The following is a 57,671-nucleotide window of genomic DNA, read 5'->3' as shown; positions in this document are numbered from 1 at the left end:
TTAACATTTGAGGGGATGTACCAACTTCAATATGCGAATATTCAATCTGTCCAACATGGATAGACGGGTTTTCAGGATGAGAAATTTCCATATGTATCTTCACAGTGACTCACTCCAATCGGTCATGATACACTCGTATTATACTGAAAACAACAGAAGAAACAAAGAAAGGAGGTTTGCAAGGTGATTCATGTTGGAGAATTAAAAGAAGAATTGATTCAATATGCGAAAGAAATTGGTGTCGATAAAATCCGATTTGCAAGTGCTGATACATTTGATTCATTAAAGGACCGCCTCATCTTACATGAATCGTTAGGGTATTTGTCAGGTTTTGAAGAGCCTGACATCGAAAAACGAACAAACCCTTCTTTGCTGCTTCCGAAGGCCAAATCAATTGTTGCGATAGCGCTCGCGTATCCTTCCAAAATGAAAGATGCTCCTCGAAGTACAAGAGATGCAAGAAGAGGGATCTTTTGCCGGGCTTCTTGGGGAACGGACTATCATGTTGTGCTGAAAAAAAAGCTCGATATGCTCGAAGAATTCTTGCGAAGCAAACATGTCGATATACGAACAAAATCAATGGTGGACACAGGGGAACTGTCTGATCGTGCAGTAGCGGAACGCGCTGGCATAGGTTTTAGTGCAAAGAACTGTATGATTATCACGCCAGAGTTTGGATCTTATGTGTATTTGGCTGAAATGATCACAAATGTCCCATTTGAACCGGATGAAAAAATTGAAGACCAGTGCGGAACGTGCAATAAATGTGTAGATTCGTGCCCAACTGGTGCACTTGTGAATCCAGGACAGCTGAATTCTCAACGATGTATTTCATTTTTAACGCAGACAAAAGGATTTTTGCCTGACGAATTTCGTTCGAAAATAGGAAATCGATTGTATGGGTGTGATACGTGCCAAATCGTCTGCCCGATCAATAAAGGAAAAGACTTTCATTTGCATCCTGAAATGGAGCCGGACCCTGAAATTGCTAAGCCGCTCTTAAAGCCGCTTCTTACGATCAGTAATCGTGAGTTTAAGGAAAAATACGGTCATGTTTCAGGTTCATGGCGGGGGAAAAAGCCGATTCAGCGAAATGCGATTTTGGCACTTGCTCACTTTAAAGATACATCTGCCTTACCAGTGTTGATTGATTTGATGCACAAGGATCCACGGCCTGTTATTCGAGGCACGGCTGCTTGGGCAATAGGGAAAATTGGCGACGAGAAGCTGCTCCCAGAGTTGGAAAAAGCCCTTGAGCGGGAAAGTGATGAGGAAGCGAAACAAGAAATTGTCAAAGGGATTGAGTTTTTACAGACACCTTTAAATACTAAATAACATCCCTATGAACATAGAATGAACCAAACAGAGATTTCAAAAAAAGTTTGGTGGTGTCTGTGTGAAACAATTATTAGAGCAAACATTAGAAGACAGGCTTGGTTATTTATTAAATGGGAGTGCAATTAAACAGCCGCAGCTCATGTCTGATGTGGAAGCAGTCGAACGGAAAAAAGAGCTTTTTGCTAGAAGACAGGTGGAGATTGTCAAGGCGAAAGCCAAAGCAAAACTTCTTGATTCATCGATTCAGGATGACGGGGCTCAGCATGTGCAGTATCTCGCTCATCTCACTTATGTATGCAAGGATGCAGACGACTCTTTTTATTTAGAGGAGCAGGTAGAAAAAAGAGAAGCGTTCCTTTACAACGACATGCTTGTCAAAGATCGGATGATGCTAGAAAAACGGCAAATGGAAGAGCAGATGGATGAGCGCTTTCAGACCGAAGAACAGTTTGGGAGAGCCTTTCACTATGACCGGCGGGCAGCCGTGCAATATGCGGAGACGTACTGGAATAAACGAAATCCTGCCTATAAAAATTTTGAAGATAACTGCACAAATTTTATTTCACAATGCTTGAAAGCAGGGAATGCACCAACGAGAGGGTATCCGAACCGCGGATCTGGCTGGTGGGTGCGTCCTCATACGTGGAGCTATAGCTGGACGGTGGCTCATTCGATGAAAAATTATTTAGCGAATTCGAAAGCGGGTTTAAGAGCAAAGAAACTCAAAGAAGCGCAGGAGCTTCAAATTGGTGATGTCATTTGCTACGATTTTGAGGGAGATGGCAGGTATAATCATACAACCATTGTCGTCGATCATGATAAAGGCGGAATGCCTCTTGTGAATGCACAGACATATGACAGCCGTATGCGTTATTGGTCGTATGAGGATTCGACCGCCTATACACCTGCTATTCGTTATACGTTTTTTCACATTTTGGACGATGCCGCGAAGGATAGTTAATGGTATAATATTGAGCGGAAAAGAAAATTAGAGGTGAACTTTTTTGGGACTTCATGTCGTTTTATATCAACCAGAGATTCCAGCTAATACTGGAAATATTGCGCGTACATGTGCAGCAACAAATACAACTCTTCATCTGATTCGTCCGCTTGGTTTTTCGACAGATGACAAAATGCTGAAGCGTGCAGGACTCGATTATTGGAAATATGCCAATGTGGTCTATCATGACTCGCTTGATGAATTGTTTGAGGCTCATCCGAAGGGACAATTCTTCTATATCACAAAATTTGGCCAAAAGCCGCATACGACATTTGATTACTCTCAGTTAGATGAAGACTACTTCTTCGTTTTTGGCAGAGAGACAAGTGGATTGCCGAAAGATTTGATCGAGCGAAATATGGACCGCTGCCTTCGTTTACCGATGACAGAGCATGTTCGTTCTCTGAATCTATCGAATACGGCAGCAATTCTTGTGTATGAGGCACTTCGCCAGCAGCAATACCGAGATCTGATTTAAGGTCATAATGAAAGCCGGGATACCTATCTCGGCTTTTTTTATATGAGATAAGAAATATAAAGAAGGAAAATACGACTTTTTTATACTTTTTTTGACATGTAAAAATAGGTAGTATGATAGATTGTAATCGCGTTTTCAAAAAATAATGAATCCATTAAATGAGATGAAAAAGCTACTGATCACTAGTGCCATTAGCTCTGCTATTTTAATGGAGACGATTCCAGTCAGTATCCCAGGTCTCTCTCAGACGCAGGAAATAGAAGCAGCGCAATTATCGAAAGGTATCGGCGGGCGTACTTATATCAATAGCAATGGATCAATATTGGTCACAAAGATTCAACTCCCTCCCGCAATGAGTGTGTCAAATGGGACAGCTTATATTTATTCTGGATTCACAGGTTCAAAAGAAGCAGACATCGGTCTTCAATAGAGTCCAACCTAAACAAATAATCAAGAGACATATATCGAAGGAAAAAATGATTTTACGTATACAAAAGGATTTAAGCCTGGAAGTACTGTGCAAATGACCATTTATAAAAACTTGAATGGACATACAAGAGCGACGTTCTGGGGGACAAATAATGTTGGTTATACCGGGCGTATCATCACAGAAATTCAAAACTCAAACATTGGCTCTGTGACTAAGTGGAAATTACTGTCGACAGTAGCAGTGACTGACGATATCTACCGGAAAGATATTCGGGCGAACTTCTCTACTCGTTTTACTGACATCACATTAGACAGTCGTGCCGTCACACCTGTGATTGATACGCAAGACTTTACGTCCATTCAGGTATCAGGGAATACAGTGAATATGCAGGTGCTAAAAACAACGAATTAAATGAAAAAAGGATGTTCCGCTCATGGAACATCCTTTCTTTCATTTACCAGGCTTGCCTTCGTAGCCAGCTGTGAAAATGGATACTAAAAACGTAATGATGACGCCCATCATAATGACCGTTCTCATATAAGCTTCCCCCTTATCCCTTTGTTTCTATCGCTGCCTGTTTCATATGGTGCGAAGTTCGCCTTGAAAAGCAGGAGAAGAAGATCATTTTTCTCCTGTTTTTCCTTTATTATGAAGGGTCTTGCGGATGGTTGTCAATTCAGTTTGCCAATTCGTCATTTTGAAGAACGAAAGCATGTAATAGGACGCCTCCGCATAGATTGTAAAACAGTATCTGATTACTTGCTTCAATCTTGAAAGAGGAGGTTCATATGGATATTTTAAAGAAAATCGAACAGCACAGAGAAGAAGAGCAGCGTCTCAAATGGGAAGGCACATTCAGCGATTATTTAGACATTATAAAGGAAAATCCACTTGTCGCTCAATCTGCTCATTCTCGCGTTTATCATATGATTAAAGACAGCGGGATTGAAGAGGAGAATGGGGTCAGAACGTACAAATTTTTTGATCAGGAGCTTTTTGGGTTAGAGGAATCATTGGAAAGATTAGTGGAGGAATATTTTCATCCTGCTGCCAAGCGTCTCGATGTGAGGAAGCGTATTTTGTTATTGATGGGACCAGTAAGCGGGGGAAAATCTACGCTTGTTACTAGGCTGAAAAGAGGACTAGAAGAATATTCACTGACAGATCATGGCGCAGTCTATGCGATCAAAGGCTGCCCGATGCATGAAGACCCGCTTCATCTTATTCCGCAAAATCTGCGGGAGGATTTCTATAGAGAATATGGCATTCGTGTGCAGGGGAATTTGTCCCCTCTGAATATGATGAGGCTCGAAGAGGAATATGGCGGGCGAATTGAGGATGTAAGGGTTGAACGGATCTTTTTCTCAGAGGATAAAAGAACTGGCATTGGTACCTTTAGTCCATCTGATCCGAAATCTCAGGACATTGCTGATTTAACAGGAAGCATCGATTTTTCAACCATTGCTGAATTTGGATCAGAGTCAGATCCCCGTGCCTACCGCTTTGATGGAGAACTCAATAAAGCAAACCGAGGGATGATGGAGTTTCAGGAGATGTTAAAGTGTGATGAGAAATTTCTATGGCACCTTCTGTCATTAACGCAGGAAGGAAATTTTAAAGCAGGCCGTTTTGCCTTGATTAGTGCAGATGAATTGATCGTCGCTCATACGAATGAAACCGAGTACCGGTCGTTTATTTCAAATAAAAAGAACGAGGCCTTGCATTCAAGAATTATTGTGATGCCGATTCCTTATAACTTGAAGGTGACAGAGGAGGAACGCATTTATCATAAAATGATTTCAGAAAGTGATGTTGCAGATGTCCATATTGCCCCGCATACGCTGAAGGTGGCAGCGATGTTCTCCATTTTGACAAGACTCAAAGAGCCGAAGCGTTCTGATATTGATTTGGTGAAAAAAATGCGTCTGTATGACGGAGAGAGTGTCGAAGGCTTCCAATCTGCTGATATTGATGAGATGAAAAAGGAATTTCATGATGAAGGGATGAGCGGAATTGACCCGCGGTATGTGATTAACCGAATTTCCTCCACTATTATTCGAAAGAATATGGAATCGATCAATGCACTGGATGTCCTTCGATCCTTAAAAGAAGGACTCGATCAGCATCCGTCTATCTCCAGCGAGGACCGGGAGCGTTATTTGAATTTTATTTCTGTTGCGCGAAAAGAGTACGACGATATTGCGAAGAAGGAAGTTCAAAAGGCATTTGTGTATTCCTATGAGGAGTCTGCGAAAACACTGATGGATAATTACTTAGATAATGTCGAGGCGTACTGTAATAAAAACAAGCTGCGTGATCCGTTAACTGGTGAAGAAATGAATCCTGATGAAAAGCTTATGCGTTCAATTGAGGAGCAGATCGGTATTTCTGAAAACGCCAAAAAGGCATTCAGAGAAGAAATTCTGATTCGTATTTCGGCTTATGCGAGAAAGGGCAAACGCTTTGATTATAATTCTCATGAGAGATTGCGAGAGGCGATTCAGAAGAAGCTGTTTGCTGATCTAAAAGATGTGGTGAAAATTACGACGTCAACGAAGACACCGGATGAACAGCAGCTGAAGAAGGTCAATGAAGTAGTGGCTAGATTGATTGATGAACATGGCTATAATTCAACAAGTGCAAATGAACTTTTAAAATATGTAGGCAGTCTTCTGAATCGTTAATAAATGAAGGAGGCATTATTGGCGCACCTGCACCGGTAATGTCTTTTTTAGAAATGATCGTCAACTTGGGTGACGAGCAGCATAGGATAAAGGAATCGGTGGTTAGAAGAATTGTGCAAACAGGTGAGGAGGGGGATGGATGTCCCGGCAAGAAAAAAGTCAGTTTATTGTATCTCAGGAAGACTGGTCCCTCCATCGAAAAGGCTATGACGACCAGCAGCGTCATCAGAAAAAAGTCAAAGAAGCGATTAAAAACAATTTGCCGGATCTTGTCACAGAAGAAAGCATCATCATGTCTAATGGAAAAGATGTTGTCAAAATTCCAATTCGTTCGTTAGATGAATATAAAATTCGGTACAACTACGATAAAAATAAGCATGTGGGTCAAGGGGATGGAGACAGCGAGGTTGGAGATATTGTCGCGCGCGATGGATCAGACAGTAAGCAAGGGCAAGGAAAGGGGCAGGGCGCTGGAGATCAGGCTGGTGAGGATTATTACGAAGCAGAGGTCTCATTAATGGATCTTGAGGAAGCGCTGTTTCGGGAGCTAGAGCTGCCAAACCTTAAACAAAAGGAGCTTGACGACATCATTGTCGAGCAAATTGAGTTTAACGATATTCGCAAAACCGGGTTAACAGGCAATATCCATAAAAAACGAACGATGCTGTCTGCATTTAAACGAAATGCGATGACAGGCAGACCTTCCTTTTATCCAATCTACCCAGAGGATATCAAATATAAGACGTGGAATGAAGTGACCAAACCAGAGTCGAAAGCCGTCGTTTTGGCGATGATGGATACGAGCGGAAGTATGGGGCTTTGGGAAAAATATATGGCGAGAAGTTTTTTCTTTTGGATGACACGTTTCTTACGGACAAAGTATGAGACGGTCGATATTGAATTTATTGCCCACCATACGGAGGCGAAGGTTGTAGATGAAGAGCATTTCTTCTCGCGGGGCGAGAGCGGAGGGACCATTTGCTCTTCTGTCTATCGAAAGGCACTAGAGCTCATAGACGAACGATACCCGCCGTCGCAATATAATATTTATCCTTTTCATTTTTCTGATGGAGACAATTTGACCTCAGACAATGCACGGTGCGTGAAGCTTGTTTCTGAAATTATGAAAAAAGCCAACTTATTCTGTTATGGTGAAGTGAATCAATACAACCGGCATTCTACATTAATGTCAGCATATAAGCATATACAGGATGAGAAATTTAAGCATTATATTTTGAAGCAAAAATCAGATGTTTTTCTCGCACTAAAAAAATTTTTTCAGCAGGAAGAAGTTCTTTCGTAAATAGCACATTTGAAAAAACCTTTCAGCATAAGGGCTGAAGGGTTTTTTGTATGGAGAAGGAAGGGATCACCAGAAAAAAAGTAAAACTTTCTCTTTGACATTTCAATTTTCATTTATTAATATTTAATCTTGTTAAATATAAGTTTTTCAAAAAAGATGCCGATCGTCTTTTCTTCTTTTTCTACTCTTTGCTCATGAGTGAACAATAAGTATAAATGGGCTGCACACCATTTTTCAGGCGGAGTAGATGAAGGAGAAATAACAGCTTTATGAGCTTGTTTCATATTCTGTCAGATGATGGGCATTCTAAGTTTGCTAAAGCAGATGACACTATATTTTTATACATGAAAGGAGAAACAAAACATGAACAGAGGGCGTTTATTGCTAACGAACATTCTTGGCCTTATTGTGATTCTTGCCATTATTGCCGGAGGTGCTTATTACTACTACGAAAGCACAAATTTTGTCAAAACTGACGAGGCGAAAGTGACAGGTGACATGTATCAAATCACAGCACCAGCAGCTGGACAAATCAAAGGCTGGGATATCAATGAAGGTGACGAAGTGCAAAAAGACAGCACAGTTGCAAAAGTTGAAGGAGAAACAAAAACAAACATTAAATCAGTGGCTGATGGCACATTAGTCAAAAAAGAAGTACAAAACAATCAACAAGTGCAGCCTGGTACAGTTCTTGGTGAAACCATTGATTTAAGCAAGCTTTACATCACAGCGAATATCAAAGAAACAGATATTAAAAGCATTGAAAAAGGCGACAAAGTCGACATCGTGGTAGATGGTGATCCTGATACAACATTTGAAGGAACAGTTGAACAAATTGGTTATGCGACAAACTCAACATTCAATATGCTGCCAGCAACAAATTCAAGTGGTAACTATACAAAAGTCACACAAAAAGTAGCAGTGAAAATTTCAATTAAAAACCCATCAGACAAAGTACTTCCTGGTATGAATGCTTCTGTCAAAATTTCATCTTAATGATGTTTGATATCAAAAAATGAAAGGAGGTTGTCTGAGATGGCAAATCAACCTGCAGCAACAAAACAGGGAGCAGGCTCCTTGTCTTTACTGATCATTTTAATGGCCGGCTTGTTCGTAGCGATTTTGAACCAAACGCTTCTGAACGTAGCCATGCCCCATTTAATGACTGAATTTAATGTGAGTGCAACGACGATTCAGTGGCTTACAACAGGTTATATGCTTGTCAACGGTGTGCTGATTCCGTTATCTGCGTTTTTAATCACACGCTTTGGACAGCGCAGCTTATTTCTAGTCGCCATGATCTCGTTTACACTAGGGACCTTTATTTGCGGGATTGCACCGAACTTTTCAACGATGCTCATCGGTCGTTTGATTCAGGCAATCGGCGGCGGTATCCTGCAGCCGCTCGTGATGACAACAATCCTTTTTATTTTCCCTCCGGAAAACAGAGGGAAAGGAATGGGGATTTTCGGTCTTGCGATGATGTTTGCTCCTGCGGTAGGACCAACATTATCTGGTTATATTATTGAACATTATTCTTGGCGTATTATGTTTTATGGACTTGTACCAATCGGAGCGATTGTCATTATCGCGGCTTTCTTTATGTTTAGAAATATTGTAGAGCCTAAAAAAATCAAGCTGGACAGCCTTGGTGCAATTCTTTCCATCGTTGGTTTTGCTTCGCTTCTATACGGAGTGAGTGAAGCGGGAAGTGATGGCTGGACAGATCCGATCGTCTTATCGACGATTATTGTTGGTGCGATTGCGATCATTCTCTTTATTTTCCAACAGCTGAAAGCTGATAATCCGATGCTTGATTTCCGCGTGTTTAAATACAGCATCTTCTCATTATCAAGTGTCATTAATATTATTATTACAGTTGCCTTATACACTGGGATGTTCTTACTTCCGATTTATCTGCAGAACCTCGTTGGGTTTACGGCATTGCAATCCGGGCTATTAATGCTTCCAGGGGCACTTGCGATGCTGATTATGTCCCCGATTTCAGGGATTTTGTTTGATAAATTTGGACCTCGTCCGCTTGCGATTGTGGGGATGCTCATTACCGTTGTCACCACATTCGAGTTTACAAGGCTGACCATTGATACATCGTATAGTCACATTGTGCTCATGTATGCAGTTCGTGCATTCGGTATGTCACTCTTGATGATGCCGGTGATGACAGCTGGGATGAACCAATTACCACAGCACTTAAACAGCCATGGTACAGCGATGTCTAATACATTAAGACAAATAAGCGGTTCGATCGGTACGAGTTTGATCACAACGATTTATACGAATCGGACAACATTCCATTATTCCAATATGGCGGATCAAACAAATACAGCGGACCCGTTCTTTATGAATTCATTCCAGGCGGCTGTGTCGAATGTGATGCATCATATGGGCATGACAGCTGAAGCTGCTCAAAAATATGTATCTACCCAGCTCTTTACGAAAGCACAGGTCGATTCAAACGTAATGGGCATCAATGATGCTTACATGTGGGTAACGTTATTCTGTGCCGCTGGTGTCATTCTCAGCTTGTTCCTGCGTGATGTACGTAAGGATAAAAAGCGAAAAGATCAGCAGCATAAAAAACAAGAAATGACACTGCTTCCAGCACCTAAGGAAGCAAACCAAGATGCAAGATAAGTGTGGAGGGACCGTACATGAAAATTTATGTCGTATACGATAGTGAAGGTGACCATACAAAAGCACTGGCAGAAGCAATTGCAGCAGGCGCAGGTGAAACAGAGCAGGCTGAAGTATTCGTCGATCACGTGAAAGATGCGGATATTCGCAAGCTGGATCAAATGGATGCGATCATTTGGGGCTGCCCTGGTCACTTTGGTACCATTAGTTCTGGGTTAAAGACATGGATTGACCGTCTTGGCTACCTATGGGCAGAGGGAAAACTGATCGATAAAGTCGGTGCCGTTTTCTGTACAACTGCTACAACGCACGGCGGTTTAGAAATGACGATGCATAATTTGATTACACCAATGTTCCATCAAGGGATGCTTGTCGTTGGCCTTCCTGGAAATGTGCCAGAGAATGCTTTATACGGCTCTTACTATGGAGCAGGTGTGACGTGTCCGATTGATTCTGATGAAGTGATTTCTACAGAAGGCATTGAACTCGGCAAAGCATTAGGAAGACGTGTAGCATCAGTCACTGCGTCATTTAAGCGATAAGGAGAGGGTTCTTTTGGCGACGATTATTGTAGCGTTAGTAGCTGCTGTTCTAGTCATTATCGGATTAGTAGCGTTCAATGTCAGACACGCTTCGGTCGAGAAGAAAGAGATCAAAGAAGATGTGCCCAATCAGCCTGACGTGCCGCGCAGCGAGTCAGAAGTTGCGGCGAGACCTGTAGAGCCTGAAGAAGAAGAGGAAGCGTCAAAGCCTTCTCAAACGGATGAACGAGTGTCTGGCGATGATTTTTATAGACAGGCGCTTCAAAAGTTTAAGCAGCCAGAACCACCTGTCAAAGAAGAAGAACCAGAGACAAAAATGAATGATGATATGTATCGTTCTGCTTTACAGAAGCTAAAGCAGAAGGACAAATAAAAAAGAGAACCTCTCGTCAGGTTCTCTTTTTTTTATGGCACAAAAAAACCGCCGGCAGAAGCCGGACGGTTTTCCTTCACTCTATAAAGTGCTAAAGAGCAGATGCTCTTAAATTACGCTTTGTTAACGTTAGCAGCTTGTGGTCCACGGTTACCTTCAACGATTTCGAAAGAAACTGCTTGACCTTCTTCTAAAGTTTTGAAGCCTTCGCCTTGGATAGCAGAGAAGTGAACGAATACATCGTCTTGACCTTCTACTTCGATGAATCCGAAACCTTTTTCAGAGTTGAACCATTTTACTTTACCTTCTAACATGAAATTTCCTCCTAAAGCGATCTTAACGCTTAAATTCACTATTCTTGCTCTTACACAAACTTCAAAGACGAAAACTCTTTCAAAACTTTCTTCTTAAAGATGATACGAACAAAAATAATTACCTTTACTTTACCAGTGTTTGCGGGAAAAAACAACTGTTATCCGAAAACTTTTTTAAAAATAATTAGCGCTAACAAATTGAGGAAAAAGCCTATATTAATTGGCCTCTTTTTCTCTCTGAGAAGCTCACTTGATTTCGGCCAGACTGCTTCGCTTTATAGAGCTCCTGATCAGCCATAATCGGTAATTGTTTGATGTCTGCACTTGTTCCGGGGTAATAAGCACACCCAAGTGATACTGTGATATGAATGGACATGCCATTTTGTAAATAAATCGGCTGATCTGCTATTTTTCTCCGTAAGCGTTCTGCAATCTGCCATGTTTTTTCAACTGTACAATTTGGTAGAAGGACAGCAAATTCCTCACCGCCGATCCGGCCAATATAATCAGAGCTTCTTGTGTTTTTCATCAGCCTTTTTCCGATTTCTTTTAAAACCATATCTCCCTCATGATGTCCATATTGGTCATTGATGGATTTGAAGTAATCGATGTCTAAGTAAATAAGGGACATTTGATGGATAGGCTGCTTAAATTTCATAGAAAAAGCATCACTTAAGACCTCATCGAACTTCCGTTTATTTAAAACACCTGTTAAAAAGTCATAATGAGCTTGGAATTTATACAAATTTAAAAGCTGATATGCTTTTGTTTGATGCTCAATGACGTAAAAGTTAAACAGTCCTGCAACATATGAGAACATCCAATAGGCAGAATGGACTTCAATAGAGGTCTCATGTGCAATCGTAATAAACAAAAAAGTTGCAATCACATTGCTGATCGTAATGGACAAAAGCATTTTCGCAACTTGATTCATATGGCGCTCAGCAATTAAAAAAGAGGCTGTTGCAATGATCATCATGGAAAAAATATTGATGAAAGAACCGACGTTGGCATCAATTAATAATCGGCCAATGATCACAACACAGGCTGCAATGATGGTTTGGACGATGCCTCCATAAAAGGCCGTTAAAATAAGGGGGATATGTCTTAAATCGATGATGGCTGGACCTGCTTTGATAGAGAAGAACATTAAAAGGACACCGAGTAATCCGGAAAGAATGCCTTTGCATAGCTGTCTGAGCAGGGTATCTTCTTTCTTCAGAAAATTCTCTTTAAACACAAGCATAAATAAATAATGGAAAGTGACAAGAATTGTTAAATTAATAAAGAGGTCTCTTAGCAAAATAAAATCACCTTTTTAAAATTACTAAAATTTGTTGCAAAAGAAAAGGGGAAAAAGGATAATTAATAAAAATTTCACTTATGAGGGGATCGAAACACATGCGAGGAAAACGCTTCCCAGATGAAACGGACTGGCTTTCTTTTTTTGAAACGGAGCCTGATGAAAGGTTCGAGAGAGGTATGCCTATTGAATATCAAAACCTGACATTTCGATTTGAGAATCAAGACGAGCGCTTCGTTGTCACGATGTACCTTGGTAATCAAGAATTTATGCTAAAGGCTGTTCGAAAAAAAGACGCATTCGTTTTAGGCATATATGATTTTAAAACCGTGCAGCATGTAGAGATAAAAAAGGACCGGCCAAACGAGAAAGAGCTCTTAATCATAGTAGAAGCTTATGACGATTTTATCACAACAGTTGAAATCGCCTTTTTACCTTTCTTCTCTGTGATGGTGAAAGAACATTTTTCAGGAGAATAAACAGGAGCCTCTATTTATGAAGGCTCCTGTTTTCTTATTTGTGCTCGATGTCATTGATTACTTGCTGGATTGATTCATCATCCATCACATTCATGACACTTTCATCAATATGGAGAGACTGTGCATAAGACTCTCTTGGCTGATGGTTTCTTGATGTCGATTGGTGCTGATTTGTATGATTTGGCTGTACAGCAGTGAATGCCTGCTTCATCATTTGTCCGATTTCCGCAGTTCCCTTTGATTCATTCTGTGCGTGTGACTCGTGACGAGATGAGTCATGGTGCTGATGGCTTTTTCCTTTCATCATTGAAGACATATTCATTTGCGTCATGCTTTTCAGCCTTCTTCGTAAAACCGGAGAAAATAATGCAATGATGGCTGTTGATACTGCGATCATTGCGCCAGTGCTCATGCCTTTTCTTTTCTTAAACAAACGAATCCCTCCATTTGATCATGATGATACTTCTTCATCATGTTTAGGATGACCAAAGCAGGCTGAATTATGAATTCATTTTATGAAATAGAAATGTGTGCATAAAAAGCCGGCTGGATGAAAAACCTATGAGCAAAAGGAGGGAATAATTGATGAATAAGAAATGGATGCTATCTTTACTACTCGTTCCAACATTGATCACCACTGGATGTGGCATGAACAACCAGGGAGATGAGCGAAGAGGAACAATGAAACGACAGTATGAAAATGTCACATATAAGAATGACAATATGAGACAGGACGAACCAAATGTTCAAACACCTCAGAAGGTCAAAGTGGCAGATAAAGCGTCAGAGCTTGTAGCCAACATGTCTGAAGTGAAAACAGCGAACGTGCTTGTCACAGGAAAAAATGCATTTGTTGCCGTTATGCTTGAAGGCGATAAAAGCGGTAATGTGACGGACGATCTGAAAAAGAAAATTTCAGACAAAGTCAAATCAACGGATCAACAAATCGACAACGTGTATGTATCTGCGAATCCAGACTTTATCGATCGTATGGAAGGATACGGAAAACGTATTAGAAGCGGAGAGCCAATTTCAGGATTTTTCGATGAATTTACTGAAACGGTTCGGCGTGTCTTCCCTGAATCAAAATAGCTACGACAAAAGCCGTATGTCATATGCGGCTTTTTTGTTTGGAACCGCACCTTGCGCACCTGACTGCATAAAGTAAAAAATATATCACCTCTTGTTGATCTTTGTTTCTTCATAGAAAGAGAAAGAGGCTGCAGGATGAATTCAGGTGGGGAGCAAATGAAAGCCAAGCCGTCATTGATTCATAAAAAGCTTGTAGGCGGAATGATTGCAGCAGGTCTCATTTTTTATGCTTTCACCGCGTACTTGATTTATGTTGCGTTTCAGCTGGCAGGACAATATTTAGAGCAGCAATCTTCTCCTAAAACCATATTAACGGAGGGACTCAATAAGCAAGTTTATGAACATATTAGAATATACTATGCAGAGGAAGAGGACGCTTTTGTTGACCTGACAATCGAGGCCATGGATCAGGCAAAGAAGAGGACAGCGTCAGTGTTTCAGTTTGAAACTGACAAACCTTTAGACATTATTTATTTTGATGATAAAGAGACGATCGAGCAATTTGCCGGAATCAAGCATATTACGGGTTTTTACTCCGATCATGATCAAATGATTGGGTTATATCCAGATAAACGGGAAGCATTATTGAAGAAAGAGACACTGCCTTTATACTTTTTCAACACGTTATTTATTCATGAATATGCTCACTTTGTTTTCTATGAAAAAGTTCATTCTTATGAAGTGTCTCCAGTGATCTTTCCGCTTTGGTTCCATGAAGGAACAGCAGAATGGACGGCCTATGACGTGTTAAATGCCACGTCTGAACGGTTCGACGTCATTCCCTTTCAATCTCTTCATTCCGATCAAGATTGGCAGGACTCCCGGATGACGTATGAGACAGATGTTTATTTGCAAAGTTATTATATGATCTATGAGCTGGTTCAGCTTTACGGACGAGATATCATACATGAGATCATGCAGGAAACGGCGAAAACAGGTCAATTTGCTAAAGGCTTTGAACAGGCGACAGGGGAGCGGCTCGCAGATTTTGAAGATCAGTTTAACAAGATGTATCAAAGAAAAAACGGCTGACCAGAGGAAAGGGTCAGCCGTTTTTTTAATGAAGGGGTTTTTGCTGATTGGCTTTGCTTGTCGGCATTTGAACCTGCCCTTGAAGCGGTGCGAAAGCTGATGTCATGGCCGTCATGTCTTGTCTGGAAAGCTGGGGAACTTGATAGTAGCCATGCTTGTTTTGATACAAGAAAATTTCATACGCCATTTCAATAAAGTTCGGGATTTGCGCAGCAAGCACACGTCTGACAACTGGATTTGTTACTTCTAATGCAGACATGGAAAGTAATCCAGCATGTGATTTGACCAGGCTGAGCATATGCCCTGTGATGCCCAAGTCTTTTACATCCTGTAATGACTGATTCGGCTTCTTCGGCTGAGAAGGCTTGATCCCGTACGTCACTTGTGTGTGCTCTTTCATCATATAAGTAGCGGTTTCTTCACTAGGCTTTTGTCCAGTAGAAAAACAATCTACAGTGACATTGTACTGAGATAAAACGAATTGGTATTGTCGATCCAAGATGTCGGATAATGCAGGATCCTGAATAAACTGCCGCAGGATCATATACTGATCCAAAATATTAATCGTGCCGGCTAAAATTTCATGTAAATCGAATAACTCATGTCCGCCATGATTGAGCTCGGGCTGGGGAGCGCTTCCTTGAAACATTGGTTGCTGATCGTTTTGCATTGAGATTCCTCCTTCTGTTTATACAATCTGTTTTAATGTGAGGATGTTTTCCTTCTTTCATGCAAAAACATTATTTACAATTAGAGGGTTTTCTTCCTTTTTGTCGAAAAAAAGTATCAGACGAATGAACATGGGGGTACCAGATGCAGGACAAAATCATTAATCGTTTGATAGAAGACGAACATGTGCAGGCACCAGTGATTGGCATCGGTGTTTCACCGTTTGAACAGCATCATCTTGAGGCTTTTTTTCAATCATTTCCACATGAATTAAATGCCTCTTTTATTGTTGTGCAAAATCATGTGACGGACGATTGTATAACTGATTTGGAAGCACTTGTTTTACCGATTGGCTACCGGGCAAAAACGATTAAACATGGTGAGAAAGTCATGAAGAAGACGATTTATTTTTGTCCACAGCATGCGGTTGTGACGTTAACAGAAGATCAGCGGCTGCACCTATCAGAGCAGCTGCCGGCGTGCATGGCTTGCTCTGTGGACTTGCTTTTTCAGTCTCTTGCCAGCGTTCAAAAGGAAGAGGCTTTTGCGATTTTCTTTCAAAAAGGTCATTGTGTGGGAAGTGGCTTGCTTCAGTTGGTTGAGCAAGGCGGTACAGCTTTATCGTGCAGTGAGGTAGAAAGTGGTTTTGACACCTTGTATCAACAAACATTCAAAGACCCTTCAACCCTTGCGGCATATATCGCCAATATCATCAACGTCCCGCATGTCGATGAGGCAGATCCTGTTTTACTGAGAATTATTGAACGTCTTGAAATGTATAAAGGCATTGCCTTTTCAACCTATCAAAAGAAAAGGCTGCTATCTGTCATTCAAAAACGAATGAGGATTGCAAAAAAACGGATTTCATTATTATCAGAGTACGACTGCTTATTAGAAAGAGAACCAGATGAGCTTGATCGCCTGCACGCACAGCTTTTAAGCGGCATGACGTCTTTTTTTAGGGATATGGAGGCTTTTCGTGTATGTGAACATCAGGTCATTCCGTCGATCATTGAAAATGCGGTGAAAAACGGGAAATCTCGATGCCGTATTTGGATTGCGGGATGTTCGACAGGAGAGGAGGCCTATTCTTTTACGATCTTATTTTTAGAAGAAATGAAGCGAAGACAAGTGACCATTGAACTTCAAGTATTTGCAACAGATATCAACCGGAAAGCCATTCAAACAGCTAGTAAAGGTCTTTACTCAGTAGAGTCTATAGCAAGGATGCCGGAAAAATGGCGGGCGCGATATTTCGAAAGGAAAGGTGACGCTTTTATTGTGAAGCAGTCGCTTAGAAAACATATTGTCTTTGCACCTCACAATTTATTGATCGATTCACCTTTTATCCACCTCGATTTTATCAGTTGCCGAAATGTTCTGATGTACTTCCAGCCTGAAGTGCAAAAACGAATATTGTCCCGATTCCAATATGCTTTAAAAGATCAAGGGATGTTGATATTAGGGCCAAATGAAACTGTACCCAATATCCCTCGTTTGTTTCATTTGTTCAATGAAAAATGGAACATTTACACCCATTCAAACGTTTCTAAACCACATGTCCCTTGGGCACTAAATGCTCGTGATATCGAGTTGAAAGCGCGAGCCGCACAATATATGCAAGAAGTAAGCGAGGATTATGATGCATGTATGATTATCAACGATAGTGACGAAATCCTGGCATTATCAAATGGTGCGTATTCTTTTTTAGACCATACAGAAGTGTCAGATCAAGCATGTGAATATGTAACACCTGATTATATGAAAGAGATGTTGAGTCAAACCTTTCAAAAGGTGTGGACAGACGAGACAGAGGTTGTGTTTCAACATGTTCTCATTTCGGAAAAAGGCAGCAAGCAGTATGCAGATTTTACCGTGAAAAGTTTTGACCGCCGTTTTAAGGGAGTTTACGTCATTCTCATTCGAATGAATGAGAGAGGAAAAAATCAAAATAACGGCAGGGGCAAAGGAATGTCAGATCAGAATTCAGTCTATCAACAGCGTATTGTCGATTTAGAAAATGAACTCAATGAAGTCAAGCAAAAGGAGCAGGAGGCAAGGGCTCAATTAAAAGCGAAACACACGCAATTAGAGGAGTTTGAGAAAAAACACGAGCATTTTATTAATATCATAAACAACTTAAGGGTGACAAGAAAAGAACTGTACAGACCCTCTGTCAAGCCGGAGCTTGCGACGTTGTTTGTGGACAGGGACATGAATATTCGCTATTACACTCCTACAGCTGCCTCTTTATTTACTTCAGCGAAAATCAGGCATCAGCAATCCTTTCAGTCGATGGCTAAAAAGCTTACGCAGGAAACGCTCTATCATGATATCCAATCCGTCATTTCGGATAGGCGCGCGATCGAACGTGAAATTGAAACGAACGAAGGAGAGCAATTCACCGTTCACATCACACCTATCTTCGATCAAGAGCATGAAGGAGCGGTGATGACTTGGATTAAAATGACCGAAGTAACGAAAATCAAACAGTCGCTTCATCTAGCGGTGACGGCGCTTGATAACAGCCACATTCATATTGTTGTTGCAACTGAAGAAGGGGTCATCCAATGCGTGAATCAGCGTTTCTGTCAGTTTGTCCAGCAGCATGAATATGACCTGATCGGCAAAGATATTTTTTCTGTCTACCATTCGCTATGTCAATGTGATGAGTTAGAGAAGCAATGGAAGGTTTGTTTAAAAGAGGGCAGCTGGACAGGTGAGCTGTACTTTCAAGATTTATCTGGGTGCGAACGATGGGAGAGAGTCTCTTTACATCGAATCGATGATCCTGACAAAATGCAGTCAACCGTGATGCGGATTTCAGAGGATATCACCAATCAAAAGCAGTCAGAGAAGATGCTGATGAAATCAGAGATGCTGTCGGCAGTAGGGCAGCTTGCAGCAGGTATCGCTCATGAGATACGGAACCCGCTGACATCGTTAAAAGGATTTTTACAGCTGATGATTCAAAGTAAGAAGTATCAGAAAGATTATGCAGATGTGATGATGTCAGAGTTTAATCGGCTCGAGTCAATTATTAATGAATTCCTCGTTCTTTCTAGAAGCAAATCGGTGAAATTTGAACCGGTACATGTCAATCTTCTGCTCGAAGAAGTGATCATGGTTGTTGAATCCCAGGCGGTCTTAAAAGGCGTGTCCATTCAGAAAAATCTGTCTCCGTCGCTCCCTAACATTCAAGGCATTCCGAATGAATTAAAACAAGTCTTCCTGAACATCCTTAAAAACGGAATTGAAGCGATGGATGGTGTGACAGGTGTCATCAAGGTGACCTCTCTCATGAAAGATCATCAAATGATGTTGATATTTGAAGACCAAGGAAAGGGAATACCAGAGGACGAAATAGGGAAGCTCGGTGAACCTTTTTATACTACAAAAGAAAAGGGGACAGGCCTTGGTTTAATGATGACCATTAAAATCATTGAAAGCCATGGCGGCACCATTCGTTTTGAAAGTAAAAGCTTTGAGGGAACACGTGTGATTATTACCTTTCCGATGAGTTAAAAAAGACAAGTTTTACATGAAATCCATTCAACATCAATATTTACTTTGTACACTATGAGAGATGAAGCGCAAAGGGGAGAGGTCTAATGAAACGAATGCTATCTATTCGAATGATTTGTTGTTTGGTTTTGATGATCTTTAGTCTGCAATCCTTACTGCCTGGCATGATCACAGGAGGCGAGGTCAGTGCATCTGAAAAGAAGGAAATGGTGTGGAAGCAAAAAAAGATCGTACAGATCAAAAAAGCCCGTCAGCTAATAGGAGAGACCGTGACGGTGAGCGGAATTGTGACAGCAGATCAATCCGCTGTAGGTAATGGGAAATTGTCCACATACATTCAAGACAAATCAGCTGGAATCAATATTTATTCAGCGCAGCCCAATAACTTCCCGGAACTAAAAGCAGGCATGAAGGTGACAGTGACTGGTAAGATCACGTCTTATAAAGGAATGATTGAAATTGTGCCAGATCAAGGTTGCCTGAAGATAGATGCTGTGAATCAAACCTTGCCAAAGGCGAAGCGAGTGTCCGTTAAACAACTAGAAACGGATCAAGCCGGTAAACATGAAGGAAGACTAGTGAAGATTAAAGGCTATGTTGAGGCAAAACCAGCGCAGCCGGCTGGCGGTGGATACAATGTGGTGATCATTGATAAAAAATACCACAGCACCATCCTGAGAGTGATGGTCGATACAAATGCTATTGATAAAGTAAAGACAGGGAAATGGTACGAGTTTACAGGGGTGTTAAGCAGGTATGATACGCTGCAGGTGCTTCCAAGACATAAGGATGATATCAAACTGCTGAAACGCCAGCCAAAGCCGCCAAAGATGAAGAAGGAATACAAAGCAACAGTTGACCGTGTGGTGGATGGAGATACGATTCATCTAAAGAAGCCTGTTCTAGGTACAACAAAGGTGCGTTTTGTGAATATGGACACACCGGAAACATATCATCAGCCAAAAAATGAATTAGACCAAAACCAATTGCGTTTTGGACAGCAGGCGACTGACTATTTAAAAACACTTCTTTCAAGCGGTGACCAAGTCACATTAAAGATTGGTCCTGAAGCGAAGGACAGCTATGGACGTCTTTTAGCTCAAGTGAAAACCAAAAAAGGGCTAAATACAAATCTAGAGCTTGTGAAAAAAGGATATGCCCCTACTTACTTCATCTGGCCAGTTGGAGATGAAAAGGACTACCATACGTTTCAAAAAGCAGTAAAAGAAGCAAAAGAAAAAGGACAGGGCATATGGAACGAAGCGGACCCTCTGCTGGAACAGCCGTTTGAATTTAGAGCACGTGAGCAGAAAAAAGGACTGGCACGTTATGTCGGCGACTCAGCTGTAAAAACCTACGTCTCCCCTGACAACTGGAAAGAAATCGATGTGGAAAAACGGATCTTTTTTGCTTCCAAAGAAGAAGCAGAGCAGGCTGGCTATCAGCCGGCAAAGGATGCAAGCGAAGTACCATTAACGATTTTAAGTATGAATGATTTACACGGTAAAATTGATCAAGAATACGAGCTGGATCTCAAAGGTGATGGCAATAAAGGCATGTACGGCCGGATGGATTATGTCGCCGCCTATATGAAACAAAAACAAGCAGCGCACAAAAATACGATCACGGTCCATGCTGGAGATATGATTGGCGGGAGCTCTCCCATATCTTCTCTACTGCAAGATGAACCAACCGTTGAACTCATGGAGAACATTGGCTTTGATGTGGGCACGGTCGGCAACCATGAATTTGATGAAGGGGTAGACGAGCTATTGCGTATCTTAAATGGCGGAGAACATCCTAAAGGCACAAAGGGGTATGACGGACAGAACTTCCCGCTCGTTTGTGCGAACTGTGAATACAAGGATACAAGCAAACCGCTTTTACCGGCTTATGAAATCATCGATGTCGAAGGAATCCCAGTCGCATTTATCGGTGTTGTGACCAAGTCAGCCGCAGGAATGGTCATGCCAGAAGGGATTAAAGACATTCAGTTTACAGATGAAGTCAAAGCCGTGAATGAAGCCGCGAAGGAACTAAAACAAAAAGGGGTTAAAGCCATTGCGGTTTTAGCTCATATGACAGCCTCTCAAAATGGCGATACGATCACTGGAGAGAGTGCAAAGCTTGCCAAAGAAGGTGATGATGAAATTGACGTCATCTTTGCAGGGCATAATCACGAAGTGGTCAATGGAGAGGTCAATGGGAAATTAATTGTGCAAGCCTTTGAATATGGGAAGGCGATTGGCGAAGTCAATGTGACACTTGACCGCAAAACGAAGGATATCGTCAAAAAGAGTGCAAATATCCAGTATGTAGATCAAGCTGGTATAGAAAAGGACAAGGAAGCAGCAGACATCTTGGCTCATTACGGGAAAGAAGTGGAGCCGATTATTAGTGAGGTTGTTGGAGAAGCTGGGGTTAAAATGGAAGGCGGCTATTCAAATGATGGGGACACGCCGCTCGGTAATTTGATTGCGGATGGTATGAGATATTCAATGAAAAGTGACTTTGCCATGATGAATGGAGGGGGCATTAGGCAAAACCTTGAGAAAGGGCCGATAACGTGGGGAGATCTGTTTAATATTCAGCCATTCGGCAACGTTTTAGTCAAACTGGAGATCAAGGGGAAAGACTTGGTTGAAATCATAGAAGCTCAAATTTCTCCACAATTTGGACCAGATTATAGCATTTCAGGCTTTTCATATTCCTATGATCCGGTAACATATAAAGTAGTCGACTTGAAGCTGACGGATGGTTCAGCCGTAGCTTTCGATCAAACGTATACACTCACTGTGAATAACTTCATGGCAACTGCAACTGGCAGTAAATATGCACCAATAGGCAGGCTTGGTAAAAACCCTGAAACAGGTCCAGAAGACTTAGAAGCCACTGTCGATTTTGTCAAAAGCTTTGAGGGAGCTTCCATTGTGTATCAAAAAGAGGGGCGAATTCAAAAAGCAAAACAAGAAGAAAAAGCAGCAAGCTAAAGAGCGAATCATCTAAGAGAAATGTAACAGGCAAAGGAGTTTAAGCATGAAAAAGTGGCTTGCATTGACTGTGATGACAGCCGGGATTGTTCTGCTCGGCTGGGGAATTTGGCAAATCGCCTCTACTCATCTTCAAACAGCCCAATCATTAGACGAAGCGAAGAAGGCCGTAGCGGACGATCAAGGGATGTCCAAGAAGCAGTTTGCTCCAGAAGTGGGGAAAGCTTCTGGCATCCTGACGATTCCAAAATTAAAAGCAGACCTTCCCATTGTCGAAGGGACGGATGCGGATGACCTTGCAAAGGGAGTAGGACACTACAAAGGCAGTTATTATCCTGATCAGAATGGACAAATCGTCCTTTCCGGTCACCGTGACACGGTGTTTCGCCGGACAGGTGAACTTGATATTGGAGATCAGCTGAAAATCACTGTGCCGTATGGTGAATTTATATATGAAATCACACATACAAAAATTGTCGATCAGCATGATACATCCATTATTACGTTGCAGAATGAAAAGGAAGAGCTGGTGTTAACCACATGCTATCCTTTTCATTTTGTCGGCAATGCACCAGAGCGGTACATTATTTATGCAAAAAGAGCGTCTGTCTAAAGAAAAAGAGCCTGCGTATGAAAGCAGGCTCTTTTGTTAATGGATGATTTGACTCATGAGCTGGTCCATATCAGGTGGTAGAGGTGCTTCTATGATCAGATGCTCACCTGTAAAAGGGTGTTTCATGTCTACTTGCTTGGCATGAAGAGCACACCTGTTGATGTAATCTCGAACTCCGTCATATAATGTATCCCCAGCTAGTGGATGCCCGAGACTGCTAAGGTGGACACGAATTTGATGCGTTCTACCCGTCTCTAATTGCAGTTTAACGGCTGTCATTTGCAGACGTTTATTCATGTCCATGACCTGAAAATGAGTCACAGCTTTTTGTCCAGTAGGGGAGATTCTTCGTCTGACTGCATGGTGTTTGTCACGGCCGATCGCTGCATCAATGGTGCCTTTCTTTTTTTTGAAAAGCCCCTCTGCGATGGCGATGTATGTTCGGCTGATTGTTTTTTTAGAAAGCATTTGATCAAGAGCCGCATGGGCTAATCTATGCTTTGCAAAAATGACGGTGCCGCTTGTGTCTTGATCCAGCCTGTGGATATGTCTCACCCTCTTTTCTTCTCCATTTGCTTGAAAATGGAAGGCCACAAGGTTAGCCAGTGTGCCCGTTTGTCCTTGTTCATTCGGATGAGTTGGCCGTCCGGCAGGTTTTTGCACAATTAATAAATGCTCGTCCTCGAAGAGCACCTCTAATTCACCGTATTCTGGTGCCACATCACTTTCTTCTGTTTCAAATAAATCAATGATGATCTGATCGCCTTTACTGACTTTAGCCGCGTGATGGGCAGGCTTTTGATTTAAACGGACTTTTTGATGCTCCATCCAAAAATGAATAATTGGTTTTGATGCAGATACGGCTGTCTTTAAAAAATGACTGAGTGATGTGTGATGATACTGCTCGTCTACTTTGAGTGAGAGCGTGTGCCCTTTTATGATCATGATATCCGTTCCTCTCTATGGGTATATATAGGAAACACTTACCTTGGCGAACGCCTTTTTTTCTGTGCTATTCTGAATGGAGAAATAACGACAGAGAGGTAGATGACACGTGAGATTAATGAAAGCTGCTACAGACCTGCAAGAGCAGGCAATTGAAGAAATATCAAAGGATGTTGAAGATCTTCTTTCTCATGCTGTCAATGGACAGCAGCGGGATATGCGTCAAAAAGATCGCTCCCTTTCCTTTATTGATGGCGTATATAACGGGACGATGGATGATGCTTTTCGTATTTTATCAGGACTTCAGCTATTACATACCATTATTGTAAAACCGAAACGTCATATCACCAAACGTGATCGTGAGTTATTCGAGCGAAACCGTGAGCAGGTCAATGCCTGCGGCTTTTCTTTTCCTTTTGATCTAGACGATTTTGCCAGCCGTCACCTTCAAAATGCGTAAAAGATGGTGTGAACTTCCTTGTTAACTTACAAGGCCCTCGCACATACTATTTTTAAGGGAACGGAGAAACCTTTAAGATCTGTAATACCAAACCCGCTCTTTTTCAACATTGCCTATTTCTCCACGAATCGGAGCGCTTGGATCTCTTGCAGAATGAACCCAACACGGGTAGGAGCCTGACAAAATGGTGCAGGCTCCTTTTATACATAATCATTTTAGCAGACATTCATCTTTGAAAGTCAATTTTATTCACGATATGATAGCATGGAGTATATGTTTAAGACTTTTGTAAAAAAAAGGAGTGGCCTCATTGGTAAAGGCGATTATATTTGATTTTGACGGATTAATTTTAGATACAGAAACACATGAATATGAGGTTTTACAAGAAATGTTTGCGGAGCATGAGTCAGATCTGCCTCTTTCCGTATGGGGCAAGGTCATTGGCACGCAGGCAGGCTTTAAGCCATTTGAATATTTGGAAAAGCAGCTAGGGAAGACGCTGGATCATGAGACACTCACAGCAGATCGGCGTTCTCGTTTTCAAAAAAGAATGAAGGACGAATCAGCAAGACCTGGCGTAGAAGCTTATTTAGAAGCAGCAAAGGAGCTCGGGATCAAGATTGGACTTGCTTCCAGCTCAGACTATAAATGGGTGTCAGATCACCTAAAGCAGATTGGTCTTTTCGACTACTTTGAATGTATCCGCACGTCAGATGATGTGGAAGAAGTCAAACCAAATCCAGAGCTCTATTTGCAAACCGCACGCTGCTTAGGGGTAGAGCCAAAAGATTGCGTGGCATTTGAGGATTCTGTGAATGGATCAGTAGCTGCCAAACGGGCAGGAATGAAATGCGTCATCGTCCCAAACAAAGTGACGAGCACGCTGCAATTTGAAGAATATGATGTCAGATTAGAATCCATGGCTGAAATCGAATTGCTCCAGCTATTCCATCAGCTTGAAAAAGAGGATCAGTAAGGGGGCAAAAACATCATGGCAGAAAAACTAGACTTAACGCGGTTTGAAAAAAGAATGGTGATCCGTAATATCCGTGAAGAGGATATTGACCGAATCATTGCCTTGCAAGAGGTATGCTTTCCAGGCATGGACCCTTGGAAACGAGAGCATCTTGAAAGCCACCTTGAGCATTTTCCAGAAGGACAGTTTTGTGCTGAATTCGAGGGAGAAATCATTGGCTCTTGTTCAAGTTTATTAATTAACTTTGATGAATACGATGATCGTCACACGTGGCAGGACATTACAGATGATGGGTACATCACAAACCATAATCCAGATGGGATGAATATGTACGGAATCGAAGTCATGGTGAGTCCTGAATACCGCCGCATGAAAATTGGGCATCGTTTGTATGAAGCAAGAAAAGACTTAGCGAGAAGATTAAATTTAAAAAGCATCATCATTGGCGGACGCATTCCGAATTATCATAAATACCAAGAGGAAATGACGCCTCGCCAGTATGTGGAGCAGGTGACGCTTCACCAAATCTATGATCCCGTTTTATCTTTTCAGCTGTTAAATGAATTTAGTCTCATGCGGATCAATCCGAATTACCTGCCGGATGATAAAGCATCCAGCACATATGCGACGTTAATGGAATGGAACAATGTCGACTATCGCCCGCAATCGAAAAGATATTATAAATCGGCGTTCCCCGTTCGAATTTGTGTGATTCAATATGCAATGAAACAAATTCATTCCTTTGAGGAATTTATGAATCAGGTGGAGTATTATGTGGATGTCGCATCAGATGCATCAGCTGACTTTGCCGTATTCCCAGAAATTTTCACAACGCAGCTCATGTCTTATTTAGAAGAGCGTTCACCAAGTCTTGCCGTACAGCGGATTACGGAATATACCGAGGACTACATTAATTTGTTCACAGACCTTTCTGTGAAATATAACATTAATATCATCGGCGGTTCCCACTTTGTAGAAGAGGAAGGGAAAATCTACAATATCGCCTATTTATTTAGACGTGATGGAACGATTGAAAAGCAATATAAGCTTCACATCACGCCGAATGAAAGAAAATGGTGGGGGATTTCTGCTGGTGACCAGGTCCGGGTATTTGATACAGACTGCGGCAAAATTGCGATCCAAATTTGCTACGATATTGAATTTCCTGAGCTTGCACGGATCGCGGCTGACAAAGGAGCGAAAATTATTTTCACACCGTTCTGTACAGAAGACCGCCAAGGCTATTTAAGAGTACGTTACTGTGCACAGGCAAGAGCGGTCGAAAACCAGATTTATACCGTCATATCGGGAACAGTTGGCAACCTTCCGCAAACCGAAAATATGGATGTTCAATATGCACAATCGGCTATATTTGCCCCATCAGACTTTGAATTTGCAAGAGATGGGATTGTAGGAGAGTGTAATCCAAACATTGAGATGGTCGTCGTAGGTGATGTCGATTTAGAAATTTTAAGAAGACAAAGGCAAGACGGGACCGTACGTCAGCTGAAAGACCGAAGAAGAGACGTGTACCATATTGAATATAAAAAATAAAGAAAGGAAGCGCCTATTGTTGAGGCGCTTCTTTTTGATGACATTTTTTTAAGAGACAATGTGGCGCCATGAGTGATCGCTAACCACTGCTAAAAAAGGGATAAGATTTTTCGACTGACAAAGGGATGCTGGAGCAAAAGCAGAATATACTGAAAGGAGATCATGTGTTCAAAAAGGAGAGGAATATGGGGCGACAATCTAAACATCTGTATATCAATTTGCCGGTAAAGCACGTGAAGGAATCTATCGCTTTTTTTGAGCAGCTGGGTTTTGACTTTGAGCAGCAGTTCACGAATGATCAGGCGGCCTGTTTGGTCATTGATGACACGATCACCGTCATGCTGTTATCTCTTAGGCATTTTCAATCCATCTCAGAGAAACAATTAGTGGATGCAAAAGAGGCATCAGAGATGATTATCTCTATTCGTGTCAATTCACGAGAAGAGGTCGATGAGCTTGTCGAGCAGGCAATGGCAGCAGGCGGTTCACCGTTTAAGGAGAAGCAGGATCATGAGTTCATGTATGGATGGAGCTTTCAGGATCTTGATGGTCATTTGTGGGAAGTGTTTTATATGGATGAGGAAAGAAGCGGCCTTTCATAAGGGTGCTTCTTTTTTATTGTTTATCAGTGGTATGATAATGAGGAAGCAGAAGGAATCTGGAATTCAACTAGAGAAAAGTAGGTGCAGCATGGAGTTTTTACTTGTCTTACTGCCAGTGTTCGGCATATTTCTGATTGGGTATATCGGGCAGAAGGCGATTGGTTTTGACATACATACGCTCTCATCAATGTCTTTATATTTAATGTCACCATTTCTTGCGTTTGAAACCTTTTATCAAAACAAAGTGTCGATGGACTATGTGTATTTATCCATTTTTGTTGTCGGGCTTTGTCTTGCACTTATTTTATGTGTCTTTATATTATCTCGTATTTATGGTTATTCGAATGAAACGTATTGCGCCATGATTCTGTCGTCAGCCTTTATGAACAATGGAAACTACGGCACGCCCGTTGTGCTGCTTGTCTTCGGAGCAGCAGGTTTGGATATTGCGATCGTGTTGATGGTGCTGCAGCAGCTTGTCATGAGTACAATCGGTATGTATTATGCAGCAAAGGGCGGAGAGGATGCGGGAGATGGAAAGGTCGTGCTGAAAAAAGTGCTTCGTATGCCGGTTGCTTACGGGGCGCTCATCGGTCTATTATTTCAGCTGATTGACCTTTCATTACCTAAAGAGCTGATGACGGGTATTCAGCTTGTAGGGAATGCTGCCATACCGACGATTATGCTTATTTTAGGTATGCAGCTTGCCGTGATCTCTTTTAAGCAAGTGGATTATCGAAATATTTCTTATGCTGTATTGCTGAAGCTGTTTATCTCCCCACTCATCGCATTTGGCTTTACGGTTATTTTACCGGTAGATGATATGGTGAAACAAATTATGATCTTAGTGGCAGCCATGCCGACAGCAGCAAATACCACGCTGATGGCTGTACAATTTCGAACGAAGCCTGAGTTTGTCTCAAGCACGACATTTCTCAGTACAATCTTAAGTATCGTGACATTACCAGTTTTATTATGGATTTTATCCATGCACCCTCTGGGATAGGGGATAGGCGGCAAACAAAGGGGGACATATGAATGAATGTAGATGTTCATTTCCAAGTGAGTGACGTGTTGAAAACGAAGCATTTTGCGCATGCAAAAGTGTTAGCAGGGGAAAAAGGATTGTTTCGGCAGGTCAAATGGATCCATGTGTTAGAAGTGCCTGATGTAGAGGATTTGTTAAATGGAGGCGAGCTTATATTAACGACAGCCGCAGGCTTCCATGATCAACTGGATGTGTTTCAAGCGTTTTTACGACAGCTGATTGATTCAGGGGCAGCCGGCTTGTGTATTGAATTTGTTCCGCTAAGATTCGATGTGCCGGAAGAATTGCTGACCTATGCAGAAGAAAGAGATTTTCCGCTTATTCTGTTTACAAAAGAAGTGAAGTTCGTCAACATCACGCAGCATCTTCATACGATGATGATCGAGCGTCAGTATCAAATGATGGCAGATTTAGAAGCACTATCATCAAAGCTGAATGAGCTTTTACTGACCCCGCATCCGCAGATGGATATTTTGGATCAAGTGTATCAGCACGTAAGGGGGATTCTTTTACTCCTCCCTGTTCAGGGCGAGCCGATTATTTTATGTGATTCTTCCAAACCAACCGAAGAACTGGTCATGAATTATTTGCAGTTTGCTTCCGTGCCAAAAGGATACGAAGTGACGCAAAAACAAGTGCTTGCACTCAAACAAACATTTGCAGATCTTGTGCTCATTCATCAAGCGGACACGCTCTCTGAATTTGAACTGCTCGTGATGGATAAAGGAGCGAATGCTCTAGCCCAGCAAACATTAAGAGAGCTTTATACAGAAGAGCTGAAGAAAACAAAAGAGAATGAATGGCTGCAAAAATGGTTCCAAGAAGAGCATACAGAACGAGAGATCATAGAACACCTTGAAGAAACAGAAGGGTTGAAAAAGCCAACTGGCTGCGTAGTTTTGCTCTTTCAAAAGCATCATCAAATCGAAGAAATTGCAGGGAATCTTTACTTTCTCGTATCTTGCCGCTCCATTTTTCAGCGTGCGGGTTTCTATCTGATTGCATATGAGCATCAAGGACAAACCTTGTTTATTTTATTAAACACGAGAAAGAAAGAGGACTGGAAAGAGCGTGCAGAAAAGGCTGCAAACGACATCAAACAATTGTATGACCGGGAGCAGCCCCGAGGGGCCGAGATCAATTTTGGTATCGGGCAATATTGTGAACAGTTTCAGCACATGAGAAAAAGCTTTCAAGCAGCCAAAGAAGTACTGCATTTAAAAAAAGTGATGCCTCAGCGGGTGGAAAGTCCATTTTATCAAGATCTACATATGCTCCGTCTCATGCCTATGATGAAGGAAAGCGGTCTGCTTGAATGCATGGTGAAAGAGTATCTAGAGCCCGTGATTGTATACGATAATCAAAATAGCGGGAGACTCTATCAAACGCTGAATATCTTTTTACAGACAAACGGTTCTAAAAAAGAAACCGCAAGCCAGCTCTATATTGTCAGGCAAACCCTTTATCATAGACTGGATAAACTGCATGCCTTGCTTGGTGAGGATATGATGCAGGCGCCGAAACGCCAGGCACTTGAATTTGCGATTCTTGCTTATGAATTCCTGCAAGGAAATCGACGTTAGCGGAGTGTGTTCCATTTTGCCAAGGCATCAAGAAAAGTGTCTTATGGTTCTGTTCAATCAGTTGACGATCTGTCTAATGTAATCGGCCTGACCCCTTTTTTATAATGAAAGGAACGATTGGTTCTTTCTTACGGGCAGCCTAGTTCCGGTTTCATATGCTTCGCGTTTCATCCATATAATGAATGGAGAGGCAATATGCTATTGAACTGGTCTAAGCTTCTTTAATGATGAAAACGGATACATGGGGGCGGGAAGATGAAAATACATGAGCAGGCGCAAAATCTTCAGACGAAAGATGATCAGTTGATCTGGCATCATATGAAAGGGACAAACAAGGAAAATGAAAGTATGGTCATTCACGAGGCAGAAGGCGCATGGGTGACAGATATTCATGGAAATCGCTATTTAGACGGGATGTCAGGCCTTTGGTGTGTAAATGCCGGATATGGCCGCAAAGAGCTTGCAGAAGCGGCGTATAAGCAATTAAAGACAATGCCTTACTATCCGCTTACACAAAGCCACGTGCCGGCGATTCAGCTGGCTGAAAAGCTAAATGAGTGGCTTGGCGGGGACTATGTCATCTTCTTTTCTAACAGCGGTTCTGAAGCCAATGAAGCCGCATTTAAAATTGTCAAACAATATCATGCGCAAAAAGGAGAGAGTACAAGGACAAAGTTCATCTCCCGGTACCGGTCGTATCACGGCAATACAGCAGCTGCTCTTGCCGCAACCGGTCAAGCGCAGCGTAAATATAAATATGAACCATTAGGTCAGGGCTTTATCCACGTTGCACCTCCTGATGTGTATCGTCATCCTGAAGACCAAGAGAATTTGGCGAGTGCTGCGGCGATTGATCAGGCTATGACGTGGGAACTAAGCGAGACCATTGCTGGGGTCATTATGGAGCCGATCATTACGGGCGGAGGTATCTTAATGCCGCCAAAAGGGTATTTGAAGAAGGTCAAAGACATCTGTGAAGCTCATGGGGCGCTTCTTATCGTAGATGAAGTCATCTGCGGCTTTGGCCGGACAGGGAAGCGGTTTGGTTTTATGCATGAGGAAGTAAAGCCGGATATTATCACCATGGCAAAAGGGATTACAAGCGGCTATTTACCGCTTTCTGCAACGTGCGTGAAACGAGAAATCTATGAAGCTTATGCAGGGGAAGATACGTATGACCGGCTGCGCCATGTGAATACATTTGGCGGTCACCCTGCTTCCTGTGCGGTGGCACTTGCCAACCTAGAGATTATGGAAAACGAGCAATTAGTGGAACGGTCAGATGCGCTGGGGCGAGATATGCTTGACCGTTTGCAAGAGTTAAAAGAGCACCCATTTGTCGGAGATGTCAGAGGAAAAGGCTTGCTGTTTGGCATTGAGCTTGTTCAGGATCAGCAGTCCAAAAAACCAGCTGAGCCACATGTTGTCGGTCAACTGATCGCAGAATGTAAAAAACGCGGGCTGATCATCGGGAAAAATGGTGATACAGTTGCCGGCTATAATAACGTTGCCCAGCTTGCACCGCCGCTTAATATCACAGATGATGACGCCTCATTTATCATCAATACCTTAAAAGAAAGCCTGGCACAGCTATAGCAGAGAGACTTCTCTGCTTTTTTCTATGGAATAAAAGCATGCTTTCCAGCATTGATGATGTGAGGTGAAATCGGTATTGGACACACTAGGTGTATTGAAAAATAGAAGAGTTTCTATTACTGTTAGGAGAAGACTGATCCAATACACTTTTGAAGGAGACGGCATATGAGTTTTCATGATCAACCTATTCTACCTGCTGTTCGCAATATGAAGCAATTTGAGGAATTTTTAAAAAGTCCATTTACATATGGTGTCTTACTTGATGTTCACTTAGGCCGGCTAAAGGGCATCATGAATGAGGCAAATGCTCATCACAAAAAAATGTTTGTCCATGTCGATCTCATTCACGGGATTAAACATGATGAGTATGGAACGGAATTTATTTGTCAGGAAATGAAGCCAGCAGGAATTATTTCTACTAGGTCTTCTGTCATAGTAAAAGCCAAGCAAAAAAAGGTATATGCCATTCAGCGAATGTTTTTACTTGATACGAGTGCCATGGAAAAAAGCATGGAGTTCGTCGGGAAGCATCGTCCAGATTTTATTGAAGTGTTGCCGGGAGTCGTACCAGATTTAATTACAGAAGTGCGCGAGCGAGCTGGGATCCCAATATTTGCAGGTGGATTTATCCGTACAAAAGAAGATGTAGAAAGAGCGCTTGAAGCAGGGGCTACAGCTGTGACGACCTCGAATACCACCCTTTGGAAAGCGTTCCAAAAGTGAAGAAGAGAAAATGTGAATATTTATTGACAACGTTTTCATCCTCTGATACTATTGCACTAAGTTAATATCATGTGATGGAGAAACGGAGATCCACAACAGCGCTTTACTAGGTGACAAATGACCCTGATGTAAAGTATGTTTGTTGTGGATCTTTTTCTTTATCTTTTCTACACATTCATAGGGGATGGCAACTGAACCAGAGGAGGAATTTTTCATGACACCATTTTGGGGAGAAGTCGTAGGTACAATGCTGCTCATCATTTTTGGAGGCGGTGTGTGTGCGGCAGTTAATTTAAAGAAATCGCTCGCATATCAATCCGGATGGATTGTAATCGCTTTCGGATGGGGATTTGCAGTGGCCATTGCAGCTTATGCAACAGGTGGAATCAGCGGAGCGCATTTAAATCCCGCACTAACAATTGGGCTTGCGCTAGAAGGAAGTTTTCCTTGGGCTGATGTTCCAATGTATATTGTTGGTCAAATGCTTGGCGCATTAATAGGGGCTATTATTGTCTTTTTACATTACTTACCGCACTGGAAAGCAACAGATGATCCAGGTGCAAAGCTAGGTGTATTCTCAACTGGTCCTGCGATTCCGCATACTTTTGCAAACGTACTTAGTGAAGTCATCGGTACATTTGTATTGGTTCTAGGAATCTTAGCGATTGGTGCAAATAAATTTGCAGACGGAGTCAATCCGCTGATTGTTGGTTTCTTAATTGTTGCAATTGGTCTTTCTTTAGGTGGAACAACTGGTTATGCAATTAACCCTGCACGTGATTTAGGTCCGAGAATTGCACATGCGATCCTGCCGATTCCAGGGAAAGGCCCATCGAATTGGAAGTATGCTTGGGTGCCAGTTATTGGTCCAATTTTAGGAGGCGCATTTGGCGGTGTTTTCTACAATGCAGCTTTTAAAGCGAACGTCACTCCAGCCTTTTGGATTGTAAGCGTTATTTTAGTTGTGGTATTGTTAGGACTCTATGTCTCTACGAAAAACCAAACAAATGCTGTAAATGAAAGTATGTAAGGGGAGGAAAACATCATGACAAAAGAAAAATATATTCTTGCATTAGATCAAGGGACAACAAGCTCAAGAGCGATCTTATTTGATCAAGAAGGCAAAATTGCACATACAGCTCAGAAGGAATTTAATCAATATTTTCCGAACCCAGGCTGGGTAGAACACAATGCAAATGAAATTTGGAGCTCTGTTCTATCGGTCATTTCAACTGCTTTAATTGAATCAGGAATTGAAGCAGATCAAATCGCTGGTATCGGAATTACGAACCAGCGTGAGACAGCTGTTGTTTGGGATAAACATACAGGCGCACCTATTTACAATGCAATTGTTTGGCAGTCAAGACAAACGTCTGGCATTTGTGAAGATTTAAAAGCGCAAGGACACAATGAAACGTTTAGAAATAAAACAGGTCTTCTCATCGATGCTTATTTCTCAGGTACAAAGGTAAAATGGATTTTAGACAATGTAGAAGGTGCCCGTGAGAAAGCAGAAAATGGCGACTTACTGTTTGGCACAATCGATACTTGGCTTATTTGGAAGATGACAGGCGGTAAATCACACGTCACAGATTATTCCAATGCGTCAAGAACGTTAATGTTCAACATTTACGATCTGAAATGGGATGAAGAATTACTTGATATCCTTGGCGTACCTGCATCTATGCTTCCGGAGGTTAAACCATCTTCACACATTTATGGTGAAACAACAGACTATCACTTCTTCGGCAGAAATATTCCGATTGCAGGAGCGGCGGGAGATCAGCAGGCTGCTTTATTCGGTCAGGCTTGCTTTGAAGAAGGAATGGCGAAGAACACATATGGTACAGGATGTTTCATGTTGATGAATACAGGGGAAAAAGCCATTAAGTCGGATCATGGTTTATTAACGACGATTGCATGGGGCATTGACGGCAAAGTTGAATATGCTTTAGAAGGAAGTATTTTCGTTGCTGGCTCAGCGATTCAGTGGCTGCGTGACGGACTGAGAATGTTTAAAGACTCGAAAGACAGCGAAGCATATGCAGAGCGCGTTGAGTCAACAGAGGGCGTATATGTCGTTCCGGCATTCGTTGGTCTCGGCACACCATACTGGGATAGTGATGTCAGAGGCGCTGTTTTCGGGTTAACACGCGGTACTTCTAAAGAGCACTTTGTCCGAGCAACGTTAGAATCACTTGCTTATCAAACGAAAGATGTGTTAGATGCGATGGAAAAGGATTCAAACATTTCATTAAAAACATTGCGTGTTGATGGCGGAGCTGTGAAGAATGATTTCTTAATGGGCTTCCAAAGTGATCTGTTGGATGTGCCTGTAGAGCGTCCAGAAATTAATGAAACGACGGCACTCGGTGCGGCCTATCTTGCGGGAATAGCAGTTGGCTTCTGGAACGACCGTTCAGACATTGCAAAACAATGGAACCTTGACAAGCGCTTTGACCCTAAGATGGAAGAGGACAGCCGTGACTCGTTATACAGCGGGTGGAAAAAGGCTGTAAAAGCAGCTCAAGCTTTCAAATAAACCAAAAGTATGGTATACTTCAAGTAAGTTAATAGAACGGTTGGAGAACTGGAGAGACCGCAGGCACCGAAGTGTAGAAATACGCTTTGGGTGTTTGCGGTCTCTTTTTCTTTACCGTACAACATGGGAGGAACAAGAGATGACTTTTTCTAGCTTAGAAAGGGAACAAATGCTGCAGGAAATGACAAAAAAACCATATGATGTGTTTATCATTGGCGGGGGTATTACAGGCGCTGGTACAGCACTTGATGCGGCTTCACGCGGGATGCGCGTTGGTCTTGCAGAAATGCAGGATTTCGCAGCAGGTACGTCTAGCCGCTCAACGAAACTAGTGCACGGTGGACTTCGTTATTTAAAACAATTCGAAGTGAAGATGGTCGCAGAGGTCGGTAAAGAGCGTGCCATTGTATACGAAAACGGTCCTCATGTGACAACACCAGAATGGATGCTTCTACCGATGCATAAAGGCGGGACATTCGGTAAGTTTTCAACATCCATTGGGCTTAGAGTGTATGACTTTTTAGCTGGTGTCAAGCATAGCGAGCGTAGAAGCATGCTAAGTGCGAAGGAAACACTTGCAAAAGAACCGCTTGTGAAAAAGGACGGCTTAAAAGGCGGCGGCTACTATGTTGAATACCGTACAGATGATGCACGCCTGACAATCGAAGTCATGAAAGAAGCTGTGAAATTCGGGGCAGAAGCGGTCAACTATGCGAAAGTAAAAGAATTTATTTATGATAAAGGCAAAGTTGTCGGTGTTGTCATTGAAGATGTCATGACGCAGAAAACCTACGATGTATATGCGAAGAAAATCGTCAATGCGACAGGTCCATGGGTCGATCAGCTAAGAGACAAGGATCACTCAAAAGAAGGGAAGCACTTACAGCATACAAAAGGTATTCACTTAGTATTCGACCAATCAGTCTTCCCATTAAAACAAGCGATCTACTTTGACACACCTGATAAACGTATGGTCTTTGCGATTCCAAGAGAAGGCAAAACGTATGTAGGAACAACAGATACAGTGTACAAAAAGCAGCTGGAGCATCCGCGTATGACAAAAGCAGATCGTGATTATGTCATCAAAGCGATTCAATACATGTTCCCTGATCTCAATATTACAGAAAAAGATGTTGAATCTAACTGGGCTGGTCTTCGTCCACTCATTCATGAAGAGGGCAAAGACCCTTCAGAAATTTCTCGTAAGGATGAAGTATGGACATCATCTTCAGGCTTAATCACTATTGCTGGCGGTAAATTAACAGGCTACCGCAAAATGGCTGAGCACATTGTGAATCTCGTACGTGATAGACTGAAAGAAGAAACGGGCAAAGACTTCGGGCCATGTAAAACAAAGCATATGCCAATTTCAGGCGGTCATGTAGGCGGGTCTAAAAATATGGCATCCTTTGTCCAAGCGAAAACAGCAGAAGGAGTATCTGTTGGTTTAACAGAACCGATTGCTCAAAAACTCGCTGAAAAATATGGCTCAAACGTCAGCAGTCTCTTCAAGCGTGTAGAGCAGCTTCAAGGTGAAGCGAACAAACGAAACATTCCAGCGTATGTACTGGCAGAGCTTGTCTATGCAATCGAAGAAGAATTAGCTGTTACCCCTGTTGATTTCTTCTTAAGAAGAACAGGAAGCCTATTATTTAATATCAACTGGGCGAAAAAATATGCACAGCCTGTCGTTGACTATATGGCAGAGCGTTTTGGCTGGGATGAAGCAGCAAAACAGAAACATCAAACACAATTAGATCAACTATTCCATGAAGCAGTTGTACCACTTGATGCTGAATAAAAGAAGAGCCGATCAAAGCCGATCATGTATCGGCTTTTTTATTTGTTCAGCATTTTCTTCATCTGCCAATGATATAGCATGACATAAAGGATGATTCCATATAAAATAACAGTAGATGTATTTTATTGATGATAAGAGCTGGGAGGACGACCATGAGTTGGAAGACGAATTATGAGCGATGGATCAATGAGAAGCACCTGGATGCTGAGCTAAGGGAATGGCTGGAGGCACATCAAGATGATCAACAAGCACTTGAAGACTGTTTCTACAAAAACCTTGAGTTCGGCACTGGAGGAATGCGCGGGGAGATTGGTGCCGGCACGAACCGAATGAATGTGTACACGGTTCGTAAAGCATCTGCAGGCCTTGCTGCGTATATTGCGAAACATGGAGAGGATGCAAAAACAAGAGGCGTCGCCATTGCATATGATTCACGCCATAAATCGCCTGAATTTGCAATGGAAGCAGCCAAAACACTTGCTTCACAGGGCATTCAAACGTACGTATTTAACGAACTGCGTCCAACACCAGAGCTCTCCTTTGCTGTTCGAGAGCTGAATGCATTTGCTGGGATTGTCGTAACAGCAAGTCATAACCCACCAGAATATAATGGCTATAAAGTATATGGAGAAGACGGCGGGCAGCTGCCTCCACTTCAAGCAGATCAAGTCATTCAAGAAGTAGATGCAATAGAAAATGAATTGTCGATTTCAGTTGATTCAGAAGAAATGTTAAAACAACAAGGGCTGATCAACATGATCGGAGCAGAAATCGATCATGCTTATATTGAAAAATTAAAAACCATCAGTGTGCACCCTGAGCTGGCAGGTGAGGTCGATGTCAAAGTCGTTTTTACCCCGCTTCATGGTACGGCCAACCAGCCTGTCCGAAAAGGGCTTCAGGCTCTAGGCTATCAGCATGTGACTGTTGTGCCTGAACAGGAAAAACCAGATCCGCAATTTTCAACAGTGACATCGCCAAATCCAGAGGAGCATGCAGCATTTGAGTATGCCATCAAGCTTGGCGAAAAGCAAAATGCTGATATCCTCATTGCAACAGACCCAGATGCGGATAGGTTAGGTATTGCGGTCAGAGATCATAATGGAGAGTTTACCGTCTTAACAGGCAACCAAACAGGAGCCCTGCTGCTCCATTATTTATTGTCTGAAAAACAAAAGCTTGGTCAGCTGCCGCCTCGTCCCGTTGTGATGAAAACCATTGTCACAAGTGAGCTTGGGCGTGCTGTTGCTTCAGCATTTGGTGCCCATACGATTGACACGCTTACTGGTTTTAAATTTATCGGAGAAAAAATCAAGCAATTCGAAGAGAGCGGAGAATACACGTTTCAATTCGGGTACGAAGAAAGCTATGGCTATTTGATCGGTGACTTTGCCCGAGATAAAGATGCGGTGCAGGCTGCGCTGTTAGCTGTCGAAGTCGCTGCTTTCTATAAAAAACAAGGCAAGTCCTTGTACGACGCGCTTGTCGATATGTTCAAGGAGTTTGGATTTTACCGGGAAGGGTTAAAGTCGTTAACCTTAAAAGGAAAAGAAGGAGCAGAGCAAATTTCAGCGATCCTTCATACCTTTAGAACAAATCCGCCAGCAGCCATCGCGGGTCAGCGCATCACTGTCATCGAGGATTACCAATCAAGTCAAAGACACCTCGTTGCCGAAAAGAAAGAAGAAACCATTCACCTGCCCGCTTCAAACGTGCTGAAATATTTCCTTGAGGATGGCTCGTGGTTCTGCTTAAGACCTTCCGGCACTGAGCCTAAAGTGAAATTTTATATTGCAGTCAAAGGTACATCTTTAACAGATAGCGAAGAAAAGCTGAAGCATCTGTCAAAAGAAGTGATGAAAGTCGTTTATGAGATTGTGGAAGAAACGGCTAAATAAATAAACAAGGCCATCGTGTGAATGCATGATGGCTTTTTCTCAGTCAAAAGGATGAGAAAAAATCATCCTTTTAGAGAAAGAGCCGGCAGAATGCTCATGGTATAATGAGCGTAATGAAAAGAGAAGGCAGCAAATGCCGGGGGTAAACAGTATGGGAGAATACCAAGAGAAGGTTGAAACATTAAAAACGTTAAAAGAAATTGCTGAAAAGCTAAATGAAGGCATGGAAATGAAAGATACGCTTCATGAAGTGCTCCATATGCTGATGGATATCACAGGCTTTCATTCAGCATGGATTTATTTTATAGAAAAAGACGGCTCGTATGAACTGATGGCAGAGGTCTCCTTACCCGAAGCGCTGGCAAAGCATCAAAAGCAGCTGATGTGTCAAAACGATTGTTATTGTATCAATCGATACACAAAGGGCTCACTGCAATCAGCCACCAACATTATTAACTGTAAACGGATCGAAACGGCGATTGAGCAAAAGCTTGGGGATACAGAAGGAATTACGCATCATGCGACCGTTCCTCTCAAAGCGTGTAAGCGTACGTTTGGGTTATTAAATGTGGCGGCAAAAGGAAAAGTCACATTTAACCAGGAAGAACTGAATTTGCTTGAAAGCATTGCGCTTCAAATTGGTACCGCCATTCAACGGATGAAGCTTGTGCAAAACGAACATCAGCATGCTCTTTTGGAAGAAAGAAACCGGCTTGCACAGGACTTACATGATTCCGTCAACCAAATGCTATTTTCAGTCAGTCTGACTGCTAAGGCCGCCCGACAAATGACAAACGATCAGAATCTAGGGGAAATGATCGATTTTATTCAGCATTTGTCACAAAATGCACTGGTTGAAATGCGGTCACTCATTTGGCAGCTAAGACCAAGAGGACTTGAAAAAGGATTCACAACAGGGATTCAAGACTATGCAAAGCTTTTAGGATTACGCTGTACATTATCGTTATCAGGCTGTATGGAGATGGATCATTCGCAGCATGAAACGTTGTTTCGGGTATGCCAAGAAGCGCTGAATAATTGTCAAAAACATGCGGAAGTAGAGGAAGTCAAGGTCCAGCTTGAACAATCAAAAGACACGTTTGAGATGAAAATCATTGACCGCGGAAAAGGGTTTCAGTATGACGAGCAAATGAGCCTCCCTTCACTTGGTCTGAAAGGCATGTCTGACCGTATCAAAAGAGCTGGTGGAACATTTTGTATAGAGTCTGAGCTCGGTAAAGGAACCACCATTCAAGTGAAGGTGCCATTTTCTCAAGAAAGGAAGGGGTCGTCATGAGAGTCGTGATTGCAGATGATCATCATATTGTGAGAAAAGGGCTTGTGTTTTTCTTGCAGACACAGCCTGACGTCGAAATCGTTGGTGAGGCTTCTAATGGAGAAGAAGCATTAGAAGTTGTCAGACAAATGCGGCCTGACATTGTTCTAATGGATCTATCGATGCCTGTGATGAATGGTATTGAAGCCACGAAACAAATGATGCTTGAAATGCCCGATACCCGCATTGTGATTCTGACAAGCTATGCGGATAAAGATTATGTTATTCCCGCTATTCAAGCAGGGGCAAAAGCCTATCAGCTCAAGGATGTAGCGCCAGAAAAACTCCTTACGACAATGATTGACGTACAAAAGGGCACCTATCAATTAGATGCTCATATCACCAACTTTCTTGTGCAGCATTTGACCGAGCCAAAAGGGCAAAAATGGAAGTTAATGAAAGAGCTGACCAATAGAGAGCGAGATGTCTTATTCGAAATTGCAAAGGGGAAAAGCAATAAAGAAATTGCCTCATCACTGTTTATTTCTGAAAAGACTGTCAAAACACACGTATCTCATGTATTATCAAAACTAGAGCTGGCAGATCGTACACAAGCGGCTCTGTATGCAGTGGATTATCAAAAAAATCAGCCGAAAGAGCTGCTATGACAGAAGGGAATTTAGTCGTTATGCTAAAACTTTTAAGCGCACATTCAATTCAATGAATTGAATAAAAAAGAGCACAGATGTTGGTTTATTTGACGTGCCCTTTTGCGTGAAAAGAAGCATGTCCAGTCTAATTTCTAAGAATGAAACGATAAAAGGCTTGATGAGTATATGCTCATCAAGTCTTTTTTTATTTTGAGGGAGGTGATGAACCGGCTGAAAGGTGAATTTAAAAAAGGAGGGCACAAAGTGGAGACATATGAATTAGTGAATGGTTATCGCCATGATGACAAATTGAAAGAAAGCTTTAATGCGTTAGCGATCAATACATTTGATTTGGATTTTAGTGACTGGTATAAAAGAGGGTACTGGGATGAAAAATATATTCCTTATTCCTTTGTCCATCACGGGAAAGTGATCTCAAACGCTTCCGTCTACCTCATGTCACTGATCATTGATGGCCAAACGTATCGAGCTGTTCAAATTGGCACGGTGATGACGGATCAAGCCTACCGCCATAAAGGATTAGCGACAAAGTTAATGCAGCATATTATGGATACGTACGAAAATGACTATGATATGATTTTTCTTTTTGCCAATGACACTGTACTGGATTTTTATCCAAGATTCGGCTTTACCCGTTACCACGAAAGCGAATTTAGTCTAAATATCGGCAAAAGCGCCATTCAAATGAAAAAGGACATGCGCAAAAAGCAGCTGACGTTGGAACATGACTTGCCATTACTTGAACAGTTCGCAGAAAAACGTCAAACGGGCTCAATGAAATTAGATGCTGAGGACCATGGCAGCTTATTGATGTTTTATTTTACATTCGTTTGGCCGGATGCCATTTTCTATATTGAAGCGTTGGATACCATTGTCCTGATGAATGAAGAAAATGAAACCATACATGTCTTTGATATCATTTCTCTCCAGCCGCAAAATATAGAGGAAGTTGTTGCACATATTGGGAATGAAACGACGGAAAAAGTGATATTCTATTTTACACCTGATACGTCAATTGACGGCTTACATGTGGTTATGGCGCCAAATGACGAGGATGCGCTGTTTATTTATACAAAAAAAGAATGGGTAAAAGACCACTTTATGCTTCCAATCACTGCGCACTGCTAAGTGTATGTAAAAAGGCTGATAATCAGCCTTTTTCTTTATGTGTACATCGGTTGTGAATAAACTTCAGAAGCAGCAGCCTCTGAAGCATGGTCAATGTACTGCAGGAGCCCATATAAACATTTTTCAACATCAGCATCGTTCCGGTTAAATTGATACGCGTGTAAGAAATGCTCAATACGTTTCGAGAGCAAGTCATCTTGCGTACGTACCATAAGAATAAGTAAATTATCCCATTGCGAGCGATGCGTATAATAAAGTGCTTTATCATAATCCGCCACATTCATCAAACCTTCTCCTTTCCCTTGAGAAGTCCTCATTAGTTTGCTCGGAACATATCGACATTTTCAGGGGAAAAGTTGGTGTCCGCATTAATCATGTACCGGGAATTTTAGGCTGAATAAATGCTTCATGTATGAAAAAGGATCGACCAGCAAAACATAAACAAAATATACATGAAAGTGAGATCAATGATATTATGCAGCCGAAATGGTGGATGCCTTTTGCAGCAGGAATGGTTTTGTATGGCATTTTCATGATCTATCCTGCAACAAATGCAGCGATGCAGCCTGAAAATTGGGAAAGACTTGCGTACACAGCGTTGCAAGAGGAATATGAAGGCGCCGCTTTAAACGATTATCAATATATTGGGCGTACACAAGTAAATGAAGATCAGACAAAAGATGTGTTTCGTGTCACCGTGAAGGAAGGTTCAACGCTTTTTGCCGCACATGCAGAAATCTATTTTCACCCGGTGACCGGTCATTTGATTAGTATTAACGTATTCCGGCTATAAAAAAAGCACCTCTAATAAAGAGGTGCTCCAGCGTGTAGACAAACCCTCGCATTCGGTGTCAGTCCTGCATGCCGGTGCTCACGAATGTCAAATTTGCTCCGCGCCAGTACTCGTCCTTCCTAGACTGCAAAGGTTTTCTATCACGCTGAAAAGAAGACAAAGGGTTAAAATAAAGATCATTTTAACCCTTTGTCAACAATATCAGCCCCACTTTATGAAGAGGGCTCATTACGGATCAATTATTTCATGCTTCCTTGAAGGTATGAGCGAATATCCACACCAAGTGAATCGGCTAATCGTTGTCCGTAGTCTTCATCTGCACGATAGAAGTTGCAGATCGCAAGTAATTTTGTTTTGTCATTTACATCTTTCAGGTCAGCTGTTAGGTTTTTGATCAATGCTTGCTTCTCTTCTTCAGAGTAGCTTCGATATTTTTCCCCAGCTTGTTTGAAATCGTTCGGTTTTTCAATTTTTTGTCTCACCATACGGTCACCGTGAAGAACTTGCTCACTTTCTTTGTAGTGAGGATTTTCTTTTGGCTGATCATCGTAACGGTTTGGTTCATAGTTAATATGACCGCTTGGACGAGTCGTTGTCATAAAGCCATCCTGCTGATTATTGTGTACTGGTGCATAAGGACAGTTCACCGGAATGCGCATGTAGTTTGCACCAAGACGATGACGCTGCGTATCAGGATATGAGAACAGACGGCCTTGAAGCAGTTTATCTTCAGATGCTTCGATTCCTGGAACAAGTGCACTTGGCGTGAAAGCAGATTGCTCTGTTTCAGCAAAGAAGTTCTCAGGATTGCGGTTGAGTGTCATGCGTCCTACTTTTTGAAGCGGATAATCTTCCTCGCTCCATGTCTTTGTTGGATCACATGGATCATAGTCAAGGTCATCATAATCGCTAAGCGGCATCAGCTGGACATATAAGTCCCATGCTGGGTAATGGCCATTTTCAATGCGGTCATACAAGTCTCTTGTCGCATGCTGGAAATCATTCGCTTGGATTTCTGCTGCTTCTTCCATAGATAAATTGCGAATACCTTCTGAAGGTCTCCAGTGATATTTCACATATTTTGTTTCTCCATATTTGTTGACCCATCTAAATGTATGCACACCAGAACCGCGCATTTCAGCGTAACTCGCAGGGATTCCTTCATCAGAGAAGAGCCATGTGAGCATATGAGTGGATTCAGGTGTTAAGGTCATAAAATCCCAATAACGGTCAGGATCTTGGATATTGGTTACAGGATCTGGCTTGAGAGAGTGAACCATATCAGGGAATTTCAATGCATCACGTATAAAGAAGATCGGCAAGTTGTTACCAACTAGATCATAGTTACCTTCTTCTGTGTAAAATTTGACAGCAAAGCCGCGCGGGTCGCGCAATGTTTCAGGTGAACCTTTAGGATGAATAACTGTTGAGAAGCGAACAAAAACGTCTGTCTGTTTTCCTTCTTCACTTAAGAAGGCAGCTTTCGTATGTTTCTCCATGCTGTTTTCAACTTCAAACACACCATAAGCGCCGGCGCCTCTTGCATGAACGACACGCTCTGGAATACGTTCACGATCGAAGTGTGCAAGTTTTTCAATCAAATGGTAATCATCAAGAAATGTAGGTCCGCGGTGACCAGCTGTTCTTGAGTTTTGGTTATCGCCAACAGGCACGCCTTGATTCGTTGTCAAATTTTTATGATTTGAATTTGTCATTCTTTTCTCCTCCTGTAAACAAAAAAATGATTTCTAGTAATCTATATACCCTAATTATATTAAATCAAACCTGATAGTCAATATTTATTTATAATAATTTTAAATTAATTATTATTACAAGAAGGTAAAGAAAAAGACGAAAGAATAGAATTCTTTCGCCTAAAGGAGGAGCTCTCTAAGAGCATCTTTGTTTTGAGTTAAATCTTTTAATGTGTATTGATCAAGAACGCGTAAGTAAGCAGTAAGTGCTTCATGAAGTACATGCTTTAATGAACAAATCGGAGAGATGATACAGCTGTTTTTCTTTGAATCAAAGCATTCAACCATGACTAAATCATCCTCAGTATAACGGACAACTTCTCCAATATTAATGCTTTCTGGGCTTTTCCCAAGCCTAATCCCGCCATTTCTTCCACGGATCGTTTCCACATACCCGCGTTTTCCAAGATGATAAATCACCTTTGTCAGATGATTTTTAGAAATGCCATAAACATCGGCGATCTGCTGAATATTTGACAGTTCATTGTTTTCTCTTGATGCTAAATAAATGAGTACTCTTAATGAGAAATCTGTATAATTCGTTAGTTTCATTTTGACGACCTCTAAACCTGATAGAGTTTTGTATCATCGTAACACATTTTAGACAAAAACTGTTCGAGAAAGTGTTAAATGTGACAACATTTAAAACATGTATTATAAATATTGCTTTTATAAGCTGTCATCCATTACGATAAAGATGTATTTAAAATACACCTTTTTGAAAGAAGGAATGACGATGTTATCTAAAGATCAAATGAATGCCATTAAACAATCAGCCCCTCTATTAAAAGCTGAGGGAACCAAACTTGTGACTGTTTTTTATCAAAATATGATTCGGCAGCACCCAGAACTACTCAATCAATTTAATCAAACAAACCTCATGAACGGAAGTCAGCCAGAGGCGCTTGCTGCGACACTATATCAAGCAGCACTGCACATCGATCGATTAGAAGAATTACTTCCTGCGGTCAAACAGATTGCCCATAAGCATGTCAGTGTGATGGTCAAAAAAGAGCAATATCCAATCGTCGGAAATCACCTCATTGAAGCGATGAAAGAAGTGTTTGGTTTAACGGAAAAAGATGACACGCTTTTAGCTTGGAAGGCCGCATATGACATTATTGCAAATATTTTTATCACGATTGAAGCAGAAATGATGGAGGAGAATGTAAAGCAAACTGGCGGATGGGCAGATGTGAAGCCGTTTGTGATTAAGAAAAAGGTACAGGAATCTTCATCGCTGATCTCCTTTTACTTAGTACCAGAAGATGAATCAGAGCTGCCAATGTATGAAGCAGGCCAATATGTTACGGTACAGGCAGATATGCCGGGTGAAGCTTATATGTGCAGCAGACAATATAGCTTATCAGATCAGCATCATCCTTCTTATTACCGCATTACAGTAAAGCGTGATGGTCATGTGTCTACATTTTTGCATGATGGAAAGGAAGAAGGGGACGTTCTTCAAGTGAGTATGCCACAGGGAATGTTCTGTTTGCAAGAAGACACTAAAGAGCCTGTTTATTTTATTAGTGCTGGTTCTGGTGTCACACCAATGATCGGTTTAATGAAAACAGCAGCGCAAAACAGCCAGCCATTTACAATGATTCATGCAGATCGATTAGAGGATGTAACTGCTTTTGAAAATGAATTTGAACGAGTTCTAGCTGCAGCTTCTCATGGCCGCATCATCTTATGTAATGAACAATTTGCGCAGCCTGGTAAGGGTGAGCTTGTTGAGAAGGCAGCTTCCCGCATTGACCGTCCATTCCTTCAATCAGTGATTGGAGAAGGGAAAGGCCAATTTTATCTATGCGGTTCCCCGGTGTTTACACAGGAGATGATTCATATGCTAAAAGAGCTGGGAATTCCAGAACAGAATATTCATTTCGAGTCATTCGGCGGGCAATCCACGAAAGAAATGGAAGTCGTCTAAACGAATGGCGGAACATCATGTTTTTTTAGGTGCGCTCATATAGTAGGGATAAGTCCGATGAGGAGGGATGGTTTCCTTGAGCGTATCTGAAAAACGTCTTTTACAAAGAGCCATTGATGAAATTACAGAAATTGCAGAAGGATTTGGTCTAGATTTTTATCCGATGAGGTATGAAATCTGTCCCGCGGAAATTATTTATACGTTCGGTGCATACGGAATGCCAACACGATTCAGCCACTGGAGCTTTGGGAAGCAATTTCATAAAATGAAGCTTCATTATGATTTAGGGTTAAGCAAAATTTATGAGCTGGTCATCAATTCAAATCCTTGCTACGCCTTTCTACTTGATAACAACACGCTTGTTCAAAATAAATTAATTGTGGCTCATGTACTGGCACACTGTGATTTCTTCAAAAATAATTGCCGTTTCCAAAACACAAAACGAGACATGGTAGAAAGCATGTCAGCAGCGGCAGAGCGGATCAAAGAATATGAGCATCTTCATGGAACAAAAGAAGTGGAATCCTTTTTAGACGCCGTATTGGCTCTACAGGAGCATATTGATCCGTCTCTTGTTCGTTCAAAACTAAGCTGGAATATGGACGATGAAGAAGAATATGAAGATGATAAACCAAAACGTCAGACGCCGTATGATGATTTGTGGGGAATGGATGAGCCGAAGACGCATGAGAAAAAGAAAATCGTCAAACAATTTCCGCCAAAGCCGGAAAAAGATATTTTACTCTTTATTGAGGCGCACTCCCGGGAGCTAGAGCCGTGGCAGCGGGACGTCCTCACCATGCTGAGGGAGGAAATGCTCTATTTTTGGCCGCAGCTGGAAACAAAGGTTATGAATGAAGGCTGGGCTTCGTATTGGCATCAGCGGATTATGCGTGAGCTTGATTTAGATTCAAGTGAATCGATTGAGTTTGCCAAATTAAATGCAGGCGTGGTGCAGCCATCTAAAACAGGCATCAATCCTTACTATTTAGGTCTGAAGATTTTTGAAGATATCGAAGAGCGCTATGACAACCCATGTGAAGAATTAAAAAAAGCAGGGGTGACAGAAGGATCGGGCCGCAGCAAAATGTTTGAAGTCAGGGAAATTGAATCAGATATTTCCTTTATTCGAAATTACTTAACAAAAGACCTTGTGATGAGAGAAGATTTGTACTTGTTTCAAAAGCAGGGGAGAGACTATAAAGTCATCGATAAAGAATGGAAGGCTGTTCGTGATCAGCTAGTCAGCATGAGGGTCAATGGCGGCTTTCCTTATTTGACCGTGATGGATGGCGACTATTTGAAAAACAATGAACTCTATATAAAACATTGGTATGAAGGCATTGAACTTGATCTGAAATACTTAGAAAAAGTACTCCCTTATTTGCATCAGCTATGGGGAAGAAGTGTGCATATCGAGTCAGTTCTTGAAGGAAAAGAAGTGATGTTTTCATACGATGGAAAAGGGGTTCATAGGAAATATCTCGCATAATGATCAAAAGAAAAGATGTCCTAAAACGGACATCTTCTTTTATGTGACTGGGGCTGGGTTAAATAGGCACAGATCATTATAAATCCCCCAATGATCGGCCCATGTTTCTTTCCTGCCGCTGGCGACATCTAATATATAGTGAAATATATCTGTACCCACTTCCTCAATTGTTGCTTCTCCAGTTGCAATACGGCCTGCATCAAAATCAATAAGATCTGGCCACTGTGTCTGTAAGCTGGTTCTCGTAGACACTTTTACTACGGGTGCAGCTGCTAGACTGTATGGAGTCCCTCTGCCTGTTGTGAAAATTTGCAAATTCATGCCAGAGGCGAGCTGCAGTGTCCCGCAGACAAAATCGCTTGCCGGCGTAGCAGCAAATATTAATCCCTTGGTTGCTGCTTTCTCACCAGGCCCAATCACACCAGATATTGGACTTGTGCCAGATTTGACGATAGAGCCAAGCGCCTTTTCTACGACATTGGATAAACCGCCTTTTTTATTTCCTGGGGAAGGATTTGCACTTCTATCTGCCTGCCCTCTGTTTAAATAATTGTCGTACCAATTCATTTCCCGTATAAGTGCCTGCCTCGTTTTTTCATTAACAGCCCTTGGTGTTAATAGGTGAATGGCATCCCGCACTTCTGTCACTTCTGAAAAAAGAACGGTTGCGCCTGCTCTGACAAGAAGATCTGCTGCATATCCAACGGCAGGGTTTGCCGTTACACCTGAGAATGCATCGCTTCCTCCGCATTGTAAGCCCACCACTAAATCCGATACAGGACAAGGGACGCGCGTCCGTCCATTGAGTTTCATTAGTTTGTGCTCTGCAGCCTTCATAATGGAGGTAATCATTGAAGAAAAGCCTGATTCTTCTTGTAAGGTTAAAATATCTTGTTGCTGATCTTCTGAGACGATGCGTGAAGGTACGAGTTTTTCGCAGCCTAATCCAATGATCAGCACCTCTCCTCCAAAGTTTGGATGTGTGGCTAGGTTTTGGATGGTTCTGATGGGAATGAACGCATCTGGTGCATGAATGGCTACACCGCAGCCGTACTGATGGTGGAGGGGAATAACGTCATCGACATTTGGATATTTCGGCAGCAGCTCTTCCTTGATTTTTTTGACGGCGTAGTCAAGAACCCCCACGACACATTGCACGCTTGTTGTAATTCCGAGAATATTTTTAGTACCAACAGAATCATCTGAATTTCGGTAGCCCTCAAATTCATAGCCATCCAGCTTTTTAAGAGGAGAGCCGCTGTATGTTTTGCATGATAATTCTTCTAAAGGAGGAGGGGCTGGCATTTGAACAAGCTGCTCTTTCACCCAACCTCCTTGCAGGATGGTTTCGTTAGCGTACCCAATGATTTCACCATATCGGATAATTGGAGCATGCTGTTCTATAGTCTTAAGCGCTACTTTATGCCCTTGAGGGATTCGTTCGGTTAACGACAATCCACTCGAAAAGACAGTGCCAGCTGGTAATCCACCATCATTAACGATGATTGCCACATTGTCCTTTGGGCTTACTTGAATATATAGGGGTGCTTCCTGTGCCTTTTGATTCAAGAGATCACTCCTTCGAAAGCGTTATCATTTTAGAGGAGAGGAAGCATATCCGCTTCCACATCATGGCGTTTGATTTAACCCTTTTAAAATTTTATCACGTACAAACTTCAAATGTTCATGCATATGGAAGTGTGCTTGATATGGGTCTCTAAGTCGAAGCGCTTCATAAATTTTCCGATGATAATTAACGGTCACTTTTTTTTCTCGATAAGGAATTTGACTGTCAATCTTGGCATGTGATACTAAAAGCGCCTGAATCATACCTTCAACAACGGGATTGTTTGCACTTAAGGCAATAATCCGATGGAATTCTTTATCCGCTTCACCATAGTTGTTATCTGTACTTTTCTCAATCATTTCAATGGTTTTTTCTAATTTTTTTAATTCTTCTTCACTGATCTTCTCAGCAGCAATGGTGACAAGGCCTAGTTCTAGTACCATTCGAGCCTCTATAATGGCTGGTAAATTATCTTGAGCCAGTGCGAGCATTACAGAAAAAGGCTGGTTGCTAATTTTATCATTAAAGTATGTGCCGCCTCGAGTTTTCCTTGTGATGACACCTAATGTTTCAAGAGAACTTAAAGCCTCGCGCAGTACAGGACGGCTTACTGATAGAATTTCCATTAGTTCCATTTCTGTCGGCAGTTTGTCACCAGCTTTTAATTGCCCGCTAGACAATAAATGAACGATACGTTCAATGACTTGTTTTGCTAATGTTTTTCGATTAACAGTTTCAAATTTTAGTTCATCTATGCTTTCATTCACGAGTCATTCTCCCCCTTCAGTTGTTCAATTGTAAGACAAAATGAAGGGGAACACAATCATTTACAGTCAAACTACCGAATTAAACACGGTTTTTTCGGATCGAATGTCCAGCCATCGATGAGATATTGCATCTGAATGGCATCATTTCTTGCACCAAGCTGCATTTGTTCATATAAACGGTTGGCCTCCTCTAGCTTTTCTATATCAATTTGAATACCCAGCCCAGGTTCTTGAGGCACTTTTATACGACCTTCTTTGATTGAAAGTGGGTTCTTGGTTAATTGCTGTCCGTCTTGCCATATCCAGTGGGTATCAATGGCTGTTATATGACCTGGTGCGGCAGCGGCAACGTGTGTAAACATGGCTAGGGATATATCAAAATGATTGTTAGAGTGCGATCCCCAGGTCAAGCCGATATCATGACACGTTTGAGCTACTCTGACCGAACCTTCCATTGTCCAAAAATGTGGGTCCGCCAGTGGAATATCAACCGCATGTAATTGGATCGCATGTGACAACTGACGGAAATCAGTTGCGATCATATTCGTAGCCACTTGAATTCCTGTAGCTCGTTTGAATTCGGCCATAATTTCTCTGGATGAGAATCCGTCTTCTGCTCCACATGGATCTTCTGCATATGCAAGCAGATGTTGTTTTCCTTTGCAAAGCTGAATGGCCTCATCAAGAGACCAAGCTCCATTAGGGTCAAGTGTGATACGGGCATTTGGAAAACGTTTTGAAAGAGATTCTACAGCTTCCATCTCTTCTTCTCCAGAAAAGACGCCGCCTTTTAACTTAAAATCCTGAAATCCATAGCGTTCATAAGCCGCTTCAGCCAAACGGACAATGTCCATCGGTGTTAGTGCTTTTTGACGCCTAAGCCGGAACCAGCTGCAAGATGAATGATCTTCTTTCAAATAGGGGAGAGGGGTTTTCATCTGATCCCCTATGTAAAATAAATACCCAAGCATGTCAACTTCCTGTCTATGTTGACCGGTTCCTAATAAAGAAGAAACCGGTTCTTCTAAAAATTGACCTAATAAATCCAGCAAAGCAGCTTCTATCGCTGTAACTGCATGTATTGTTGTCCGAGAGTCAAAAGTTTGATTGCCTCTACCGCCTGTATCGAGGTCTTGAAATGTATGCTGTACCGATTGCAGGATGGCATGATGTTGCCCAATTGGTTTTTGGAGGACAAGTCTGGCGGCATTTTCAAGTGTTTGACGAATGTTTTCACCGCCGGGAACTTCGCCGACTCCTTGACGGCCACTGCTATCGGTTAAGATCACAACATTTCTTGTGAAAAAAGGTCCATGCGCTCCGCTTAGATTCAAAAGCATACTGTCATGGCCTGCAACAGGAATCACCTTCATGTCAGTAATGTAAGGGAGATTGGTTGTTCGTTCTTTTTTCACTTCTTTTAAGTGTTGATTCATATGCATCCTCCTTTATATAAAACGTTTTCAAATTGAACTTGATGGAACTGGGGCCGGTGGAGTGGAAGGGGGTTCTTTTAGCTTCACACGTTTAATGGGACCCACAAGGAATAAATAACTTAAGATCGCAATGACGGCATTACTTCCGACAAAGACGAGCGCACCACTGAAAGAGCCTGTCGCATTTACAATATATCCAATGATAATGGGGGTTGTAATAGACGCAATGTTGCCAAAGGTATTAAATAAACCGCCGCTTAAACCCGCACATTCCTTTGGAGAGGTATCTGATACAACGGCCCAGCCAAGTGCCCCAAATCCTTTTCCAAAGAAAGCAAGCGACATAATCGCAACAACAATCCAAGAAGATTCTGTATAGTTGCAGATAATCATACTGCATGAAAGAAACATACCTATAATAATCGGTGTCTTTCGTGCGAAAGTAAGCGAGTTCCCTCTTTTTAATAAAAAATCGGATAACAAGCCGCCAAGAATCCCGCCTAAAAAACCGAAGAGAGCTGGCAGGGAAGCAACAAAACCTGCTTCGAGAATGGACAATCCTTTTGCTTGAACAAGATACACGGGAAACCACGTTAAGAAAAAATAAGTGAGGGTGGTAATACAATATTGAGCAATGTAAACGCCGATTAACATCCGATTTGAAAGTAATTGTTTCACGTATGGCCATTTTGGTTCTTTGTTTTGCTGGCTCTTTTCATCGTCCATTGAGGTCAAAGCCCCGCCTTTTGAAATGTAGTCAAGCTCTGCTGCATTAATTTTCGGGTGCTGTTTTGGGTTATAGACCGTTTTTAACCAAAGAATAGACAACAAGATACCGAGAATGCCCATGACAATAAAAACAGAATGCCATCCTAAAGAATGTGTAAGCCAGCCCATTATAGGGGAGAAAATGACAAGCGCAAAATACTGAGCTGAGTTAAAGAAAGCAGAAGCTGTTCCACGTTCAGAACTAGGAAACCATGCAGCTACTACACGACTATTTCCTGGGAAAGAAGGAGCTTCAGCCAGACCTACTAAGAATCTCAGGGCAAAAAGAAGAATAATCGCAGTACCTGCTGTAAAAAAACCTATGGCACCTTGAAGCAATGTAAACAAAGACCAAAAGAAAATGCTGCAGGCAATGACAATTTTAGAGCCAAATTTATCTAATAAATAACCGCCAGGCAGTTGGCCAATGACATATGCCCAGCCAAAAGCAGAAAAGACATAACCCATTGAAATAGAGCTAAGACCAAGATCATGCTGAACAGAATCTCCAGCAATCGATAGGGTAGCACGATCCGCATAATTGACAGAAGTGACAAGAAACAGCATGAAGACGATAAACCAGCGGACAGAGGTTTTTTTATCAGTTTGTGAAGCATGGAAGAGTTTATTTATCATAATTTCTTCTCCTTTTCTAAATAGAGAATTGAGGAGGGCAGGTGCCCTCTCAAATGCTTCAAATTTACGATTTAATGAAAACCGTTTGAATGGCTGTGAAAAATTCCTTTGCCGCTTCTCCTTGTTCACGAGAATGAGAGCTTGATTGTTTCATTCCACCAAATGGAGCCTGTAATTCTACTCCTGCACTTTCTGCATTAATTCTAATGAGCCCTGCTTGGATATTCTGAATAAAGGTCAGCATACGGCCGATGTTTTGTGTGAAAATAGAAGCGCTTAAGCCAAATACCACATCATTGGCAATGTGAAATGCTTCATTTATATCTCCCACTTTGATTAAAGCAATGACTGGCCCAAATATTTCTTCTTGAGCGATGGTCATGTCTGAGGTGACATGTTCAAAAATGGCAGGCTCTATATAATAGCCATTCTGATAATCACCATCTGTTAATGGTTCCCCGCCAAAGAGAAGGGTAGCTCCTTCTTTTTTTCCTGTTTCAATATAGGAAAGGCATTGATCAAGCTGTTGTTTGCTTGCGATTGGACCCATCCATACGTCTTTTTTTAAACTGTCCCCAATAGTGATTTCCTGCGTCTTTTGAAGCAGCTTTTCTTTAAAGGCATCATAGATGTCTTCTTGGACAATGACTCGGCTCGTTGCTGTACATTTTTGTCCTGTTGACCGGAAAGCTCCTGTAATGGTGGCTTCCACCGCAAGATTAAGATCCGCATCATTGGCTACAATAACGGGGTTTTTCCCGCCCATTTCAAGCTGATACTTGATGCCTCGTTCAAAGGCTTTTTGACCGATAGCTTTACCAGTTGCATTGGATCCAGTAAATGTAATCCCTTGGATATTTGGATGTTCAATCATTCCTTGACCTACAACAGCTCCCGACCCTGTTACCATATTGACTACTCCCTTTGGGAGGTGAGCATCTGCAAAGCAGGCCATGATTTTTGCGCAAGTAGCCGCAGTTTCTGTCGCAGGTTTAATGACGACCGTGTTGCCATAAATGAGTGCAGGTGCCATTTTCCAAATAGGGATGGCAATAGGGAAATTCCAAGGAGAGATGACGCCTACAACACCTAATGGAACCCTTTTAGTGAACATGAGTGCTTCTCGATCAGTAGAAGGAATGACATCTCCTTCTTTTCGCATCCCTTCGCCGGCATAGTAACGCAGGATGGCCACACCGCGTGCCGCTTCTCCTTTTGCCTCCGGAAGTGTTTTACCCATTTCTTTTACAGCAGTGACTGCAATGTCATCGAGACGTTCCTCTAGCAAATCAGCTGCTCTATAAAGATATTGTCCTCGTTCTGCACCTGATAAATCTCGCCACGCTGTCTTTGCTTCATGTGCTGCAGTGATGGCTGCGTTCACATCTTCAAGGCTTGAGCGCTGTACATATCCAACGGCCTCTTCTTTGTCGGCAGGATTCTGGATGGGGATCACTTCTCCTGTCGAAGCCTTTACCCATTCACCATTGACATAATTGAAGTACGTTTTTTGTTTCACTGAAATGGACATAATATGATCTCCTTTCTATTGTTAATTCACAGCCGCTTTTTTAGGAAAGCGTTCCATTGCGTGCTGCAAAATGCTCTCTAGTTCTTGATAGTGTTCTTTCTCTACAGGGACAACAGGTGGTCTTGCTGAATTGCGGACAGCATGCCCCATGATGTTCATGCCAGCTTTAATTAATGAGACAGCATAACCCTTTCTCTGTTGACGAATCCGGTTAATCGGTAAAATTACACTTGTGTATATGTCCTTGACCATTTCCTGATCACCAGTCTTCAGTGCGTGATAAAACATTCTTGAGATGTGAGGGATATAGTTTGAAATGGCGGAGGAATAGGAATGAAAACCAATCGGTAAGTAAGCCGGCATTGTGACCTCTGCCATAGGCAATCCATTTAGATAGCTGAGCCTGTCGCCTATCGTATAGGAAAGGTTCACGTTTAAATCCATATCACCGACCCCATCTTTTACACCAACAAGCTGTTCAAAAGTAGTGAGCCGTTTGATTTGCTGCACTGAGAGAACAGCATTATCTCGTTGATACAAGATGGCATTTAAGTTTGTACTTTCCATAATGGTTTTGGCGTATTCATATAGTCCTTCTTGTTCTCCATGAATTAAATAGGGAGGGAGTAATAAGTAACCATCAACGCCTTTTTCCTCGGAAATTCTCGCCCATTCCAGGGCAGTATTTAAATTTCCGCCAACTCCTGAATAAACAGGGACTTTACCACCGGCAGCTGCCAGTGCCACATCAATCATTTGCTCGTATTCTTTTTGACTAATAGACTGGAATTCTCCCGACCCACAAGCAATAAAAATGGCATCAAGCCCTTCGTCTAGTAAGAATTGAATGTTTTGAAATAGTGCTTCCTCGGAGAGCTGTCCATTTGCTTGAAAAGGGGCAATAGGAAACCCTAATATGCCTTCTGGTGCTTTTCTATCTTGAATCATGGTTAAAAACCTCCTGTGAAGTGAATTGTTAAAAAGAAAGGTAAGCGCTACCAAAAACTCTTTTGTTTTATTGTAAGACAAATGAACAATTTGTCAATATCTTTATTTTCAGAATTTTACCTGGAAGATTGAACAATAAAAAGAGCAGGTACTTAGTGCACCTGCTCTTACAAAGATTTTTGTCTTATTGATGATTAAGTAATTTAAAGATATGTTTGGCCTGATCTGTATTTTCCATCAGCCCTTTTAGCTTTTGGCTTGTTGGGCCATACGCAAAGAATGGAACTTCATCACCCGTATGACCTGATGTTGTCCAGCCTGTATGTGATCTCATGTTGATCACTTCTTCAATCGCATCATCAATCTTAACAGCATCCTTTGTTTCAGAAGCCTTTTGAATGGAGGCTATTTCTTCTTTTGTAAATTCAAGATCGATATATTGTTTCAACGCTGACTCAACAGGCATGCCGCTGACAATTTTGTTTGCAATAAAGTCAGGCGTCTTTTTCGCTGCTTTTACCGGTTTGTAATCCCAGCTGCCCGAGCCGTCTGCTCCGAAGGAAAGTCCGCCAGTTGAATGATCGGCAGTGGTGATGACTAACGTATTTTTATCCTTTTTTGCAAAACGAATGGCTTCTTCAAATGCTTTTTCAAAATCCTTCATTTCACTCATTGCACTGACAATATCATGATCATGTCCAGCCCAGTCAATTTGGCTGCCTTCAACCATAAGGAAAAATCCTTTTTTGTTTTTAGACAGCTGTTTAATGGCTGAGGACGTCATGTCTTGCAGGGAAGGGGTCTTTTTATCACGATCAATCGCTTTATCAAGACCACCGTCAGCAAAAATGCCTAGCACCTTTTGATTTTTGTTTTTTTGTAAGGCATCTTTATTGGTGACATAATCATATCCGGCTTGCTTGAATTCTTTCGTCAAATCACGATCCTTCCGGACAAAATCGACAAGACCTCCGCCAAGCATGACATCGACTGTATGCTGTTTTCCGATTTTTTCATCGAAGAAATCATCAGCGATGGCTGCTGTGTTTTTTCTCGATACATCGTGAGCCGCATACGCAGCAGGGGTGGCATTTGTTAATTCAGATGTCACGACAAGTCCCGTAGATTTTCCCTTCCGTTTTGCTTCTTCTAGAACTGTTTTTAATTTTTTGCCGTTTTTATTTACACCGATCGCATTGTTGTAAGTCTTTTTACCAGTTGCCATAGCTGTACCAGCTGCGGCAGAATCGGTGATATTGCTTTTAGAGTCGTTAGGGTATGTTTTGTGCATGCCAGTGAGGTAAGGGTCAAACGCTGTTTGTTTTGAAAGGTCTCCGTTGTGTTTAAATGAACGGTAAGTTGAAAGATAAGGAGTTCCCATGCCATCCCCGATCAGCACGATCACATTTTGCACGTCATTTTTTGGCTTCTTTTTAGCCTCTGCTTTGTCAGCCTGTCCAAATTCAATCCCTGAAAAAATGCCAATCGATAGCACAGATGCTGCCGCCACTGCAGCTATTTTCGTTTTCGAGCTTTTCAACACACTCATTCATTTTGCCTCCTCATTGTTTATGTATCGCTCTTACGTTTACAATGGTAGAGCAGAATTGTGGATTCCCATTTACAGGATCGTAAAGTTCCCTTTAAAATTGTAAAGGTCCACTTTACATAGAATGGACCAAAAAGAGAAATGAATGTATCATTTATCCATGACAAGATGCGTTTATTTTGTCATGATTGTGTAATGAAAATGAAATATAAAGAACCCTAAAAAAAAATAAATTTTGCCGAATTAATAAGCATAATGTCGTAGGAAGTCAAGACTATTTCTTCTGGTATTTGATCCTTATAATAGTAAGTAGATAAAATTCGGATCACGATAGATACATACAGGAGGAACAAATGAAAAAACAATTGATCACAGCTGCAAGTGCAGTTCTACTTGGGACGACATTATTTGCCGGAGCTGCCTCAGCACAATCAGTAAAAGTTCAAAAAGGTGACTCTCTTTCTGTTCTAGCGAAAAAATACAAAACAAGTGTGAGCAAGATTAAATCAGACAATAAGCTGAAATCTAACACGATTTATGTTGGACAAACTTTAAAAGTAAATGGTACTTCCTCAAAAAAAACTACGAAAACATCAAAAACAACAACAAAAGTAAAAGCGGCGTCAGCGACAGCTACTCATAAAGTTGTGAAAGGTGATACATTATCTAAAATCGGCAAAAAGTACGGCATGACTGTAAAAGAGCTGAAATCGTTAAATAAACTCAAAACAAACCTTATCAAAATTGGGCAAAAGCTAAAGGTCAAAAAGACATCTAAAAAAGTGAAGACAACACCTGTTAAAGAAAAAACAGTTTCTGCTTCTTCTTTAAACACGTCTAAGCTTGTAGCAGATGCTAAAGCGCACAATGG

The 57,671-nt window shown here is 41.8% G+C and carries 50 protein-coding genes and 1 pseudogene (2 of these 51 cut by a window edge); 35 read left to right on the top strand and 16 right to left on the bottom strand.

The genetic code is table 11. The features are described 5' to 3' along the window. On the bottom strand, positions 1 to 103 hold the 5' end (the start) of the coding sequence (locus tag C6Y01_RS05280) for a hypothetical protein (protein WP_223249867.1). The gene continues 494 nt to the left of window position 1, outside the view; the window shows 103 of its 597 coding nt (coding positions 1–103); the start codon lies at positions 101 to 103; the stop codon falls past the left edge of the window. A gap of 83 nt (positions 104 to 186) precedes the next feature. Here C6Y01_RS05280 and queG point away from each other — a divergent pair, with 83 nt between their 5' ends. The 10 genes and pseudogenes from queG to C6Y01_RS05230 all read left to right on the top strand — a co-directional run bounded on the left by queG (position 187) and on the right by C6Y01_RS05230 (position 10,803). Beyond that, positions 187 to 1,335 (top strand): tRNA epoxyqueuosine(34) reductase QueG, encoded by a 1,149-nt coding sequence (gene queG / locus C6Y01_RS05275; protein WP_095284952.1) that lies wholly within the window; start codon positions 187 to 189, stop codon positions 1,333 to 1,335. Positions 1,336 to 1,396: 61 nt separating this feature from the next. Further along, the gene (locus C6Y01_RS05270; protein WP_034663808.1) at positions 1,397 to 2,299 is read left to right on the top strand and encodes an amidase domain-containing protein; all 903 of its coding nucleotides are present in this window, start codon (positions 1,397 to 1,399) and stop codon (positions 2,297 to 2,299) included. A 43-nt stretch (positions 2,300 to 2,342) separates the two neighbouring features. Further along, positions 2,343 to 2,816 (top strand): tRNA (uridine(34)/cytosine(34)/5-carboxymethylaminomethyluridine(34)-2'-O)-methyltransferase TrmL, encoded by a 474-nt coding sequence (trmL, locus tag C6Y01_RS05265; RefSeq protein WP_003211950.1) that lies wholly within the window; start codon positions 2,343 to 2,345, stop codon positions 2,814 to 2,816. Positions 2,817 to 2,961: 145 nt separating this feature from the next. Continuing rightward, positions 2,962 to 3,657 (top strand): annotated as a pseudogene (locus C6Y01_RS05260) (YrpD family protein). Between the two features lie 377 nt (positions 3,658 to 4,034). Further along, entirely contained in the window at positions 4,035 to 5,930 is a 1,896-nt protein-coding gene (locus C6Y01_RS05255; protein WP_066031120.1) for a PrkA family serine protein kinase, read from the top strand. Positions 5,931 to 6,069: 139 nt separating this feature from the next. Further along, a complete protein-coding gene (yhbH, locus tag C6Y01_RS05250; RefSeq protein ID WP_034663799.1) occupies positions 6,070 to 7,233 on the top strand; it encodes a sporulation protein YhbH in 1,164 nt (387 codons plus the stop codon). A gap of 363 nt (positions 7,234 to 7,596) precedes the next feature. Next, entirely contained in the window at positions 7,597 to 8,229 is a 633-nt protein-coding gene (locus C6Y01_RS05245; RefSeq protein ID WP_106037904.1) for a biotin/lipoyl-containing protein, read from the top strand. Between the two features lie 39 nt (positions 8,230 to 8,268). Further along, positions 8,269 to 9,888: a DHA2 family efflux MFS transporter permease subunit gene (locus tag C6Y01_RS05240; RefSeq protein WP_034663790.1), complete on the top strand. Its 1,620-nt coding sequence runs from the start codon at positions 8,269 to 8,271 to the stop codon at positions 9,886 to 9,888. Between the two features lie 17 nt (positions 9,889 to 9,905). Continuing rightward, positions 9,906 to 10,430 carry a flavodoxin family protein gene (locus tag C6Y01_RS05235; protein WP_034663787.1) on the top strand — a complete coding sequence of 175 codons (525 nt, stop codon included), beginning with the start codon at positions 9,906 to 9,908 and terminating at the stop codon, positions 10,428 to 10,430. A gap of 13 nt (positions 10,431 to 10,443) precedes the next feature. Continuing rightward, positions 10,444 to 10,803 carry a hypothetical protein gene (locus C6Y01_RS05230; RefSeq protein WP_034663784.1) on the top strand — a complete coding sequence of 120 codons (360 nt, stop codon included), beginning with the start codon at positions 10,444 to 10,446 and terminating at the stop codon, positions 10,801 to 10,803. 113 nt (positions 10,804 to 10,916) lie between these two features. Here the strand turns inward: C6Y01_RS05230 and cspB are convergent, their stop codons facing one another. Both cspB and C6Y01_RS05215 read right to left on the bottom strand, forming a co-directional pair. Next, complete coding sequence (gene cspB / locus C6Y01_RS05225; RefSeq protein ID WP_003212277.1) at positions 10,917 to 11,117, bottom strand: cold shock-like protein CspB; 201 nt, start codon at positions 11,115 to 11,117, stop codon at positions 10,917 to 10,919. A gap of 211 nt (positions 11,118 to 11,328) precedes the next feature. Then, on the bottom strand, positions 11,329 to 12,420 hold the full coding sequence (locus C6Y01_RS05215; RefSeq protein WP_034663781.1) for a diguanylate cyclase: 1,092 nt from the start codon (positions 12,418 to 12,420) through the stop codon (positions 11,329 to 11,331). Between the two features lie 98 nt (positions 12,421 to 12,518). Here C6Y01_RS05215 and C6Y01_RS05210 point away from each other — a divergent pair, with 98 nt between their 5' ends. Next, entirely contained in the window at positions 12,519 to 12,899 is a 381-nt protein-coding gene (locus C6Y01_RS05210) for a hypothetical protein (RefSeq protein ID WP_106037903.1), read from the top strand. Between the two features lie 34 nt (positions 12,900 to 12,933). On the opposite strand, the gene C6Y01_RS05205 is transcribed toward C6Y01_RS05210, so the two are convergent. Continuing rightward, positions 12,934 to 13,332 (bottom strand): hypothetical protein, encoded by a 399-nt coding sequence (locus C6Y01_RS05205; protein ID WP_034663775.1) that lies wholly within the window; start codon positions 13,330 to 13,332, stop codon positions 12,934 to 12,936. 152 nt (positions 13,333 to 13,484) lie between these two features. Between C6Y01_RS05205 and C6Y01_RS05200 the strand changes: the two genes are divergently transcribed. After that, a complete protein-coding gene (locus C6Y01_RS05200) occupies positions 13,485 to 13,991 on the top strand; it encodes a YhcN/YlaJ family sporulation lipoprotein (RefSeq protein ID WP_034663773.1) in 507 nt (168 codons plus the stop codon). A 156-nt stretch (positions 13,992 to 14,147) separates the two neighbouring features. After that, positions 14,148 to 15,023 (top strand): hypothetical protein, encoded by an 876-nt coding sequence (locus C6Y01_RS05195; RefSeq protein ID WP_034663912.1) that lies wholly within the window; start codon positions 14,148 to 14,150, stop codon positions 15,021 to 15,023. Positions 15,024 to 15,048: 25 nt separating this feature from the next. Here the strand turns inward: C6Y01_RS05195 and C6Y01_RS05190 are convergent, their stop codons facing one another. Then, positions 15,049 to 15,693 (bottom strand): spore coat protein, encoded by a 645-nt coding sequence (locus tag C6Y01_RS05190; RefSeq protein WP_034663770.1) that lies wholly within the window; start codon positions 15,691 to 15,693, stop codon positions 15,049 to 15,051. 143 nt (positions 15,694 to 15,836) lie between these two features. Between C6Y01_RS05190 and C6Y01_RS05185 the strand changes: the two genes are divergently transcribed. The 3 genes from C6Y01_RS05185 to C6Y01_RS05175 all read left to right on the top strand — a co-directional run bounded on the left by C6Y01_RS05185 (position 15,837) and on the right by C6Y01_RS05175 (position 22,820). After that, entirely contained in the window at positions 15,837 to 19,217 is a 3,381-nt protein-coding gene (locus C6Y01_RS05185) for a CheR family methyltransferase (RefSeq protein ID WP_106037902.1), read from the top strand. A gap of 86 nt (positions 19,218 to 19,303) precedes the next feature. After that, positions 19,304 to 22,207, top strand: coding sequence for a 5'-nucleotidase C-terminal domain-containing protein (locus C6Y01_RS05180; protein ID WP_106037901.1), 2,904 nt, complete (start codon positions 19,304 to 19,306; stop codon positions 22,205 to 22,207). Between the two features lie 46 nt (positions 22,208 to 22,253). Continuing rightward, positions 22,254 to 22,820 carry a class D sortase gene (locus C6Y01_RS05175; protein ID WP_034663759.1) on the top strand — a complete coding sequence of 189 codons (567 nt, stop codon included), beginning with the start codon at positions 22,254 to 22,256 and terminating at the stop codon, positions 22,818 to 22,820. 36 nt (positions 22,821 to 22,856) lie between these two features. On the opposite strand, the gene C6Y01_RS05170 is transcribed toward C6Y01_RS05175, so the two are convergent. After that, the gene (locus C6Y01_RS05170; protein WP_106037900.1) at positions 22,857 to 23,765 is read right to left on the bottom strand and encodes an RluA family pseudouridine synthase; all 909 of its coding nucleotides are present in this window, start codon (positions 23,763 to 23,765) and stop codon (positions 22,857 to 22,859) included. A 109-nt stretch (positions 23,766 to 23,874) separates the two neighbouring features. Between C6Y01_RS05170 and C6Y01_RS05165 the strand changes: the two genes are divergently transcribed. From C6Y01_RS05165 to C6Y01_RS05090, 15 genes are all read left to right on the top strand, one after another. Beyond that, the gene (locus C6Y01_RS05165) at positions 23,875 to 24,225 is read left to right on the top strand and encodes a DUF5365 family protein (RefSeq protein WP_106037899.1); all 351 of its coding nucleotides are present in this window, start codon (positions 23,875 to 23,877) and stop codon (positions 24,223 to 24,225) included. 310 nt (positions 24,226 to 24,535) lie between these two features. Further along, on the top strand, positions 24,536 to 25,201 hold the full coding sequence (locus C6Y01_RS05160) for an HAD family hydrolase (protein WP_003211898.1): 666 nt from the start codon (positions 24,536 to 24,538) through the stop codon (positions 25,199 to 25,201). Positions 25,202 to 25,216: 15 nt separating this feature from the next. Then, positions 25,217 to 26,755, top strand: a complete 1,539-nt coding sequence (locus C6Y01_RS05155; protein WP_095284946.1) for a bifunctional GNAT family N-acetyltransferase/carbon-nitrogen hydrolase family protein — start codon at positions 25,217 to 25,219, stop codon at positions 26,753 to 26,755. 185 nt (positions 26,756 to 26,940) lie between these two features. Next, positions 26,941 to 27,357 (top strand): VOC family protein, encoded by a 417-nt coding sequence (locus C6Y01_RS05150; protein ID WP_034663748.1) that lies wholly within the window; start codon positions 26,941 to 26,943, stop codon positions 27,355 to 27,357. A gap of 88 nt (positions 27,358 to 27,445) precedes the next feature. Then, complete coding sequence (locus tag C6Y01_RS05145) at positions 27,446 to 28,363, top strand: AEC family transporter (protein WP_034663910.1); 918 nt, start codon at positions 27,446 to 27,448, stop codon at positions 28,361 to 28,363. 32 nt (positions 28,364 to 28,395) lie between these two features. Continuing rightward, positions 28,396 to 29,988, top strand: a complete 1,593-nt coding sequence (locus tag C6Y01_RS05140) for a PucR family transcriptional regulator (protein ID WP_034663744.1) — start codon at positions 28,396 to 28,398, stop codon at positions 29,986 to 29,988. A gap of 255 nt (positions 29,989 to 30,243) precedes the next feature. After that, positions 30,244 to 31,584 carry an aspartate aminotransferase family protein gene (locus C6Y01_RS05135; protein ID WP_034663741.1) on the top strand — a complete coding sequence of 447 codons (1,341 nt, stop codon included), beginning with the start codon at positions 30,244 to 30,246 and terminating at the stop codon, positions 31,582 to 31,584. A 165-nt stretch (positions 31,585 to 31,749) separates the two neighbouring features. Then, complete coding sequence (locus C6Y01_RS05130; RefSeq protein WP_034663739.1) at positions 31,750 to 32,307, top strand: glycerol-3-phosphate responsive antiterminator; 558 nt, start codon at positions 31,750 to 31,752, stop codon at positions 32,305 to 32,307. Positions 32,308 to 32,521: 214 nt separating this feature from the next. Beyond that, complete coding sequence (locus tag C6Y01_RS05125; protein WP_095284949.1) at positions 32,522 to 33,337, top strand: MIP/aquaporin family protein; 816 nt, start codon at positions 32,522 to 32,524, stop codon at positions 33,335 to 33,337. Positions 33,338 to 33,352: 15 nt separating this feature from the next. After that, positions 33,353 to 34,849, top strand: a complete 1,497-nt coding sequence (gene glpK, locus C6Y01_RS05120) for a glycerol kinase GlpK (RefSeq protein ID WP_060595850.1) — start codon at positions 33,353 to 33,355, stop codon at positions 34,847 to 34,849. 139 nt (positions 34,850 to 34,988) lie between these two features. Next, positions 34,989 to 36,650: a glycerol-3-phosphate dehydrogenase gene (glpD, locus tag C6Y01_RS05115; protein WP_106037898.1), complete on the top strand. Its 1,662-nt coding sequence runs from the start codon at positions 34,989 to 34,991 to the stop codon at positions 36,648 to 36,650. A 152-nt stretch (positions 36,651 to 36,802) separates the two neighbouring features. Then, the gene (locus C6Y01_RS05110; protein ID WP_034663731.1) at positions 36,803 to 38,548 is read left to right on the top strand and encodes a phospho-sugar mutase; all 1,746 of its coding nucleotides are present in this window, start codon (positions 36,803 to 36,805) and stop codon (positions 38,546 to 38,548) included. A 151-nt stretch (positions 38,549 to 38,699) separates the two neighbouring features. After that, positions 38,700 to 39,845: a GAF domain-containing sensor histidine kinase gene (locus C6Y01_RS05105; RefSeq protein WP_106037897.1), complete on the top strand. Its 1,146-nt coding sequence runs from the start codon at positions 38,700 to 38,702 to the stop codon at positions 39,843 to 39,845. Next, a complete protein-coding gene (locus C6Y01_RS05100) occupies positions 39,842 to 40,492 on the top strand; it encodes a response regulator (protein WP_034663727.1) in 651 nt (216 codons plus the stop codon). Before C6Y01_RS05105 ends, C6Y01_RS05100 begins: the two co-directional genes overlap by 4 nt. A gap of 246 nt (positions 40,493 to 40,738) precedes the next feature. Next, positions 40,739 to 41,623, top strand: a complete 885-nt coding sequence (locus C6Y01_RS05090) for a GNAT family N-acetyltransferase (RefSeq protein WP_106037895.1) — start codon at positions 40,739 to 40,741, stop codon at positions 41,621 to 41,623. Between the two features lie 35 nt (positions 41,624 to 41,658). On the opposite strand, the gene C6Y01_RS05085 is transcribed toward C6Y01_RS05090, so the two are convergent. Continuing rightward, positions 41,659 to 41,907, bottom strand: coding sequence for a YhdB family protein (locus tag C6Y01_RS05085; RefSeq protein WP_024426598.1), 249 nt, complete (start codon positions 41,905 to 41,907; stop codon positions 41,659 to 41,661). Positions 41,908 to 42,035: 128 nt separating this feature from the next. Here C6Y01_RS05085 and C6Y01_RS05080 point away from each other — a divergent pair, with 128 nt between their 5' ends. After that, positions 42,036 to 42,416 (top strand): YqzG/YhdC family protein, encoded by a 381-nt coding sequence (locus C6Y01_RS05080; RefSeq protein ID WP_095284951.1) that lies wholly within the window; start codon positions 42,036 to 42,038, stop codon positions 42,414 to 42,416. A 239-nt stretch (positions 42,417 to 42,655) separates the two neighbouring features. Here C6Y01_RS05080 and C6Y01_RS05075 read toward each other — a convergent pair whose 3' ends face one another. Further along, positions 42,656 to 44,131 carry a catalase gene (locus tag C6Y01_RS05075; protein ID WP_034663722.1) on the bottom strand — a complete coding sequence of 492 codons (1,476 nt, stop codon included), beginning with the start codon at positions 44,129 to 44,131 and terminating at the stop codon, positions 42,656 to 42,658. A 159-nt stretch (positions 44,132 to 44,290) separates the two neighbouring features. Then, on the bottom strand, positions 44,291 to 44,722 hold the full coding sequence (locus C6Y01_RS05070; protein WP_034663719.1) for an Rrf2 family transcriptional regulator: 432 nt from the start codon (positions 44,720 to 44,722) through the stop codon (positions 44,291 to 44,293). Between the two features lie 184 nt (positions 44,723 to 44,906). Here C6Y01_RS05070 and C6Y01_RS05065 point away from each other — a divergent pair, with 184 nt between their 5' ends. Beyond that, positions 44,907 to 46,106, top strand: coding sequence for a globin domain-containing protein (locus C6Y01_RS05065; protein ID WP_106037894.1), 1,200 nt, complete (start codon positions 44,907 to 44,909; stop codon positions 46,104 to 46,106). A gap of 67 nt (positions 46,107 to 46,173) precedes the next feature. Continuing rightward, positions 46,174 to 47,598, top strand: a complete 1,425-nt coding sequence (locus tag C6Y01_RS05060) for a SpoVR family protein (RefSeq protein WP_376745155.1) — start codon at positions 46,174 to 46,176, stop codon at positions 47,596 to 47,598. A 39-nt stretch (positions 47,599 to 47,637) separates the two neighbouring features. Here C6Y01_RS05060 and garD read toward each other — a convergent pair whose 3' ends face one another. The 7 genes from garD to C6Y01_RS05025 all read right to left on the bottom strand — a co-directional run bounded on the left by garD (position 47,638) and on the right by C6Y01_RS05025 (position 56,800). Beyond that, positions 47,638 to 49,167, bottom strand: coding sequence for a galactarate dehydratase (gene garD / locus C6Y01_RS05055; protein WP_034663712.1), 1,530 nt, complete (start codon positions 49,165 to 49,167; stop codon positions 47,638 to 47,640). Between the two features lie 60 nt (positions 49,168 to 49,227). Continuing rightward, positions 49,228 to 49,932, bottom strand: a complete 705-nt coding sequence (locus C6Y01_RS05050) for a FadR/GntR family transcriptional regulator (protein ID WP_034663709.1) — start codon at positions 49,930 to 49,932, stop codon at positions 49,228 to 49,230. Positions 49,933 to 50,003: 71 nt separating this feature from the next. Beyond that, a complete protein-coding gene (locus C6Y01_RS05045) occupies positions 50,004 to 51,374 on the bottom strand; it encodes an enolase C-terminal domain-like protein (RefSeq protein ID WP_376745156.1) in 1,371 nt (456 codons plus the stop codon). Positions 51,375 to 51,395: 21 nt separating this feature from the next. Beyond that, complete coding sequence (locus C6Y01_RS05040; protein WP_045210060.1) at positions 51,396 to 52,772, bottom strand: MFS transporter; 1,377 nt, start codon at positions 52,770 to 52,772, stop codon at positions 51,396 to 51,398. A 64-nt stretch (positions 52,773 to 52,836) separates the two neighbouring features. Further along, positions 52,837 to 54,303: an alpha-ketoglutaric semialdehyde dehydrogenase GucD gene (gucD, locus tag C6Y01_RS05035; protein ID WP_106037893.1), complete on the bottom strand. Its 1,467-nt coding sequence runs from the start codon at positions 54,301 to 54,303 to the stop codon at positions 52,837 to 52,839. Positions 54,304 to 54,324: 21 nt separating this feature from the next. Next, positions 54,325 to 55,251, bottom strand: coding sequence for a 5-dehydro-4-deoxyglucarate dehydratase (gene kdgD / locus C6Y01_RS05030; protein WP_106037892.1), 927 nt, complete (start codon positions 55,249 to 55,251; stop codon positions 54,325 to 54,327). 184 nt (positions 55,252 to 55,435) lie between these two features. Then, a complete protein-coding gene (locus C6Y01_RS05025) occupies positions 55,436 to 56,800 on the bottom strand; it encodes an alkaline phosphatase (protein WP_106037891.1) in 1,365 nt (454 codons plus the stop codon). A gap of 353 nt (positions 56,801 to 57,153) precedes the next feature. Between C6Y01_RS05025 and C6Y01_RS05020 the strand changes: the two genes are divergently transcribed. Then, a protein-coding gene (locus C6Y01_RS05020; protein WP_034663692.1) for a C40 family peptidase crosses the window boundary here: on the top strand, positions 57,154 to 57,671 show its 5' portion. The gene runs 316 nt beyond the window's last position; 518 of the gene's 834 nt are visible here — the first part of the coding sequence; it begins with the start codon at positions 57,154 to 57,156; the stop codon falls past the right edge of the window.

The organism is Bacillus sp. NMCC46, assembly GCF_002998465.1.
Lineage (GTDB): Bacteria > Bacillota > Bacilli > Bacillales > Bacillaceae > Bacillus.
Note: the sequence above shows the minus strand (reverse complement) of the source record. Positions and strands in the feature narration are given on the sequence as shown.

Bases quoted from the DNA above. Each gene is read 5' to 3' on its own strand.
- gucD (WP_106037893.1), bottom strand. From the start codon at position 54,303: ATGTCCATTTCAGTGAAACAAAAAACGTACTTCAATTATGTCAATGGT.
- C6Y01_RS05070 (WP_034663719.1), bottom strand. From the start codon at position 44,722: ATGAAACTAACGAATTATACAGATTTCTCATTAAGAGTACTCATTTAT.
- glpD (WP_106037898.1), top strand. From the start codon at position 34,989: ATGACTTTTTCTAGCTTAGAAAGGGAACAAATGCTGCAGGAAATGACA.
- C6Y01_RS05200 (WP_034663773.1), top strand. From the start codon at position 13,485: ATGAATAAGAAATGGATGCTATCTTTACTACTCGTTCCAACATTGATC.
- glpK (WP_060595850.1), top strand. From the start codon at position 33,353: ATGACAAAAGAAAAATATATTCTTGCATTAGATCAAGGGACAACAAGC.
- C6Y01_RS05145 (WP_034663910.1), top strand. From the start codon at position 27,446: ATGGAGTTTTTACTTGTCTTACTGCCAGTGTTCGGCATATTTCTGATT.
- C6Y01_RS05130 (WP_034663739.1), top strand. From the start codon at position 31,750: ATGAGTTTTCATGATCAACCTATTCTACCTGCTGTTCGCAATATGAAG.
- C6Y01_RS05075 (WP_034663722.1), bottom strand. From the start codon at position 44,131: ATGACAAATTCAAATCATAAAAATTTGACAACGAATCAAGGCGTGCCT.
- C6Y01_RS05105 (WP_106037897.1), top strand. From the start codon at position 38,700: ATGGGAGAATACCAAGAGAAGGTTGAAACATTAAAAACGTTAAAAGAA.
- C6Y01_RS05040 (WP_045210060.1), bottom strand. From the start codon at position 52,772: ATGATAAATAAACTCTTCCATGCTTCACAAACTGATAAAAAAACCTCT.
- C6Y01_RS05140 (WP_034663744.1), top strand. From the start codon at position 28,396: ATGAATGTAGATGTTCATTTCCAAGTGAGTGACGTGTTGAAAACGAAG.
- C6Y01_RS05255 (WP_066031120.1), top strand. From the start codon at position 4,035: ATGGATATTTTAAAGAAAATCGAACAGCACAGAGAAGAAGAGCAGCGT.
- C6Y01_RS05110 (WP_034663731.1), top strand. From the start codon at position 36,803: ATGAGTTGGAAGACGAATTATGAGCGATGGATCAATGAGAAGCACCTG.
- C6Y01_RS05100 (WP_034663727.1), top strand. From the start codon at position 39,842: ATGAGAGTCGTGATTGCAGATGATCATCATATTGTGAGAAAAGGGCTT.
- kdgD (WP_106037892.1), bottom strand. From the start codon at position 55,251: ATGATTCAAGATAGAAAAGCACCAGAAGGCATATTAGGGTTTCCTATT.
- C6Y01_RS05065 (WP_106037894.1), top strand. From the start codon at position 44,907: ATGTTATCTAAAGATCAAATGAATGCCATTAAACAATCAGCCCCTCTA.
- C6Y01_RS05060 (WP_376745155.1), top strand. From the start codon at position 46,174: ATGGTTTCCTTGAGCGTATCTGAAAAACGTCTTTTACAAAGAGCCATT.
- C6Y01_RS05190 (WP_034663770.1), bottom strand. From the start codon at position 15,693: ATGCAAAACGATCAGCAACCAATGTTTCAAGGAAGCGCTCCCCAGCCC.
- C6Y01_RS05195 (WP_034663912.1), top strand. From the start codon at position 14,148: ATGAAAGCCAAGCCGTCATTGATTCATAAAAAGCTTGTAGGCGGAATG.
- C6Y01_RS05180 (WP_106037901.1), top strand. From the start codon at position 19,304: ATGAAACGAATGCTATCTATTCGAATGATTTGTTGTTTGGTTTTGATG.
- C6Y01_RS05245 (WP_106037904.1), top strand. From the start codon at position 7,597: ATGAACAGAGGGCGTTTATTGCTAACGAACATTCTTGGCCTTATTGTG.
- C6Y01_RS05155 (WP_095284946.1), top strand. From the start codon at position 25,217: ATGGCAGAAAAACTAGACTTAACGCGGTTTGAAAAAAGAATGGTGATC.
- yhbH (WP_034663799.1), top strand. From the start codon at position 6,070: ATGTCCCGGCAAGAAAAAAGTCAGTTTATTGTATCTCAGGAAGACTGG.
- C6Y01_RS05175 (WP_034663759.1), top strand. From the start codon at position 22,254: ATGAAAAAGTGGCTTGCATTGACTGTGATGACAGCCGGGATTGTTCTG.
- C6Y01_RS05025 (WP_106037891.1), bottom strand. From the start codon at position 56,800: ATGAGTGTGTTGAAAAGCTCGAAAACGAAAATAGCTGCAGTGGCGGCA.
- C6Y01_RS05085 (WP_024426598.1), bottom strand. From the start codon at position 41,907: ATGAATGTGGCGGATTATGATAAAGCACTTTATTATACGCATCGCTCG.
- C6Y01_RS05150 (WP_034663748.1), top strand. From the start codon at position 26,941: ATGGGGCGACAATCTAAACATCTGTATATCAATTTGCCGGTAAAGCAC.
- C6Y01_RS05235 (WP_034663787.1), top strand. From the start codon at position 9,906: ATGAAAATTTATGTCGTATACGATAGTGAAGGTGACCATACAAAAGCA.
- C6Y01_RS05080 (WP_095284951.1), top strand. From the start codon at position 42,036: ATGAAAAAGGATCGACCAGCAAAACATAAACAAAATATACATGAAAGT.
- C6Y01_RS05125 (WP_095284949.1), top strand. From the start codon at position 32,522: ATGACACCATTTTGGGGAGAAGTCGTAGGTACAATGCTGCTCATCATT.
- C6Y01_RS05045 (WP_376745156.1), bottom strand. From the start codon at position 51,374: ATGCATATGAATCAACACTTAAAAGAAGTGAAAAAAGAACGAACAACC.
- C6Y01_RS05240 (WP_034663790.1), top strand. From the start codon at position 8,269: ATGGCAAATCAACCTGCAGCAACAAAACAGGGAGCAGGCTCCTTGTCT.
- C6Y01_RS05135 (WP_034663741.1), top strand. From the start codon at position 30,244: ATGAAAATACATGAGCAGGCGCAAAATCTTCAGACGAAAGATGATCAG.
- C6Y01_RS05170 (WP_106037900.1), bottom strand. From the start codon at position 23,765: ATGATCATAAAAGGGCACACGCTCTCACTCAAAGTAGACGAGCAGTAT.
- cspB (WP_003212277.1), bottom strand. From the start codon at position 11,117: ATGTTAGAAGGTAAAGTAAAATGGTTCAACTCTGAAAAAGGTTTCGGA.
- C6Y01_RS05210 (WP_106037903.1), top strand. From the start codon at position 12,519: ATGCGAGGAAAACGCTTCCCAGATGAAACGGACTGGCTTTCTTTTTTT.
- C6Y01_RS05185 (WP_106037902.1), top strand. From the start codon at position 15,837: ATGCAGGACAAAATCATTAATCGTTTGATAGAAGACGAACATGTGCAG.